At 70.5% G+C, this 55,904-nt stretch carries 49 protein-coding genes and 6 pseudogenes (2 of these 55 cut by a window edge); 17 read left to right on the top strand and 38 right to left on the bottom strand.

Translation table 11 applies throughout. The features are described from left to right. On the top strand, positions 1 to 184 hold the 3' portion of the coding sequence (locus tag ACGFNP_RS47600; RefSeq protein ID WP_358327883.1) for a Tn3 family transposase. Its footprint begins 17 nt before the window's first position; 184 of the gene's 201 nt are visible here — the last part of the coding sequence; its start codon lies beyond the left edge, outside the window; its stop codon occupies positions 182 to 184. A 151-nt stretch (positions 185 to 335) separates the two neighbouring features. Here ACGFNP_RS47600 and ACGFNP_RS47595 read toward each other — a convergent pair whose 3' ends face one another. Together ACGFNP_RS47595 and ACGFNP_RS47590 are read right to left on the bottom strand one after the other, a co-directional pair. Then, on the bottom strand, positions 336 to 1,607 hold the full coding sequence (locus tag ACGFNP_RS47595) for a serine hydrolase domain-containing protein (RefSeq protein ID WP_393329676.1): 1,272 nt from the start codon (positions 1,605 to 1,607) through the stop codon (positions 336 to 338). Positions 1,608 to 1,808: 201 nt separating this feature from the next. Next, entirely contained in the window at positions 1,809 to 2,093 is a 285-nt protein-coding gene (locus ACGFNP_RS47590) for an LLM class flavin-dependent oxidoreductase (protein WP_358327255.1), read from the bottom strand. A gap of 169 nt (positions 2,094 to 2,262) precedes the next feature. Between ACGFNP_RS47590 and ACGFNP_RS47585 the strand changes: the two genes are divergently transcribed. Further along, positions 2,263 to 2,580 carry a DUF4158 domain-containing protein gene (locus ACGFNP_RS47585; RefSeq protein WP_358327253.1) on the top strand — a complete coding sequence of 106 codons (318 nt, stop codon included), beginning with the start codon at positions 2,263 to 2,265 and terminating at the stop codon, positions 2,578 to 2,580. Positions 2,581 to 2,826: 246 nt separating this feature from the next. Here ACGFNP_RS47585 and ACGFNP_RS47580 read toward each other — a convergent pair whose 3' ends face one another. The 6 genes from ACGFNP_RS47580 to ACGFNP_RS47555 all read right to left on the bottom strand — a co-directional run bounded on the left by ACGFNP_RS47580 (position 2,827) and on the right by ACGFNP_RS47555 (position 12,716). After that, positions 2,827 to 2,952 (bottom strand): hypothetical protein, encoded by a 126-nt coding sequence (locus ACGFNP_RS47580; RefSeq protein WP_358327251.1) that lies wholly within the window; start codon positions 2,950 to 2,952, stop codon positions 2,827 to 2,829. A 94-nt stretch (positions 2,953 to 3,046) separates the two neighbouring features. Beyond that, positions 3,047 to 4,144 carry an FAD-dependent monooxygenase gene (locus ACGFNP_RS47575; protein WP_358327249.1) on the bottom strand — a complete coding sequence of 366 codons (1,098 nt, stop codon included), beginning with the start codon at positions 4,142 to 4,144 and terminating at the stop codon, positions 3,047 to 3,049. Then, positions 4,141 to 5,868, bottom strand: coding sequence for a LodA/GoxA family CTQ-dependent oxidase (locus ACGFNP_RS47570; protein ID WP_358327247.1), 1,728 nt, complete (start codon positions 5,866 to 5,868; stop codon positions 4,141 to 4,143). The genes ACGFNP_RS47575 and ACGFNP_RS47570 overlap by 4 nt, the downstream gene beginning before the upstream one ends. A 16-nt stretch (positions 5,869 to 5,884) precedes the next feature. After that, the gene (locus tag ACGFNP_RS47565) at positions 5,885 to 7,111 is read right to left on the bottom strand and encodes a ferritin-like protein (RefSeq protein WP_358327245.1); all 1,227 of its coding nucleotides are present in this window, start codon (positions 7,109 to 7,111) and stop codon (positions 5,885 to 5,887) included. Continuing rightward, positions 7,108 to 9,360, bottom strand: coding sequence for a hypothetical protein (locus ACGFNP_RS47560; RefSeq protein ID WP_358327243.1), 2,253 nt, complete (start codon positions 9,358 to 9,360; stop codon positions 7,108 to 7,110). The genes ACGFNP_RS47565 and ACGFNP_RS47560 overlap by 4 nt, the downstream gene beginning before the upstream one ends. Further along, positions 9,357 to 12,716 carry a hypothetical protein gene (locus tag ACGFNP_RS47555; protein WP_393329672.1) on the bottom strand — a complete coding sequence of 1,120 codons (3,360 nt, stop codon included), beginning with the start codon at positions 12,714 to 12,716 and terminating at the stop codon, positions 9,357 to 9,359. Before ACGFNP_RS47555 ends, ACGFNP_RS47560 begins: the two co-directional genes overlap by 4 nt. Positions 12,717 to 12,928: 212 nt before the next feature. Between ACGFNP_RS47555 and ACGFNP_RS47550 the strand changes: the two genes are divergently transcribed. Next, positions 12,929 to 15,787 carry an AAA family ATPase gene (locus ACGFNP_RS47550; protein WP_393329670.1) on the top strand — a complete coding sequence of 953 codons (2,859 nt, stop codon included), beginning with the start codon at positions 12,929 to 12,931 and terminating at the stop codon, positions 15,785 to 15,787. A 144-nt stretch (positions 15,788 to 15,931) separates the two neighbouring features. On the opposite strand, the gene ACGFNP_RS47545 is transcribed toward ACGFNP_RS47550, so the two are convergent. The 5 genes and pseudogenes from ACGFNP_RS47545 to ACGFNP_RS47525 form a co-directional block, all read right to left on the bottom strand. Beyond that, positions 15,932 to 16,945, bottom strand: a complete 1,014-nt coding sequence (locus ACGFNP_RS47545; RefSeq protein WP_393329668.1) for an alcohol dehydrogenase catalytic domain-containing protein — start codon at positions 16,943 to 16,945, stop codon at positions 15,932 to 15,934. A 26-nt stretch (positions 16,946 to 16,971) separates the two neighbouring features. Continuing rightward, on the bottom strand, positions 16,972 to 17,916 hold the full coding sequence (locus tag ACGFNP_RS47540) for an FAD-binding protein (RefSeq protein ID WP_393329666.1): 945 nt from the start codon (positions 17,914 to 17,916) through the stop codon (positions 16,972 to 16,974). A 203-nt stretch (positions 17,917 to 18,119) separates the two neighbouring features. Further along, positions 18,120 to 18,467: pseudogene (locus ACGFNP_RS47535) on the bottom strand (DUF4158 domain-containing protein); the annotation flags it as partial. A gap of 71 nt (positions 18,468 to 18,538) precedes the next feature. Next, complete coding sequence (locus ACGFNP_RS47530; RefSeq protein ID WP_358327236.1) at positions 18,539 to 18,832, bottom strand: hypothetical protein; 294 nt, start codon at positions 18,830 to 18,832, stop codon at positions 18,539 to 18,541. 257 nt (positions 18,833 to 19,089) lie between these two features. Then, entirely contained in the window at positions 19,090 to 19,446 is a 357-nt protein-coding gene (locus tag ACGFNP_RS47525) for a hypothetical protein (protein ID WP_358327234.1), read from the bottom strand. Between the two features lie 35 nt (positions 19,447 to 19,481). Here ACGFNP_RS47525 and ACGFNP_RS47520 point away from each other — a divergent pair, with 35 nt between their 5' ends. After that, a complete protein-coding gene (locus tag ACGFNP_RS47520; protein ID WP_358327232.1) occupies positions 19,482 to 19,703 on the top strand; it encodes a hypothetical protein in 222 nt (73 codons plus the stop codon). Positions 19,704 to 20,178: 475 nt separating this feature from the next. Here the strand turns inward: ACGFNP_RS47520 and ACGFNP_RS47515 are convergent, their stop codons facing one another. Next, positions 20,179 to 20,694 (bottom strand): hypothetical protein, encoded by a 516-nt coding sequence (locus tag ACGFNP_RS47515; protein WP_358327230.1) that lies wholly within the window; start codon positions 20,692 to 20,694, stop codon positions 20,179 to 20,181. A gap of 35 nt (positions 20,695 to 20,729) precedes the next feature. Beyond that, the gene (locus tag ACGFNP_RS47510) at positions 20,730 to 21,371 is read right to left on the bottom strand and encodes a TetR/AcrR family transcriptional regulator C-terminal domain-containing protein (protein WP_358327228.1); all 642 of its coding nucleotides are present in this window, start codon (positions 21,369 to 21,371) and stop codon (positions 20,730 to 20,732) included. Positions 21,372 to 21,442: 71 nt separating this feature from the next. Between ACGFNP_RS47510 and ACGFNP_RS47505 the strand changes: the two genes are divergently transcribed. The 3 genes from ACGFNP_RS47505 to ACGFNP_RS47495 all read left to right on the top strand — a co-directional run bounded on the left by ACGFNP_RS47505 (position 21,443) and on the right by ACGFNP_RS47495 (position 22,988). Then, positions 21,443 to 21,691, top strand: coding sequence for a hypothetical protein (locus tag ACGFNP_RS47505; protein ID WP_393329663.1), 249 nt, complete (start codon positions 21,443 to 21,445; stop codon positions 21,689 to 21,691). Then, entirely contained in the window at positions 21,688 to 22,647 is a 960-nt protein-coding gene (locus ACGFNP_RS47500) for a zinc-binding alcohol dehydrogenase family protein (protein WP_393329661.1), read from the top strand. Before ACGFNP_RS47505 ends, ACGFNP_RS47500 begins: the two co-directional genes overlap by 4 nt. Positions 22,648 to 22,805: 158 nt before the next feature. Further along, positions 22,806 to 22,988 (top strand): hypothetical protein, encoded by a 183-nt coding sequence (locus ACGFNP_RS47495; RefSeq protein ID WP_393329660.1) that lies wholly within the window; start codon positions 22,806 to 22,808, stop codon positions 22,986 to 22,988. Between the two features lie 166 nt (positions 22,989 to 23,154). Here ACGFNP_RS47495 and ACGFNP_RS47490 read toward each other — a convergent pair whose 3' ends face one another. The 7 genes and pseudogenes from ACGFNP_RS47490 to ACGFNP_RS47460 form a co-directional block, all read right to left on the bottom strand. Further along, positions 23,155 to 23,334, bottom strand: coding sequence for a family 43 glycosylhydrolase (locus ACGFNP_RS47490; protein ID WP_393330132.1), 180 nt, complete (start codon positions 23,332 to 23,334; stop codon positions 23,155 to 23,157). A gap of 12 nt (positions 23,335 to 23,346) precedes the next feature. Beyond that, positions 23,347 to 23,628 (bottom strand): annotated as a pseudogene (locus ACGFNP_RS47485) (family 43 glycosylhydrolase); the annotation flags it as partial. A 67-nt stretch (positions 23,629 to 23,695) separates the two neighbouring features. Continuing rightward, positions 23,696 to 24,550: a carbohydrate ABC transporter permease gene (locus ACGFNP_RS47480; protein WP_358327220.1), complete on the bottom strand. Its 855-nt coding sequence runs from the start codon at positions 24,548 to 24,550 to the stop codon at positions 23,696 to 23,698. Beyond that, the gene (locus ACGFNP_RS47475) at positions 24,547 to 25,482 is read right to left on the bottom strand and encodes a carbohydrate ABC transporter permease (RefSeq protein WP_393329658.1); all 936 of its coding nucleotides are present in this window, start codon (positions 25,480 to 25,482) and stop codon (positions 24,547 to 24,549) included. Before ACGFNP_RS47475 ends, ACGFNP_RS47480 begins: the two co-directional genes overlap by 4 nt. Further along, a complete protein-coding gene (locus ACGFNP_RS47470) occupies positions 25,479 to 26,777 on the bottom strand; it encodes an ABC transporter substrate-binding protein (RefSeq protein ID WP_393329656.1) in 1,299 nt (432 codons plus the stop codon). The genes ACGFNP_RS47475 and ACGFNP_RS47470 overlap by 4 nt, the downstream gene beginning before the upstream one ends. An 84-nt stretch (positions 26,778 to 26,861) precedes the next feature. Beyond that, complete coding sequence (locus tag ACGFNP_RS47465) at positions 26,862 to 29,048, bottom strand: hypothetical protein (RefSeq protein ID WP_393329654.1); 2,187 nt, start codon at positions 29,046 to 29,048, stop codon at positions 26,862 to 26,864. Positions 29,049 to 29,091: 43 nt separating this feature from the next. Next, a complete protein-coding gene (locus ACGFNP_RS47460) occupies positions 29,092 to 30,309 on the bottom strand; it encodes a family 1 glycosylhydrolase (protein WP_358327210.1) in 1,218 nt (405 codons plus the stop codon). 265 nt (positions 30,310 to 30,574) lie between these two features. Here ACGFNP_RS47460 and ACGFNP_RS47455 point away from each other — a divergent pair, with 265 nt between their 5' ends. The 4 genes and pseudogenes from ACGFNP_RS47455 to ACGFNP_RS47440 all read left to right on the top strand — a co-directional run bounded on the left by ACGFNP_RS47455 (position 30,575) and on the right by ACGFNP_RS47440 (position 34,252). Further along, positions 30,575 to 31,561 carry a LacI family DNA-binding transcriptional regulator gene (locus tag ACGFNP_RS47455; protein WP_358327208.1) on the top strand — a complete coding sequence of 329 codons (987 nt, stop codon included), beginning with the start codon at positions 30,575 to 30,577 and terminating at the stop codon, positions 31,559 to 31,561. A gap of 221 nt (positions 31,562 to 31,782) precedes the next feature. Next, positions 31,783 to 33,033 (top strand): annotated as a pseudogene (locus tag ACGFNP_RS47450) (glycoside hydrolase family 2 protein); the annotation flags it as partial. Between the two features lie 359 nt (positions 33,034 to 33,392). Further along, positions 33,393 to 33,986 carry a DUF4982 domain-containing protein gene (locus tag ACGFNP_RS47445; protein WP_393330129.1) on the top strand — a complete coding sequence of 198 codons (594 nt, stop codon included), beginning with the start codon at positions 33,393 to 33,395 and terminating at the stop codon, positions 33,984 to 33,986. Then, the gene (locus ACGFNP_RS47440) at positions 33,917 to 34,252 is read left to right on the top strand and encodes a hypothetical protein (RefSeq protein ID WP_393329652.1); all 336 of its coding nucleotides are present in this window, start codon (positions 33,917 to 33,919) and stop codon (positions 34,250 to 34,252) included. The genes ACGFNP_RS47445 and ACGFNP_RS47440 overlap by 70 nt, the downstream gene beginning before the upstream one ends. A 794-nt stretch (positions 34,253 to 35,046) precedes the next feature. On the opposite strand, the gene ACGFNP_RS47435 is transcribed toward ACGFNP_RS47440, so the two are convergent. The 5 genes from ACGFNP_RS47435 to ACGFNP_RS47415 form a co-directional block, all read right to left on the bottom strand. After that, positions 35,047 to 35,943 (bottom strand): IclR family transcriptional regulator, encoded by an 897-nt coding sequence (locus ACGFNP_RS47435; RefSeq protein WP_393329650.1) that lies wholly within the window; start codon positions 35,941 to 35,943, stop codon positions 35,047 to 35,049. Between the two features lie 42 nt (positions 35,944 to 35,985). After that, positions 35,986 to 36,909 (bottom strand): dioxygenase, encoded by a 924-nt coding sequence (locus tag ACGFNP_RS47430; RefSeq protein WP_393329648.1) that lies wholly within the window; start codon positions 36,907 to 36,909, stop codon positions 35,986 to 35,988. Next, complete coding sequence (locus ACGFNP_RS47425) at positions 36,906 to 37,985, bottom strand: maleylacetate reductase (RefSeq protein WP_393329647.1); 1,080 nt, start codon at positions 37,983 to 37,985, stop codon at positions 36,906 to 36,908. The genes ACGFNP_RS47430 and ACGFNP_RS47425 overlap by 4 nt, the downstream gene beginning before the upstream one ends. Beyond that, complete coding sequence (locus ACGFNP_RS47420; RefSeq protein ID WP_393329646.1) at positions 37,982 to 39,184, bottom strand: MFS transporter; 1,203 nt, start codon at positions 39,182 to 39,184, stop codon at positions 37,982 to 37,984. Before ACGFNP_RS47420 ends, ACGFNP_RS47425 begins: the two co-directional genes overlap by 4 nt. Positions 39,185 to 39,270: 86 nt before the next feature. Further along, complete coding sequence (locus tag ACGFNP_RS47415) at positions 39,271 to 40,842, bottom strand: bifunctional 3-(3-hydroxy-phenyl)propionate/3-hydroxycinnamic acid hydroxylase (RefSeq protein WP_393329645.1); 1,572 nt, start codon at positions 40,840 to 40,842, stop codon at positions 39,271 to 39,273. Positions 40,843 to 40,987: 145 nt separating this feature from the next. On the opposite strand from ACGFNP_RS47415, the gene ACGFNP_RS47410 reads away from it, so the two are divergent. Continuing rightward, a complete protein-coding gene (locus tag ACGFNP_RS47410) occupies positions 40,988 to 41,947 on the top strand; it encodes an amidohydrolase family protein (protein WP_393329643.1) in 960 nt (319 codons plus the stop codon). A gap of 15 nt (positions 41,948 to 41,962) precedes the next feature. Here the strand turns inward: ACGFNP_RS47410 and ACGFNP_RS47405 are convergent, their stop codons facing one another. Continuing rightward, positions 41,963 to 42,688 (bottom strand): alpha/beta fold hydrolase, encoded by a 726-nt coding sequence (locus tag ACGFNP_RS47405; protein ID WP_393329642.1) that lies wholly within the window; start codon positions 42,686 to 42,688, stop codon positions 41,963 to 41,965. A 110-nt stretch (positions 42,689 to 42,798) separates the two neighbouring features. Between ACGFNP_RS47405 and ACGFNP_RS47400 the strand changes: the two genes are divergently transcribed. Next, the gene (locus tag ACGFNP_RS47400) at positions 42,799 to 43,611 is read left to right on the top strand and encodes a PaaX family transcriptional regulator C-terminal domain-containing protein (protein WP_393329640.1); all 813 of its coding nucleotides are present in this window, start codon (positions 42,799 to 42,801) and stop codon (positions 43,609 to 43,611) included. A 118-nt stretch (positions 43,612 to 43,729) separates the two neighbouring features. Here ACGFNP_RS47400 and ACGFNP_RS47395 read toward each other — a convergent pair whose 3' ends face one another. The 5 genes from ACGFNP_RS47395 to ACGFNP_RS47375 form a co-directional block, all read right to left on the bottom strand. Beyond that, positions 43,730 to 45,361 carry a (2,3-dihydroxybenzoyl)adenylate synthase gene (locus ACGFNP_RS47395; RefSeq protein ID WP_393329638.1) on the bottom strand — a complete coding sequence of 544 codons (1,632 nt, stop codon included), beginning with the start codon at positions 45,359 to 45,361 and terminating at the stop codon, positions 43,730 to 43,732. Continuing rightward, positions 45,354 to 47,426 (bottom strand): acetate--CoA ligase family protein, encoded by a 2,073-nt coding sequence (locus ACGFNP_RS47390; protein ID WP_393329637.1) that lies wholly within the window; start codon positions 47,424 to 47,426, stop codon positions 45,354 to 45,356. Before ACGFNP_RS47390 ends, ACGFNP_RS47395 begins: the two co-directional genes overlap by 8 nt. Next, entirely contained in the window at positions 47,423 to 48,976 is a 1,554-nt protein-coding gene (locus tag ACGFNP_RS47385; RefSeq protein ID WP_393329635.1) for an FAD-dependent monooxygenase, read from the bottom strand. The genes ACGFNP_RS47390 and ACGFNP_RS47385 overlap by 4 nt, the downstream gene beginning before the upstream one ends. A gap of 63 nt (positions 48,977 to 49,039) precedes the next feature. After that, positions 49,040 to 49,873: a fumarylacetoacetate hydrolase family protein gene (locus ACGFNP_RS47380; protein ID WP_393329634.1), complete on the bottom strand. Its 834-nt coding sequence runs from the start codon at positions 49,871 to 49,873 to the stop codon at positions 49,040 to 49,042. Next, entirely contained in the window at positions 49,870 to 50,946 is a 1,077-nt protein-coding gene (locus tag ACGFNP_RS47375) for a cupin domain-containing protein (protein ID WP_393329632.1), read from the bottom strand. Before ACGFNP_RS47375 ends, ACGFNP_RS47380 begins: the two co-directional genes overlap by 4 nt. A 100-nt stretch (positions 50,947 to 51,046) precedes the next feature. Between ACGFNP_RS47375 and ACGFNP_RS47370 the strand changes: the two genes are divergently transcribed. Further along, positions 51,047 to 51,796 (top strand): IclR family transcriptional regulator, encoded by a 750-nt coding sequence (locus tag ACGFNP_RS47370; RefSeq protein ID WP_393329630.1) that lies wholly within the window; start codon positions 51,047 to 51,049, stop codon positions 51,794 to 51,796. Between the two features lie 154 nt (positions 51,797 to 51,950). Here ACGFNP_RS47370 and ACGFNP_RS47365 read toward each other — a convergent pair whose 3' ends face one another. Next, complete coding sequence (locus tag ACGFNP_RS47365) at positions 51,951 to 52,196, bottom strand: alpha/beta hydrolase fold domain-containing protein (RefSeq protein ID WP_393329629.1); 246 nt, start codon at positions 52,194 to 52,196, stop codon at positions 51,951 to 51,953. A 240-nt stretch (positions 52,197 to 52,436) separates the two neighbouring features. On the opposite strand from ACGFNP_RS47365, the pseudogene ACGFNP_RS47360 reads away from it, so the two are divergent. The 3 genes and pseudogenes from ACGFNP_RS47360 to ACGFNP_RS47350 form a co-directional block, all read left to right on the top strand. Continuing rightward, positions 52,437 to 52,493 (top strand): annotated as a pseudogene (locus ACGFNP_RS47360) (hypothetical protein); the annotation flags it as partial. 61 nt (positions 52,494 to 52,554) lie between these two features. Beyond that, positions 52,555 to 52,698: pseudogene (locus tag ACGFNP_RS47355) on the top strand (Tn3 family transposase); the annotation flags it as partial. A 410-nt stretch (positions 52,699 to 53,108) separates the two neighbouring features. After that, complete coding sequence (locus ACGFNP_RS47350) at positions 53,109 to 53,456, top strand: recombinase family protein (protein WP_393329628.1); 348 nt, start codon at positions 53,109 to 53,111, stop codon at positions 53,454 to 53,456. 83 nt (positions 53,457 to 53,539) lie between these two features. Here the strand turns inward: ACGFNP_RS47350 and ACGFNP_RS47345 are convergent, their stop codons facing one another. The 4 genes and pseudogenes from ACGFNP_RS47345 to ACGFNP_RS47330 all read right to left on the bottom strand — a co-directional run. Beyond that, a complete protein-coding gene (locus ACGFNP_RS47345; protein WP_393329626.1) occupies positions 53,540 to 54,142 on the bottom strand; it encodes a hypothetical protein in 603 nt (200 codons plus the stop codon). Beyond that, positions 54,132 to 54,881 carry a MerR family DNA-binding transcriptional regulator gene (locus ACGFNP_RS47340; RefSeq protein WP_393329624.1) on the bottom strand — a complete coding sequence of 250 codons (750 nt, stop codon included), beginning with the start codon at positions 54,879 to 54,881 and terminating at the stop codon, positions 54,132 to 54,134. The genes ACGFNP_RS47345 and ACGFNP_RS47340 overlap by 11 nt, the downstream gene beginning before the upstream one ends. Beyond that, positions 54,868 to 55,113 carry a hypothetical protein gene (locus ACGFNP_RS47335; RefSeq protein WP_393329622.1) on the bottom strand — a complete coding sequence of 82 codons (246 nt, stop codon included), beginning with the start codon at positions 55,111 to 55,113 and terminating at the stop codon, positions 54,868 to 54,870. Before ACGFNP_RS47335 ends, ACGFNP_RS47340 begins: the two co-directional genes overlap by 14 nt. 671 nt (positions 55,114 to 55,784) lie before the next feature. After that, positions 55,785 to 55,904 (bottom strand): annotated as a pseudogene (locus tag ACGFNP_RS47330) (IS701 family transposase); its annotated part runs 12 nt beyond the window's last position; the annotation flags it as partial.

The following is a 55,904-nucleotide window of genomic DNA, read 5'->3' as shown; positions in this document are numbered from 1 at the left end:
GCGCCGCGAAATCCATGAGGGGCTCAACGTGGTGGAGAACTGGAACTCGGCCAACAAGGACATCTTCTACGGCAAGGCCGGTGATCTGACCGGCGACGACCGCGATCACGTCAAGGTCTCCGCGCTGGCCCTGCACCTGGTCCAAGCCGCGATCGACCGCCACGACCCCGACGGTATCGCCTGAGCAGGGTGCGGTCGTGGCGGTAGGTGGCGGCGAGGATCGCGAAGCTGATGGCGTCGATCGCGATGACGGCCGCGGCGTTGGTCGCGCTGATGAGGATGCTCGCCAGCAGCCTCACATGAAGGGCGAGGCTCAGCTCGTTCGTGGCAGCGCGTCAGCCCCCGCCTGGTGGGTCGCTTGGCCGGCCGGTGATGGCCTGATCCTGCCGCTGGAGGATCTCCTCGAACTCCTGGAGGTCGTCGTAGTTGCTGAGGACGATGCCGACCCAACCGGAGTCCAGGTAGATGGTCCAGCTGGCGCTGACACCGCCGCTGCCACCGCCGCGGTTGAACACCCACTGGCCGTTGTTGATGTGGAGCGGACCCACGTACGCCTTGAACGCCGGGGCGCCGAGTCGGTCACCGGGGCCGGGGAGCTTGGCCCCGGTGTACAGGTCGGCGTAGGGCCGGTCCAGCACCGTGCCGTCGCTCAGCGCGCGCGCGAACCGGGCCAGGTCCGGCGCGGTGGCGAAGACGTTGCCGATGAAGCTGCGGCCCGGATTCTCGTATGGTCCCTGCTGGCTCAGGCTGTCCTTGTCCAGGTTGCGGACGGCGTCCACCCGGCTGCCGTCGGACTGCCGCATGTACGGGTGCGCGATGTGCTCGTCGGTGAGCCATTGCGTCCTGGTGTAGTACGCCGAGCCGCGCATGCCCGCGCGTCCGAAGACATGCCCGTGCATGTAGTCCCAGTACGTCGTGCCGGTCACGGCCTCCACGATCTGCGCGGCGATGGCGCCGGCGACGGCGCCGCCGGCGGTGTGGCCGCTGGAGCCCGCGCCGGGGACCCCCACCAGCCTCGCCTGCCGGGCCCACTGCTGGTTGTACTCGTGCACCTCTTCCCGGCTGTTGAAGACGCGATGCACGTCCAGCACCGGCGCGTCCATCCAGGACATGCCGATGATCAGGTGGTGGATGGTCACCTTCTCGGCGATGTCCGTGGCGATGCCGTCCAGGTAGGTGCCCACCGTGTCCGACAGCTTCACCTCGCCGCGCTGCACCAACTGCAGGACGGCCATGGGCAGGAACGGCCCGCCCGCCGAAGAGAGGTTGAATGCGACGTTCTCGTGGTTGCGGATCCCTCTTTCCCTGTCGGCCATGCCGTAGCTGCGCGACAGCACCGTCCGGCCTCGGTACGACAGCAGCACCACGCCGGAGAACTTGTCCTGTGCGGCCAGCTGCGCCACGAACCGGTCGTAGGCCCCGCCGGGCAGGGTGTCCGGCGGGATCCGATCCTGCCCGGACGGCTCGGACGCGGCGGCGGGGGCGGTGTCGGCGTGGCCGAGCCCAGCGCCTGACAGCGGCGTGCCGACCGCCATCACACCGGCTGCCAGCCCGCCCCATCCGAGCAGCCGCCGTCGCTCGACACCACGTACGGAATCCGAGTCCATGTCATCGCCCTCCCCGCGCGAGGGAGGAGGCGAGTGCTCGTTGAGGGACGCGATGGTTCCGCGCGCTGTTGGTCATGGCTGCGATACTTCGTCGCCAATGTCATCGGCCCGCGCGCATGATGTCACCGTCTCTCGACAAGCCCCTGATCTCGACCGGGACTCCGTGACAGTGGGTGTCGGCCGCAGCGCGGTACCGGAGTTTTAGGTCGGCGGCTTGCGGGCGACGATGCCCACTGTGTCGGCCACCCTGGCGGCGAGCGACAGGACCCGCTTGCCGAACGCCCCCACCCGGATCGGTGGGTGTGGCTGCTGCACGGGTTTGGGGAGGCCGTTGAGGGTGTGTACGGTGTAGTGCTCGCCCTTGAACTGGAAGGGCTCCGGTCCCCACAGGCCCTTGATCACCTGGACGGATTCCTCCAGGCGGCTGGCACGGACGTCGAGCGGATCCCGGCCCAGTCCGAAGAACAGCTCGTGCTCGACCTGCACGCGCCGGCGCCGATGCCGAGTTCCATACGCCCGTCGGAGAGCACGTCGATGGTGGCTGCGTCCTTGGGGGCCGGCCGGAATACGCCAGAAACGGGCCGCGTGGTGGTGAGAGGGGTTGATCGCTAAGGTAGGAGCGCTGCCAGCTCGGTGATCTTTCCGGGGGCTAGGGATGACGTCGATCGATCGGACGGCGTATCCCCGGTTTGCGCGGGTGATGTCGGCCCGCGAGTTGGCCGAGACCTTCACCCCCACTGATGATGAGGTGGACTGGGCCCGGGGCCGTACTCAGGACGAGCAGCATCTGCTGGCTCTGCTGGTGTGGTTGAAGTCCTACCAGCGGCTAGGTTACTTTCCGAAGCTGGATCAGGTGCCGTCGGCGGCGGCCGCGCACGTACGCGGCATGCTGGAGCTGCCGGAGTCGGTCGAACTGGAGCAGGCCGCAGAGCGGTCGGCCAAGCGGCACCGGCAGTTCGTGCGGCGGACCTGATCAATGTGGCGCTGGAGGAGTTGGGGTGCCGTTAACCAACGTGTCATAGGCCGCCAAACCTCGAAGATCCCTTGCCTGACCTTCTGTAATGCCGAAGGGCCCGGCGCGGATCTATGGGCATGGAACGTCCGCCGCTTGGCATGGATGAACTCATCGAGCACTGGACTGTGTTGAGCGATGAGGCTGGCCTGGTCAGTGCGAAGCAGGAAGGCACTCGTCTGGCCTTCGCGCTTTTGCTGGGGTACTTCACGCAGCACGGGCGCTTCCCGGGCTTCCGGCCGAGGTGGATCCCGCCTGCCTGCTGGTCATGCTGAGGGCCGCCGCCATGGCGACCACCACGCTGCCGAACGTCGTCGAAGGCGTCTGCGGCACGGATCCCAGTCTCCCGAGTTCCCCGAGCATTTCGCCGATCAGGTCGCGATCCTCGCCCGGCTCATCGGGCTCGACCCCGCCTGACCCCGCGGCGCTACCTGCCCGGCGCGCCCGCAACCGGCCGGGAGGCGGCCGAGCGTCTGTGCCAGAACGGGGCGTCCGGCCAGCGGGTCTCGACGCCGTAGTAGCCGCGGCGTTGCAGCAGGTAGGAGGTGTAGCGGGCGCGGGTCCGCCGTTCGTGGGCGGCAAGGGGGAGAGGGTCGCCGCCGAGGGCCGCGCGGACTCCGGCCGCCACCGCGAACCCCGAGCGCAGGGCAGTCACGACGCCGGCCGAGGAGAGGGGGTCCAGCGCGGTCGCGGCGTCCCCCGCCGCTGCCCAGCCAGCGCCGTACAGGCGTGTCAGGCAGTACGAGGCGGCCGGGACCGTACGCACGGCCGGCGGCGGGCCGGGACGGCCGAGCAGGCCGAAGACCTGCCGGGTGCGGCGCAGGAGGGCATGCCAGCCTGCCGGGGCGGCGGCCGACGAGCGCCGGATGACGTCGGGGTCGCTGAAGAACGCCGCGACGGTCCGCGCCGGGCCGAGCGCGGCGGCGTACCACCAGCCGTCCTCCGCCGATTCGAGCACGGTGTGCTGCGGCGTCCCCGGCATGCGGGGGACGTGCGCGTACGCGCACATCTGCCGGTCCGCCCGGAGCGGCGCGGCGAGCCGCCGGGCCAGCACGCCGGCCCGGCCCGAGGCGTCCACCGCGAAGCCCGCGCGCACTTCGCCGCCCGGCACCACCAGCCGCCAGCCGTCGCTGTCCCGCCGCGCCCCGGCCACCCGCGTCCCCTCCAGCACGACCGCCCCCGCCGACCGGGCCGCCGCGACGAGGCCCGCGTCGAGGACGTCGCGGTCGACCAGCCAGCCGCCGCCGAGCGGGTCGGTGAAGGCGTCCCGGCGGGCCAGGCCGGGCGCCCCCCACGCCGAGGCGACGCCCGGCGATGGCGGGTGCCCGTCCCGCTCGAACCGCTCCCACGCCCCCATCCGCCGCAGCAGCGGGCCGGCCTCCGCCGGGATCGACTCGACCATCCGGGGCCGCTCCCGGCGCTCCTCGCCGAGGAGGACCACGCCGACGCCGGCCGCCCGCAGCGCGACCGCCGCCGCGCATCCGGCCGGCCCGGCGCCGACCACCGCCACCTCGGCCCGGATCATCGGGCGCCCGGGGGTTCGTCGCGGGGCAGGGTCCGCTCGACCTCGACGAACAGGGGGTCGTCCGCGGTGCCCTTGTTGACCACGAAGCCGAGCCGGGACCAGAGGGTGACCATGTCCAGGTCGTCGGCGAACCCGACGTAGTCGTCGGCGTTCTGGTCCCCGTCCGTACCCACCCAGGGCACCTGCCGCAGTCCGTCCTTGTCCTCGACGTACACGAAATCGGGCCGCTGCACCGGCCACCACCAGACGAACCGATCGCCGACCTGCTGCTGGGAGCACTCGTTGAAGTCGGCCTGCCAGGGCAGCGCCATGTACTTGGACAGGTCGCCGGGCTCCAGCCCGAGGCTCGGGTCGCCGCCGAGCGAGAGCGGCGGCCGCACGCCGGTCTTGCGGCGGATCCGGAACGGCTCGGCGTAAATGTCGGGGTTCCGGCAGATCCAGGTCATCTCGATGCCCGGGGAGAACGCCCCGCCGACGCATGCCGACAGCGCGACCCGGTCCCGCAGCTCGCCGGGGGACGGCTCGGGCGCGCCCTTGACCGTGAAGTTCCCCGCCGCCCACTGCTGCAGGAAGAAGAACTGCGTCCTGGTCAGGGTGAGGTAGCGGGACGCGAGCGGGCCCGGCTCGAAGCAGTTGTCCCCGCACAGGAACGGCATCAGCGGCAACCCGCCGTCGGGCGAGGCGAACAGGTCGGATCTGTCGGGCGGCCGGATGAGGTCGAGGTAGAAGCGGCGCAGCCCGTTGAAGACGGGGGAAGGGTCGCCGAGCTTGTCGAAGTCGGGATCGTGTGGGTGGGACGGGATCGCGACGACCCACCGGTAGTGGTGCGCCCGCGAAAGGATCGGCTTGATGTCAGCCTCCCAGTCGGGCAGGTGGTCGCGCTGCCAGAGTCCGTCGTGGAAGATCTCCGGCCGCAGGCCCAGCTTCCGCACCGCCACGTCGAAGATCGTGTCGTGGAGCGTGACGAGGTTGGTCAGCTCGGGGGCGAACCGGGGCGGGGCCGCGATCACCCACACGGACGCGTCCACGTCCACCGTCCGGCCGTCCCGCATGACGATTCGGGCCGTGACCGGGCCGTCGGCGGTGTCGTCCCACCACGAGTCGTTGTTGGCGTAGTCGTCCACGACCGGATCGGCGGCGGTGCTGCCCGAGGCGCCGTAGCCGCCGAGCACGATGAGCCGCCCTTCCTCATCGGTGCGCAACTCGCCGAGGCTGTCGACGGACCTCGGCCGGAGGTTCTCCGGCGGGAAGGTCATCGGGTAGCCGTCGGGGTTATCGGTCCGTGAGAAGGCGACCCTTTGACCGGGCTTCGTCAGCGTACGCGGCCCCGGATCGATGATCATCTTTTCCCGTTCGGCGGGATCGGTCACTCCGGCGTTGCGCAGCGGGTGGTCCGGTGCGTAACCCGACTCGCCGGCGTTGACGATGAACTCGTACCAGATCGCCTTCTTGTTGGCGAGATGGACGGTCCACTCGATCCGCTCGACGCCGTCCCGCCCGGGACGTACCGGGCGGCCGGGGTCGGTCTCGTCGCGATAGGAGTAGACCTCGAACCGCTCGCCCTGCCGGCGCAGCCGCCCCTCACCGTCCCGGAAGTCGGCGGGGGTGAATGTGCCGCCGCCGGGCAGGATCGGCAGGCTGCCGGGCCGCTCCGGGGCGAGGTAGAACTCGGGGCTGTCGCCGACCCGGACGACGCCGATGGCCGGATGGATGCGATAGGACATTGCTGCGGTCTCCCTGTCATCCGTGCAGCGGGCTGAACGCGGCATCTGCGGCGACGGCGGCGGCCAGCGTCCGGTGGGCGATGCCGATGTTGTGGCGCCAGAGCAGGCGGTAGTCGCCGCCCAGGGATGCGGGCGGCCGGGCGAGCAGGTCGGTGGCCTCGGCCACGATCTCCGCCGCCTCGCGGAAGCGGTACACGAACGCGGGCCCGGCGTTCGGCCCCAGCGCGGGGTCGGCGGCCGGGTTCAGCGGAGTCCGCAACAGCAGGGTCGCCAGGGCGGGCAGGGCCGCCTGCATGACGGGAAAGGCCGTCTGGAAGAACGGGCGGGGCGCGGTCGTCTTGCCGAACGCCTCGCCGAGCGCGGTCAGCACCAGTGTGTAGCAGTTGTCGAACAGGTGGGACAGACGGCGGAAGTCGCCGTCGAGGGCGGCGTCGGACGGGTTCGGCTGCATCGGATGGATAGGCGGCAGGCCGACCTCGCCATCGGCGATCCGCTGGAAGCGGCGGTAATGGGAGAGCTCCCAGGGGACGCCGATGATCGGCCCATAGGTGCCGTCAAGCCGGTCGCCGTAGTGGTCGTAGCCGCCGTACGGCTCCTCGTACGGCGCCGGCGGCTGCTGGATCAGCGCCCCCTCGCCCTGCTGCATGATCTCCATGATCGCCGCCTTCGCCGTGGCGAGATCGTGGACGATGTGCAGCTGCCCGCCGCCCGTGCCGACGTAGGTGTCGTCCCGCTGGAACCCGGTGTCGTGCCCGAACACCTCCTTCTCGCCGTACTTCGCCACGCAGGCGACGAAGCCCTCCTCGATCGCCTTGTAGAACTGCCCGATAGTGTCGTACAGCTCGCCCTCGGCCGGCGCGTCCGGGCTCGGCTCCGGCTCCTCGATCCGCATGAACACGGTGCGCGCCAGTGCCGGCGAGAGCGGCTGAAGCTGGATGAACGGCCCGCCCGCGGCGTGGCCGAGCAGGTACGACGGGTAACTCGGCACATAGTCGGGCCGCAGCGAGGGGATGCGGCCGATCGCGTTCATCAGGTTGGCGACCTGCATCATGTGCAGCATTTCTTCGATCACCACGCCGCGGATGAGGCGGCACGCCTCCGAGGCGGGGTCGCTGACCGAGTAGAGGGCGCACAAGTACGGCGGGATCGTGGACAGCTCGATCCCCAGCGCGCTCTGGAGATGGTCGCCCAGCGCGGCGATGGTGTCGATCGGCCTGTGGATCAGGGGCAGGGGTGGGCTCATGACGCATCGTCCGTTCGTCGGGCCGGGAGGTCGTTCGCGGCGGGCCGCAGGACGGTGCCGGCGTCTTCCTCGGGGGCGTCGGGGGTGAGGAGCACGACGGCGGTGCCGCCGATGGCGGGGGTGCGCGGGTCGGCGGCCAGCACCAGGACGGCCTGCGGAGCGTCCACCCGCTCGGGCGCGGTGTAGACGCCGTTCCGGTCGATCGTGCCGACCTGCGGCAGGACGCTCCACGCGGCCGGGAACGGGTCGCCGGAAAGCGTCGCGGCGAAGGACAGCGTGCCGCCCGGCCCGAGCGGCGCCGGGGCGTACGGGGTGACTTGCACGGCGGCGGGCGTCGCCGGGAAGACGACGATCCGCGCCTCGCCGGTCCGGTCGCCGATCCGCGCGCTGATCGTCACCGGGGTCGGCTTGTCCAGCTTCCTGGGCGGCGTGTAGCTGCCGTTCGCGTCCAGCTTGCCGACGGCCGTGGAGAGGGACCAGGTGGCCTTGTCCGCGGACCCGGGCAGCGCGGCGGTGAAGGCCTCCGGCTGGGCGCCGGCCTGGAGGACCGAGATGATCGGCGAGATCCGGACGTCGGCGGGGGTCACCACGACCGCCGCGTACGCCTGCTGCCTGTCCGCGGCGGCGGTGACCACGACGACCTTGGACCCGGTCACGGCGGCCGGCGGCCTGTACCGGCCGGTCGCGTCGATCGTGCCGCCACCGCGCGGGACGGACCAGGTCACCGGCCGGTCGGCGGTGAACTGGAGCGTCTCGCCGGTCGCCACGGAGGCTACCGGGGGCGTCACGTCGAGGTCGGATGCCCGCAGGGTGCCGAACACGACCAGGTCTCCGGGCACGTGCGCGCTCTCCAGGCGGGACGTCTGCCGCCCGGGGAACAGCAGGTTGGTCACCGCGAACGCTCCGACGTGCGGGATCTCGAAGCCGACCAGCAGTTCGGCGAACAGGTCCCTGATCTGGCGGGCGATCCAGTCGCAGACGGTCTGCTCGATCTGCTTCCAGGGCAGGCCGAAGAGGTCGGCCAGCCAGTTCGAGTCCGAGGCCGAGAAGCTCACCGCGATCCCGCCCGCGGCGGCGAAGGAGATCATCCCGGTGACCGGGTCGACCGACGGCCGGTGCGCGACGGCCAGCTTCACCATCATCGTGGCCTGGCCGTCCTGGCAGATGAGAGTGGTCATGCTCCACGGCTGCGGCCAGTCGTGCTTCCACTCACCGGCGAGGCCGTCGGCGGCGGGGGCGAAGGAGATCCCCTTCAGGGTGACCATCACCGGCTCCGGTTTTCCGCACCACCCGGACTGCATGTTCCCGAGCTGCAGATCGAAACTGCAGGGCACGTGGACGCGCCCGTCCGTGACCGTCGCCGACCACAGGTCGGCGGCGTCGCCCGCCGCGGAGACGACGACCCCGGTGGCGTGTGGCGACAGGGCGTTCTCCAGGGCTTGCCGCAGGATCTGGCCGACCAGCACTCTGCCGGACACCAGCAGCGCCGTATCCATTCCGGCGGGCACCGGGTTGGCGAGGGGCAGCACCGTCTGGTTTCCGCCCTTCGGGTGGTAGGTGGTGGGCACGAACAGCAGCACCCGTCCGGCGTCGGCCGTGTCGCTCTGGTCCCGCTGCGTGGCCAGCTCGAAGTCACCCGCGGGGGTGAGGTCCGTCTTGTTGGGCGTGTAGTCGAGGGTGCCGAGCGCGTACCGGTACCCCGTGGCGTGATCGCGGAGGAAGCCGAGGAAGTAGGTGCCGAGGATGGTGCCCGCGGCGTCGGTCATGCCGAGGTCGGCGAAGAACTCCTTGCCGTCCTCGATCCGCAGGACGACGTGGGTCTGGCTCTCGACGTCGCCCCGCACCTTGCCGAGGGGGACGGTGCCGGTGACGGTGTACCCGTGCCCCTCGGTGATCCACTGGGTGGAGACAACGCTGGTGCTCGCGCCGTCGGCCACGACGACGCGGACGATCCCGGCGAGGACCGGGATCGTGAGCAGCGCCGCCTGCGGGTCCTTCTCGGGGTCGAACGCGATCAGCGGGCGGCCCAGCACGACGTCCTGGAACTCGACCGCGTAGTCGCCGATGACGGGCACGCTGCCGGTCAGGGGCGGGAGGTGGTCGCCGTTGGCGAGGTCCATGGCGAACTGGCGCTGGAACAGGTCGTTCACCTTGTGCGCGGCCAGGGCGTACACGACGTCCCAGCCCTGCGTCACGCCCCTGTCCCGCAGCCGCGCGAGGATGTCCGCGGCGGTCGGCCCCGTGGTCATGACTTCTCCAATACGTCGTAGTCGAAGTCCCCGAGGACGTCGAGGACGAGCTGCACCGCGAGCGAGCCGCCCTCGCTCGAGTCGACGACCTCCGGGATCAGCAGAGGCTGGCCGACCCAGGGGAGGGGGGCCATCACGGCCTCGAAGATGTCCACCGGGGTGGTGTCGGAGTCGTGGTCCTCAAGCTGGTAGGAGGCCCCGGCGACGCCGGAGCCGATCAGGGCGAGGCCCATCAGGCAGTCCATCACGGTGTTGGCGCGGAAGAGCTGGGACGAGTCCCTGTCGGAGATTTTTTTGAACAGCCCGCCGAAGTCGACAAGCGTGAAGGCCGCGTCGGTCAGGATGGGCACCCAGAAGCAGCCGTACGTCTCGTTGCTGAGCTGGGCGCCCCTGGTCGTCGACCGCCATTCGTCCGCGGTGGGCGCGAAGAGGCGCTGGACGACGGCGTTGGCGACGAAGTCGAACGCGTTCCAGCACACCGCCGCCTTGTCGCTGACCGCTACCTGCATGTTCGCGTAGTTGACCAGGTCAGTCACCGCGTCGACGCCCATCAGGACGCACGACATGGCGACCTGCGCGTCGGCGAGTCCCCGGTCCGTGGCAGACGCCCCCTGCGCGCTTGCCGTCACCCTCGGGTCGTACGGCCCGCGACCGGTGCGGAGCAGGCACGCGAGCGTGACCGGGGCGGCGTACGCGAGGCAGATCAGCCTGCCCAGCGTCATCTTGTCCGTACGGCCGTCCGGCCGCACCACGTTCTCCCAGAACCAGGTGAGCAGCGGATCGTCGGTCATCGGCGCGCCAAGGGCCGCGGAGAGCCCGCGCACGACCTCGGCGGCGAGGTCCAGCAGCGCGACCGCAGCCACGTCCACGCAGTCCAGGGCCAGGTCGATCAGATCGCGGAGCACTGTCAGCAGGTCGGCTGCCCGGGTGCGCCCGAGGGCGGCAGGGTCGCGGAACCAGGGCTCGCACAGCGCGGTCAGGTCGCGTACGGCCCTATCGCCGTCCCGCAGGAACCCGGAGTCCTCCACCGCCTTGATCAGCCGTTCCCCGAGGCTGTCGGACAGCCCCGGGACCTTCGGCAGCGGGTGGCCGGCGAGGCTGGTCATGACCTTCGAGAGCACGTACTCGTTCTGCGCCGTGCTGCCGGGCACGGCGGACATCGCGCCGACCGGCGGCTTGATCGCGGTCAGGCCGCGGCCGGCGGCGATCTCGGCGATGGTGCGGTCGCCCAGGGCGGCCACGGCCCGGTCGAGCCCCGCGTCCACCTCCGACTTCAGGTCCGCGAAGAAACGGCCGGCAGCCACCGCGGCCGAGTCCTCGAGCCAGGTGGAGACCTGCGACAGGCCGCCGGTCACGTACCCGTGGAAGGCGTCCATGGTGCGCCAGACCGAGTCCCAGTGCAGTTCGTCCTGCACCCAGTCCTTGAACCGGTGCCAGGCGGCGCCGATCGCGTCGAGCACGCCCCGCAGGAACGAGCCGAACTCGGCCGCGCCTTCGACGACCAGGCCCTTGGCGAGGGACCACACTCCCTCGGCGTACTCCAGCAGGGCCGAGGCGGTCTGCGTGTTCGGGTCCACGATGAAGTTGACGAGCTTGGCCGCGCCGGTCGAGATCGCGTGCCAGAGGTCGGCGAACCAGCTCCCCAGGCTCTCGGCGAACAGCTCGCCCGCCAGGTCCGAGTCACCCACGGCGAGCTCCACGGCGGCGGCCTCGCGGTGGAAGTCCGCCATCCTGGCTGCGACCGCCTCGCTGGTGTCGTACCGGACGAACCGGGGGGAGGCCTGGTCGCGCAGGTCCAGCTCGAACCCGCCCTCGGCGGGCTTCGCGTCCGTGCAGGCCCTCGCGATCTCCATGATCGCGCCCGCCGCTGCGTCCGCCAGTTCGGGGGTCGAGTCCGGGAGCAGGGGCTTGCCGCCCGCCCGCGCGCCGAGCAGTGTCTGCGCGCTCATCGGCGGGATCGTCGCGCGGCCCGTGAACACCGGCGCGCGACCGGCGAGCGCGTCGAGCAGGTAGCCGTGCGGGGTGATCGCGAGCGCCGCCGGGGCGCCGTCGGCGCGCGCGGTGAACGTGACGGGGTCCAGGCCCGTGGCGGGCTGGGTGAACTCGACCGCGCCGGTCTCGTCCGTGGTGAGGACGGCGGGCAGCGCCGGCCGCGCGACCGCGCCGCGCCCCGCGATCTCCAGCCCCACCAGCCGCGAGGGAGTCAGCTCCACCCGGACGCCCTGGCACGGCAGGCCGTTCGCGTCGGTGACGGTAAGGCGGGTCCGGTAGCGGGAGACGCGGGTCGGTGCGGCGGCGGACGCCGCGTGCACCGGGACCCGGGTCCACCGGCCGGCTGGCCCGTCCCGGCTGAGCAGGTCGAGACCGCCGTCCACCCGGGTGACGGCGACCACGCCGGAGCCTGCGGCGGGGGTGCGCACCTGGACCGCGTCGGTGTCCAGCGGGAAGATCGGCGCCCACTTCGGCGAGCCGTCCCCCGCCCAGGAGGTCTGCCGCAGCAGCCAGAGCCTGCCGTTCGGGTCGCATCCGTAGCAGCGCAGCAGCCCGTCGTCGCCGACCTCGGCCGAGCCTTGGACGACCACGCCCAGCGGGATCTGGGTCGGCGTGTCGCTGAAGCCGGCCGAGGTGTACAGGTTGTGCGCGGTGTCGGTGAACACCGCCATCGCGGAGTCGGCGTGCGCGTACGTGGCCAGCAGACGCGCGACGGGCGCCTTCACCTTGACCACCGCGGGATCGGCGGCCACCCGCCCCTCGACGCCGGGCCAGATCCGCAGCTCGCCCCCGGCCGCGCCGAACAGCACCCACGCGTCCGGGGAGGTGTACGCCAGCCGGGCCTCCCCGCCGAGGAGCCTGCCGCCAAGGTTCACCTCGACGGCGCCCCACTTCCCGCCGTCGGCCGTGCAGAGGACCAGGTCGCCCTTCGCGGTCACCCCGGTGACCGCGAATGCCCCGGTCAGCGGGATCTCCGAGACGCTCAGTCCGGCGCACGGCGGCAGATCCTGAGAGGCGGACCACTTGCCGCCGCGCCGGACGGCGTGCAGCAGGGCGGTGTCGGTGGCGTAGAACGCGTGCACGAGTCCGTCCCCGTCCACCAGCGACACGATCTCCGAGGCGTCCGCTCCGCGCGGCAACGGGCGCAGCGTGCGGCCCGGCGAGGAGTCCGCCGGGTCCCGTAGCTCCACGGCCCCGGCGCCCGGGGTGATGGCGAGCAGCAGCGTGTTCCCGTCGGCGTCGATCGCGACGGACATGTGGTTGGGCGCCTCCGGGGCGACGCTGACCTGTTCGATCAGCAGCACGTCGGCGGACAGCCGCGAGTCCGCGGCGACGCGCAGGGGAGGGGTGTGGTCGATCGGCATGGGCTGCTCCAGAAAGAGGTCTCGGATGCGGCGGCGGGGTGTGGTGGGCGGCGCTCGGCGGGGGGTGTCAGCGCAGTCTCATGCCGCGGCGGCGCGGCCCGCGTCAGGGTGCCGACCCTGACATTTGCCGCCTGCCCTCCGCGGGCTGATCTGGATGCCGCGGGGTGATCTGAATCTGTTCACCGCGGCAGGGGCCGACATACGGTGGGTGCGTGGCGGAGCGGGTCGGCGAGGGGTCCCTGCTGGAACGTGGCAAAGAGGTCGCCGCGCTGCGGGCGGCGATGGAGGACGCCCGCGCCGGCCGCGGCTCTCTGGTGGTGGTACAGGGGCCGCCGGGTGTGGGGAAGACCAGGCTGTGCGCGGCGGCCGCCGAGTGCGGCCGGGCGGCCGGGCTGCGGGTGCTGGAAGGGCGGGGCCGGGAGCTGGAGCGCGAGATCGCGCTGGGCGTCGCGCTCGAACTGCTCACACCGCCGGTCACCGCCGCGACGCCAGCAGAGCGCGCCCGGCTGGTGCACGGCATGGCCGCGCCGGCCGCCCCGCTGTTCCCCGGCCTCCTGCCCGGGGCGGAGTCCGCCGCGCGCCTTGAGGCGGACGTCATGCTGTTCGGGTTGTGCTGGCTGGCCGCGAACCTCACCAGGTGGGATATGTCCGGCATGGAGGTCCAGCCCATGCTGGTCGCCGTGGACGACGCCCAGTGGGCGGACGAGTCGTCCGTGCGTTTCCTGGCCATGCTGGCCGACCGGGCCAGCAGGCTGCCTCTCTCCATGGTGGTCGCGGTGCGCGACGGCGAGGGCGAGACCGACGTGTCCGCGCTGCGCGCGCTGTCTGCCCGGCCGCCGCACCGCCTGCTGGCTCCCGAGCCGTTGTCCGCCGCGGCGGTCGACCGGCTGGTGGCCGAGGCGGCGCCGGGCGCGGCTGCCGGCCTTGCCGCCGCGGTGGCCCACGCCAGCGGTGGAAACCCGTTCCTCGTCGGCGAGCTGCTGCGATACCTCCAGGGTGGCGGTACGGTGCCGGCGGCGGACGCGGTCGCGGGCATGGTGCCCGACACGGTGATCCGCTCGGTGCTGGCGCGGCTTGCCCGGCTGCCCAAAGGCGCGGGCCGGCTCGCCGCCTCGACGGCCGTGCTCGGCGACGGCACCCCGCTGCGCCGGGCCGCCGCGCACGCCGGCCTGGAGCTGCCGGCTGCCGAGCTCGCCGCCGACGCCCTCGCCGGGGCGCACCTGCTCCGCCCCGGCGACCCGCTGGCGTTCGCGCACCCCCTCGTCGCCGCGGCCGTGCACGCCGACCTGCCTGCCTTCGCCCGCGCCCGCGCCCACCGCAGCGCTGCCGACCTGCTCGCCGCGGACGGCGAAGGGGTCGAGAAGGTCGCCGGGCATCTCCTGGCCGCCCGGCCCGAAGGCGACCCCGCCGTGGCCGGCGTGCTGCGCGAGGCGGCGCGCCGCGCGCTGCGCCGGGGGGACCCGGCCGCCGCCATCCGCCTGCTGCGCCGCGCCTTACCCGACGAAGCGCCCGGCGAGCGGCGCAGCGAGCTTCTGCTCGAGCTGGCACGCGCGCAGGTGATCGCCGGCGATGTCGCGGGGCACGCCTCGGTCACCGAAGCCCTCGCCCTGCTCGACGGCGCGCCGCCGGACGTCAGGAGCAAGGCGCTGAACCTGCTCGCGCAGATCAGGCACGCCCGCGGCGACTTCTCCGGCGCTGCGAAAGAGCACGACGCGGCGCTCGGCCTGCTGGAGCCGGGCAGCGCGAAATGGCAGGACGCGCTGGCCGGCTATTTGATGGTCGCCACGTTCCACCCGCCGCTGCGCGGCGACGGCGAGCGGCGGATCGCCCCGGTGCTCAGGGAGGCCCGTCTCGGCCGGCCGCCCGACCGGCCTGGCCTGCTGGCCCACGTGGCCCTCAGGCTCGCGCTCGCCGGAGACCCGGTGCCCGAAGTGCGGCGGACGGCCGCGCTCGCGCTCGCCCGGGACCCGCTGGTGGGCACGGGCGGCCACGGCGCGCTGCTCGGGGTGGTCGTGCACAGCCTCGTCATCGTCGGCGAGCTCGCCGACGCCGAGGCCGCGGCCGACGCCGCCCTGTCCGCCGCCGCCGGCCGTGGAGACGTGCTCGCCTACGCCAGCGCGAGCTTCCACCGCGCGCTCGCCCGTTACCATCAGGGAGGTCTCACGGCGGCGCTGGCCGACGTCGAGGCAGCCCGGGTGCCGTACGCCGAGGGCTGGATCTCGGCCGGGGGCTGGATCGGTTTCCTGCTCGCCCGGCTGCATCTCGAACAGGGCGACGCCGCCGCCGCGGAGGAGGCGCTCCACCTGGCTGACCGGCGCCCGCCCGATGGCATGGACATGGCCTTGGTCCTCGACTCCCGTGCCCGGCTGGCCCTGCTGCGCGGCGAGCCCGCGGTGGCGCTCGACACCGCCCGCGCCGCCGGCCGGCAGCTCCAGCAGATCTACGAGATCGACCATCCCGGCCTGCTGCCGTGGCGTACCACCGCCGCCCTCGCCGCGCACCACCTCGGCGACCACCGCACCGCCCAAGGCCTCGCCGGCCAGGAGGTCGACCGCGCCCGCGCCGTCGGCGTGCCGCAGGCCGTCGGCGCCGCGCTCCGCGTCGCCGGCCTGGTCGCCCGGCCCCGCCCCGACATCGACCTGCTCGCTGAGGCGGCCCGCACGCTGCAGCAGACCCCGGCGGCGCTCGAACAGGCCCGCGCCCTCGTCGACCTCGGCGCGGCGCTGCGCCGCGCCGGCCGGCGGAACGACTGCCTGCAGCCGCTCCGCCAGGGGCTGGAGCTCGCCGACCGCATGCGTGCCCGCCCACTCGCCGAGCGCGCCCGCGCCGAGTTACACGCCGCCGGCGTGCGGCCGCGCAGGGCCGCGGTGGCCGGCATCGAGGCGCTGACCCCGGCGGAGCGCCGAGTCGCCCTCCTCGCCCTGCACGGGCACAGCAACGGGCAGATCGCGCAGGCCCTGTTCGTCACCATCAAGACCGTGGAGACCCATCTGGCGCGCGCCTACCGCAAGCTCGCGATCAGCAACCGCCGCCAGCTTCAGCAAGCCTTCGGCGCCGCCGCCGCCCGGTGACACCGGGGGTGCTGAGCTGTGGCCAAGGCCCGCCTTCAGTCGCGTCACCGGCTCCCCGGCGCCGAAGCTCACGACAGTCCCATACCCGGTGCTGTGGACCGCCGGAGTGTTCGTACCGCTCATGCGTGAACTGCGTATCACTCACTACCAATGGGACCGGCCGTTCGTCGCGGACTCCACGGCCATCACCCAGACCTTCGGCCTCAAGCCCCAGCCCATCGACGACGCGCTGCGCGAAGCGGCACAGCTCGTGGGGGGCTGACGGCTTGCCCACGCTGCGCCTGTGTGACGCATCCCGCGCCGATCCGCGGTCTTCTCCGTCGTGCGGCGGTGGAGGGCCTCACGCTGTCCCGGGGCGGCAAGCCCGTCCGAGCTCGAGCATGGCTCGATATAGGGCGGTGGGTGCCGGGGCGGGGGCAGGGAAGAGTGCGCCGCTGAAGGGGGATCCGCGCCGTCGAGTGCCGCCGTCGCGCCGAAGTCCAGCGCGGCGCGCCGAGCGCCTTGCCGTAGATCGGTCGCCACCGTGCCGGCTGCCCCGGCGTGGCGGGCCAGCGCGATGACGCACAGTCCGACGCCGCCCGCGCCGATGACAAGCACGCGTTCGCCGCTTGTCAGGCGCGCGGCGCGGTGTACGGCTCCGTATGCGGTCAGGCCCGCGCAGCCGAGTACCGCGGCGTCGGCGAGCGGCCATGCCGATGGCCAGTCGTGGGGCAGGGGGAAGACGGCGGTCGAGGGCAGCACGACGTGTCTGGCCAGGCCGCCGACTCCGGAGGCGCGCAATGATGCGCCGTCGGGGAACCGGTACCGGTGAGTGCCGTCGAAGCGCAGACCGTCGCGCTGCATCGCCGATCGGAAGGCTGCGCAGTCGTCGTCCGCGCCGGCGGCGCACGCGGCGCATTTGCCGCAGGGGACCAGGAAGGAGCAGACGACTCGATCGCCCGGCCGTACTCGGCCGACCGATGGGCCGGTCTCGGCGATGGTGCCGGACAGCTCGTGCCCGAACACACAGGGCGGGGCGACCGTGCCGTGTCCCCGCAGCTTGTGCACGTCGCTGTGGCATGCTCCGCAGGCCGCCACCTCCAGCAGGACTTCGCCTTCCTGTGGTGCGGCCACCTCCACGGGACGGATCTTCAGCCCGGGGTCGACCCCTTCGAACACTGCCGCGACTGTGGGCCTCCACCCGCTCACCTGACACCCCATCTGTGTGCGAGCCCGCCACGCCCGCAGTATCTATGGAGGAGCGTGCGCGCGGCGGCGCCCGCGATCCTGCCGAAGACGGCTCCCGACGTCAGCCCGCTGCCGCCCGGGTAGTTGCCCGAGAACAGGCCACCCACCAGTTCCCCCGCCGCGTACAGCCCTTTGATCGGCCGTGATTCCTCGTCCAGCACCCGGGCGCTGGTGTCAACGTGCAGCCCGCCGAAGGTGAACGTGATGCCGCAGCTCACCGCATACCCATAGAACGGCGGTGCCTCCAGCGCCAGCGCCCAGTTCGACTTGGGCGGTTCGGCCCGCGCCCGCCGCCCGTCCTTGATCGAGGGGTCGAACGGTTCGTCCACGATCGAGGCGTTGAAATCGTCCACCGTCGGGCGCAGTCCCTCGGGGGAGATGCCGAGCCGGCTCGCGAGCTCCTCTACAGTGTTCCCATCGGCCCAGGTGATCGGCCGGCTGTCGTATTCCTCGGTACGCAGCATCGGCCGGGTGGTGGCGTCGAACAGCTGCCACGCGATGCTGCCGGGCCGCCGGAGGATCTCACGACCGTACTTGGCGTAGGTGTAATTGCGGTAGTCGGCGCCCTCGTCCACGAAGCGGCGGCCGTCGCGGTCCACCACGATGCCCAAGGGGTAGCTCTGGCGGGTGTACTGGTTGGTCAGGCGTCTGTCGCCGCCGCCGGGTGGGGCTCCGGCGTCCCACGCGACGCTGTGGCAGGTGCCGTAGGGGGCGGCGCCGAGGGCGAGGGCGAGTTCGAGGATCGCGCCGTCGTTCGTGGGGGTGCCGCGGACGATCGCTCGGGCCCATTCCGGACCCAGGTGGCGGGCCGTCAGGCACGAGCTGGCCTCGAACCCGCCCGCGGCCAAAACGACCGCGTGGGCTCGCACGGTGTGCTCACCGCTCGCGTCGGCGTACGTCACCGCGCGGTCACCGCGTCGGCGTGGCTCCGATGGAGCGCCGTCACGTTGGCGCCGTATCGGATCTCGACTCCAGAGGCCACCGCCGCCGCGGTGTGCTGAGCGATCAGGCCCTTGCCGCCGCCGACCGTGCCGAGCGCGAGACCGCCGAAGAACTTCCAGGTGCCGCCGCTCTCGTACGCCTGCCGCTCGAACATCAGCCGCCAGCCGTGCAGGAAGGTCCGGAACCGGCGCGTCAGTTGCCGCTCGCTCCAGCTGTTGGTGTCATCGAAGGTGTGGTAACCGTAGGCGTCCCGGATCATCCACGCGTGCTCGTACGTCGTCTTGGGCCGCTCGGCGTACTTCTTGACCTGCGACGCGTCACCGATTCCCAGCTGCTCGGCCAGGTAGTCCACCACCGGCCAGGGCACCGCGAGCGGATCCTCCAGGAACAGCCCCTTGTACCGGACGGTCCCGATCTGGACGGCGACGCCCAGCCGGTGAGAATCGGCTCTCGACTGCGCGATCACATTCCGGTCGAAGCTATCGAGGAAGAAGAACTTCTCCAGGTCTGACCTTGTACAGCCACAGGTCTGCCGTCTCGCCCCCGATCCGCCGAACCCGCTCCCAGAACCTCAAAGCCAGGTCATAGCGCTCCAGGTAGTGGGCGGTGCACCGGGGGCCGGAGACCCTTGCCCTTACCGCCGTTGTCGTGGGCGTCGTTGGTCTGGATGGTGGGCCGGTCGGTGCCTTGAGGACTGCCGGGCGACGGCTGGAAGAGGCCGATCCACACCCGCAGCGTCGGCAGATCGGGGCGGGAGCTGGTCCAGTGCACGCTGCGGTAGCCGGCGTTACCCCGCCGAGCGAAGCCGTGCTCGGTGAGCAGCTCGGCGACGACGGTGAAATCGTCTCCGGAGGCCGGCCTCGTAGGCCCTCCCACCAGTATCAGCGGCCAGGAGGTCATTTCTGCGAATCACGCACCGTCACCATCGTCATGCAGAGCTCCTTTGCCCCTGGTGACGCCGACCCGAGTGGGGGCCCCGAACGGCCTACCTTGCCCAGTTCTGAAGGCCCGAAAGGCGCATCCGCCCGGCCGCCGCGCACGCGGCAGCCCGGCGCCGGAGCCGAGGCGACGGACCCGGACGCCGTCGACCTGAGTCCTGCATCGCCGTGCTGCTCCTACGCGACGCGTTCGGCTCAGCCCTGCGTTGACAACCGCAGCACCGCCTTCTTCTTGGACAGCGAGAGGGCGCTGATGGTGATGCCGTTGAGCGTGCTCGCCGAGCCCTCGCTGAAGTACGAAGAGCCTGACACGCCAGGCCCGCTGGACTTCACGCTGACGCCGCTGGCATTGAAGGAGATGGTCAGCTTGGTGAAGACGAAGCTGGGGTCGATCCGGAACGAGACCTTCTTGGTGACGGTGATCTTGCAGTTGCCGTCGTAGCAGGCACGCAGGTTGGGCTTGGCGGCGGCGGACGCCGTGGGGGCGATGGCGGGGACGAGGGCGATGGACGCGGCCACCGCCAGGGCGGCGGTCCTGATCGTGGCGGACATGATCCTCCTTGCTCTTCACATGAGGTTGGGACGGGGTGATCCTTGAGCCCTCCCAGTGTGTGGCGGCTGCTCCGGGACCGGTCCCGGAGCAGCCGAGCCCCATCGAACACACCCACCTGGACGGGCATTCGGTCATCACGATGGTGGAAGCGGCGCTGGCCCGCCTGGTCGGCCACGAGATCGACCACCTGCTATCCGGCGCTGCCGTGATGAAGAGTCCTGTCTCTGCTGGTCAGACGTCGGCGGCCTGCCGTTGACGTGAATGGTCGATTGCCCGGCCTGGTCGGGCCGCAGAGGAGAGTTGTGCTGATACCGAGCGGCTGACCTTGGATTCCTTGCCGCTCTGCCGCACACCGGTCTCTGCGAAGATCCGGTTGCGCTGCCGGTCGAAGTCAGCCTTTCATCTTGAGCAGTTCGGCCTCTCGCTCGGACATCTTCAGCCGAACTTCATCCGGGGTGTCGGCGGCGGTCGCTGACCTGTCGCACCGAACCGGCCCCCTGTCTTCAGATAGATCAACGCTCAGCTCTACGGCGATCACGGAAAGCGACTGGGCAACTCACACGCCTCTGTGGACAACCGCAACGCGGGCCCTGCCGCCAGGCAACACAACCTCGCACAACACAACGATCTTCCGGGGAACGGCTTCCTTGTCTATCGGCGTGTGCTTTCTCATGCTCATGGCCTTACCCGGGCCGAAGCAGCCGGAGGAACAGCGCACTCCAATTAGGTGATCAGAGGCGCCACTGCCCCTTTCTCCCGTACTCGGCAACCGCCTCCCTTCCACGAACGCGGCGGTGATGGCTTCGACCGCAGTGGCAAACGATCACCAGCGTTCCGGGAATCTCGAAGAATCCGCTGGTCACGGGTGGGTTCGTTGGATTTTCGGCCAAGACTACGGTGACCCCATTGAGGGAGTCGAGCTGGGTCTGTAGCGACTGGCGCACCGTCGAGGCGCGGGCGTAGCCGATCTTGGCGTGCCCGGGCGTCTGGGTGCCGGCGGCGGGGCGGGGTAGTTCCACCCAGACGGTCCCGGGTTTGCGAAGCGCCGGGGTCGGCACGTTGAGCACCTTGGCCAGGGACGGCACGAGCCGGAACCGGGCGGTGTGGTATTGGGCGGCCACCTTGCCCCGGCCGGTGCGGCGCAGGAGGACATCGGGCAGCCGGACGCCGGGCCGCTGTTTCGTAGGTGAGGGCCTTTGAAACAGCGACGATGTCGGCTTTCTGTGTTGGGGACTCGGGGTGCTCATGCCATGGCTCACTCGCCTGCGGAGCGGCTGACCGGTCAGGACGTGGGGTCGGACTGCGCCCCAGGACCATGGATGATCTGTTCCAGACAATCGCGGAACAGATCGTCGACGGTGCGGCCGGGTTGGAAGTACTCGGCCACACCGGCCATCACGGTGGGGTGTGCCGCGGCGTAGGCGGCCATGTCGAAGCCCTCCAGGGCGTCCGCGTCCGGGCGGCCGAGCTGTTCCTCCAGGACGTAGCCGACGGTGAAGCGCAACACCGTCAACACGATCAGGCGAGCCTGCCGCAAGGGAATGCCCCGCCCGACCAGTGTGCTCATCGCCAGTTCGGAGATGGCGGCCATCTTGAGGGACAGTTGGGAGGCCGCGATGATCCGGGCTCCGTCCGGGTGGGCCAGCAACGCGTGCCGCAGCCGCCCGGCCAGGCCGATCAGCCAGTCCTGCCAGCGTTCCTCCGGCGCGGGCGACGCCAGCTCGGGGAACTGCTGCTCAAGAATCGCCTCGGCGATCGCGGTGACCAGCGCCGCCTTGTTCGGGATGTGCCAGTAAAGGGTCGGCGACTGTACGCCGAGCCGGGCGGCCAGTTTGCGCGTGGTCACGCCGTCGAGACCCTCGGCGTCCAGTAGCGCGACGGCCTCGGTGACGATCCGCTGTTTGTCCAGAGCCAATTCCTGCACCTCCCTTCCTGACCCTATCAGTGATAGAGTCCTCTATCAGTGATAGAGACTCACGCACCAGGGAGGCAACGATGAGACACCGGCACTCGCTCCGCGACCTGCTGCACAGGGCGACCCATCGCATTCCGGGGGTTCCCGCGCACACCGAGTGGCCGGCCGGCCACCAGAGCCAGGCCCGCCACGGCCATGGGTGGCGGCACCCGCTCACGCACCACCGTTCGCACCACCACGGGTTCAACCACTCTCCAGCCCGTCCGCCTCGCGTCCTGGCGGCGTGGCAGACGCGGATCGCCCGCTTGTTCGGTCAGGAACTGGGATGAAGGCGGCGGTGCTCCACGAGGCCGGCGGCATCCCGCGCTATGAGGACTTCCCCGATCCGGTGCCCGGAGACGGTGAGGTGATCATCGACGTCAAGGCGGTCGCCGTCGAGAACGTCGACAAGGCGATCGCGGCCGGTACGCACTACGCCAGCGAGAAGTACATCGGCCGGTTTCCGGCGATCCCTGCCTTCGACGGCATCGGCGCCCTCCCGGACGGCACGCTCGTCGGGTTCGGCAACATCCGCCTGCCCTACGGCGCGCTCGCCGAGAAGGCCGTGGTGCCCCAGGGCTCCTACGTGCCGATCCCTGACGGCATCGACCCGGCCGTGGCGACCGTGATGGCCTCGGCCATCACCGCGATGTCGATGAAAGCGGCCGCGGGGTTCGTTCCCGGGGAGACGGTGCTGGTGCAGGGCGCCACCGGGGTGGCCGGGCGGCTCGCGGTCAAGGTGGCCCGGCTGCTGGGCGCCGGCCGGATCGTCGCCACCGGCCGCGACGACGACCAGTTACGCGAGGTACAGGCCATCGGGGCCGACACAGTGATCAACACCGCGGTCTCCGACGAGGCTCTGGCGCAGGCGTACCTCGACGCCAGGGGGGACGGCTACGACGTCGTCGTAGACTACCTGTGGGGCAGGCCCAGCCAGATCCTGCTGCGTGCGCTGGTGCCGCGGTCGTTCGCGTTCGGCAAGCCGACCCGGGTGGTCCAGATCGGTGAGTCGGCCGGCACCGAGCTCGCCCTCGCCGGGTCGAGCCTGCGCACCTCCGGCGTGGAGATCTACGGCGCGGCCAAGGGGCTCGACCCGCAGACCATGGACGAGGCGTACCAGCAGATCGTGACGTGGACACGGTCCGGCGAGCTCACCTTCGATGTGGAGAAGGCCCCGCTGAGCGACATCGAGACCGCCTGGCAGCGAACCGACCTCAAAGGCAGGCGACTCGTCGTGATGCCATGACCGGCCCGTGTCCACGGCACACCAGCGATGATCACCGGTCAGCGTTCCGTCGCCGTCCCCACCCACGACGTCGACGGAACCGTCTCGAGCGGCGGTGCCTGGCCCCAGCGGCCGCAGCCCCCGCTCCGGGGCCCACGTCACATAGCGGCCCCAGGCGGATGCTGCCCCGCCTGGAGCGGTCCTCCAAGCTGGCGGCCAAGGCCGGCCGCGTGCTGGTCGACCAGCTAGACCGGGTCGACCAGGCGGGCACGGATGTGGAGGTGGCGGCGATGTGGGCAGCGCTGGTGGAGAAGTACCACCCCCGATCAGAGAGCGAGTCGAAGCCTTCCGCGCACGCGTAGCTCGTGGGCCGCTTGCGGCCCAGTCTGGGTGAGCAGGACGAGGAGCTGGAGCCGCTGAAAACCGTGCGAGGTCACCAGCCGGGCTGAGCGTCCTTTGGTCAGCTCGTCAGTTCGTGCCTTGGCGTCAGCGCAGCGTCTGCCGATCACCCTGGACATGCTGCTCTGATCATCGACAGGCGCCGTCGGCCGCCTGGACGAGATCGCCGTGGCCGGTGCTCTGGATCGGCCGGTTGGTGCTGCGGTGGGTCAGGATGGGGTTGCCGGGCGCGCTCTCGTACGGGCCGCGCGGTGAGCGGGCACGGGCCACGGATACGCAGTGGCCGCGCTCGGGGTCGATGCGCGCCACGTTGACGCCGGAGACGGCACACCAGCACTCTCCGTCCTCGTCCCAAGCCAGATCGGGGTCGATGCCGGGCAGATCGCTCCATACCGGATCCGACCACGGGCCCTCGGGACGGTCACTGGAGACGAGGAAGGTGCCACCGGCGCCGACCAACGTAGTGATCACGTAGAACCGGCCGCCATAGTGACGGATGGTGGGCGCGTAGACGCCACGCGAGGCCGGGATGCTCGGCGGCAGCCGTAGCTGTGAGGGACGGTCCAGGACGTTGCCGAGTTGCTCCCAGTGCACCAGGTCACGACTACGAAAGAGTACGCATCGAAACTCACAGGGTGGTGGTTGCGCCGCCGGATCTGGTCGGGCCTGCCTACTTGATCGCGCCCGCGCCGATGCCCTTCACGATGTGACGTTGCGCCATCAGATAGAAGATCACGACCGGCACGATCGAGATGGTAGTGGCGGCCAGGAGGATCTGCTGCTGTGGCGTCTCGGCGGAGGTGAAAGCGGTCAGACCGCGCTGGACGGGCATGAGGGAGTTGTCGTCGAACAGGACGAGCGCCATGAGGTACTCGTTCCACGCTCCCAGCCCTTGAATGACCGCCACGGCGGCGAGGCCGGGCCGCGCCAGTGGGAGGATCACGTTCCAGAAGATGCGCAGCGGACCGGCGCCGTCCAGCGCGGCCGCCTCCTCCACAGCGCGGGGCTGGCTGACGAAGAAGCTGCGCATGATGAGCGTCGACATCGGGATGCCCGAGGTGATCAGGATCAGTACGTAGCCGACGGGATTGTTCGTCAGGTTGAGTGAGATGAGCAGCTTGTACTGCGCGAGGAACATGGCGGGAGCGGGGATGATCATCACGGCGAGGATGACGAACGTGAACACGCTCTTGCCCGCGAAGTCGAGCCGCGCGAGCGCGTACCCGGCGAGGCTGGACACCAGCAGGATGCCGATGACGGCCGATCCCGTGTAGAGCACACTGTTGCGCAGGTAGATGCCGAGTTCTCCCTGGACCCATGCGGTCACGTAGTTGTGCCACTGCGGGTCCGCGGGCAGGAAGCTGTCGTTCGAGAGCAGCTCCGTGAGGCTCTGCAGAGATCCGGACAGCATCCACAGCAGGGGGAACAGCGCGATCAGCGCGGCGACGCCCAGCAGTCCGTACAAGCCGATCTTGTCGAGGCGTACCCTCCGTCGGGTCCCGCCTTCGGCCCTTGCCGTCATCATACGCGGGACCTCCGCCTGGTGATCGTGAGCTGGATCACGGACAGCAGCACGAGGGCGCCGCCGAAGATGACCGACATGGCCGCGGCACTGCCGTAACGCCAGTTGACGAACGCCTCGTTGTAGATGGCGAGGGTCGGCACCATCGTGTGCTGGCCCGGTCCGCCGTTGGTCAGCACCTGCACGGTCCCGAAAATCTGGAGCGCGGCGAGCAGCGTCAGCAGGCTCACGATCGAGGTGACCGGAGCCAGCTGCGGCCAGGTGACGTACCGGAATTTCGACCAGCGGTTCGCGCCGTCGAGTTCGGCGGCCTCGTACAGTTCTTTGGGCACGTCCTGCAGCCCCGCGAGGAAGAGCAGGAAGCCGAACCCCCAGTGGAACCAGACGAACACCGCCGCCACGACGGGCAGCGCGACGGCTGGCTCGCCAAGCCAGTTCTGCTGTAGCGTGCCCAACCCCACCATGCTGAGCAGCCGGTTGAGGATGCCGGATCCAGGGGCCAGGATGAACGAGAACAGCAGACCGACGACGACCACCGACAACACGCCCGGCAGGTAGAAGACGGTGCGGAAGAACGTCCTGCCGCGGGTGATGTTGTTGACGGCCAGCGCCATGCCCAAGGCGACTCCGTTGCCGACGACGAACCCGACGACACCGAAGAACAGGACGTTGCGCATGGACGCCCAGAAGATCGGGTCGGAGGCGACGAAGTCGTAGTTGGCCAGCCCCACCCATGGGGTGTCGGGGCTGACGCCGTCCCAGGACTGGAAACTCAGCAGGATCGCCTGCGCGAACGGCGTGATCGTGAAGATCCCGATGAGCGCGATGGCCGGCGCCAGGAACAACCAGCCGATCAGGTTGCGCCGGAGAGTGCGCCTCCCGCGCGGCGCCCGAGGTGGACGCCGCACGGGAATCGCGAGATGCTGCGCCGTCATGACGTACGGTCCTGCGCCGCCTGGATGTTGGTGAGGACCTCGTCCACCGTCGCCTCGCCCAGCACCAAGCGCTGAGACTCCGCTCTGATCGCGGTGATCACGTCAGGTGTGAAGGTCGTTGACATGACTTGCATGTTCTTCACGCCGGCGGCGAAGCCCGCGAGCTGGTCGGGGATGTCCGCGCCGGCGAGGAGTTCCGGGTTGCTGGGGAGGATGCGAGCGGTCTTGGCGAACACCGCCTGCTGCTCGGGCTCGGTCAGCCACTTCACGAACGCGAGCGCCTTGTCGGACTGCTTGCCCCTCGGGTTGATCACCGCGCCCTTCCCGGGGATACCCGGCGAGCGCGGGTCGTGGACGCTGCCGGGAGCCTTGGGGACCCCGGTGGAGAAGTAGTCGTCGAATTCCGGGTTCGTCCTGTGGCCGACCGCGATGCCGGGGGCGGCGTCGAAGATGGCACCCATTTTCTTGGTGAAGAAGGACGACTCCACGTTCGGGTGGTCGTCCTGGCCACCGGGGATGGAGTCGTCGGCGAGGACACCGGCCTTCTTCACCTCGGCCAGGAACTGGAAGGCGTTGCGCCAGCCGTCCTGTTTCCAGCTCGCTTTCCCGTTGAGGGTCGCTTCGATCTCGGCGTCCGTCAGCCAGTTCGAGGCGAGGGCCTGGATGATGTTCGGCGTCTGCGAGGCCGCGATGGAGAATTTCGCCTTCTTCGCGGTGAGCGCGTCGATGAACTCGGCCGTCGTCGCGGGCGGCTTTTCCGCAGATATTCCGGTCAGCGCCGGGTTGATGAGGAAGCCGTACGTCTGCGTCTCCCAGTGCACCGAGTAGACGCCGGGCTTGACCCCGAGGTTGTTACCTTCCTGGAACGTCGACATCTTGAGCACGGCGGGGCTGAAGTTCTTGCTCCAACCGGCGTTCAACTGGGAGGAAAGGTCCATCGCCCAGCCGGCCTTGTAGAACGGCGCCATCTGGGACGCGTCGAACGACGAATAGATGTCGGGCATGGATCTGGACTGCGCCTTCGCCTGCAGCTTGGGCAGGTAGTCGACCGGACCGGGCGTGTCGATAGTGATCTTGACGCCGGTCTTCTTGGTGTACTGCTGCGCGAGTTGTTTGAGCGCGGCCTCTTGCCCGCGCGACTGGTTCATGAAGGTCAGTCCGGCGTCCCCGGTGTTGGTGGATTCGCCGGATGACGAGCAGCCGGCCAGAGCAAGCGCTCCGACGATCGCCAATGATCCTGCGGTCGCGGTAATGGTGCGGCGGCGAGCGCCGCGTGTGGTGGATTTCGTACCCATGGTTCTCGCCTCTGGAAGCCTTGGATGGAGGAGGCATTCTTCGGTGAACGCCGTTCAATGCCGATGAAAGTGGTTCTGGCCCTGTCAGTCGGCTGCCGGCCGACCGTTCTCCTTCCGTGTCCATGAAGAGCCGCTCAGGACGCTGGGGCGGGGGAGCGCGCCCAGTCCTTCTGACGTGAGGATCCAGCCGCGGGGAAGTTCTGCCCCCTGGTCCACCGCTGTGGCGATATGCGCCATCGCGGCCAGCAGTCCTCCATTCGCCGGGAGATAAATCGTGAGGAATCCCGGCATTTGCGGATTGTGTCCGTTGGGGAGGAACACGTTCTTCGGTGAAGGAAGCAGAAGGGCGTCGATCGCACGGCCGACATCGCCGAGACCGGCCGCGGACATCGCCATGACGGGGTAGTCCCAGCCCCAGCTGGACTGCAGGTCCCAGCGCTCCCATACGGAATCGAGCGTCGCCGACATCGTGGCCGGGTCCACGAGCTGCGTGTCCGGAAGCCACCCCAACGCCATGAGCATGGACGGGTGATCCTTCCGGATGAGCCACGGGGAAGTCGCGATGGCCGCGTACGTACCGTCGGGAAGCAATGCGGGCCGGCTCATGTTCCGCGCCACCCGGTCCCACTCCTGGCTCGGTTCGAGACCGAGCCGCGCTCTCCACTCGTTCGCCACGCCGAGTGCCCATGACCAGTACGCCAGCTCGAAGGTCGGATCGGTGTTCGTCGCCCGGTCGGTGAGGTAGCTCTCCTGCGCGGGGATGAGCGGAGGCGGCAGCCTGAAGGATCCGTCGCGTTCCTCGGCGAAGTCGGCCATGAAGTCGGCGGTCGCCTCGACGAGCGGGTAGTGCTCACGCAGGAACGACTCCTCGCGCCCCTCGCCGCGCAGCGACTCCAGCAGGTAGATCACGTGCGGCTGCTGCCACAGGAGGAAGACGCCGATGTTGCTCGGCGACTCGCGCGCGGACGGATCGGTCTGCTTCGGCCAGCGGGCTCCGCGATACCCCTGCCGGCGGGCGGTCGCCTTCGCCGCCTCCAGGGCTTCGTGATACCAGCGCATGCTGCGTTCGAGCAGGTGCCCTCGCCCCCACATCGGGAAATGCGCCGCATGCCACCAGTGCATCTCGAGGTGGAACTTGCCCGACCAGGTGTTGTACGTCAGACCGGACTCCGCGGGAGGCGTGACCCCGGCACTGTTGACGGCCATGAGGTACTGCGAGAGAACGACGCGGCGTTCCAGCTCCGCGGCGCGCGCGTCCGTGCTGCCGGCGAGGCTGACCGCGGCACCGGTGCTCCAGTGCTCCGCCCACCAGGTCCGCGCGGACGCGCCGACGGCGGAGAAGTCGTCCTTGTCCGGCTGCCGATCCTGATCCGGCGTCAGCGTCACCACGACCTCGAGAACGGTGGCGTCTGTGTGCGCGATGACCGAGCCGGTCCCCGCACGCAGGCTGCCGGTGGTGCGGACGCCTACGCCGTAGGTCAGCGCCTCCACCGTGCGCCGTGCCTGCCAGTGGCGCTCCGTCCGCTGGTCCCAGACCGTCTCCTGCGCGAGCGGGAGTTCGAAGGCGGCCAGGCCGTCCGGCTGTTCGTCGAACACCCAGGCGACGCCCCATCCGCGAAGCAGCAGGCCGGATTCGACCCGCACGGCGAAGCGATGGTCCCGCGGGTCGGCGACGGTGGTGACGCGGACGCGCTCGCCGTCGAGGACGTACGCGGCCTGGATCGTTCCCGTCCACAGGTCGAGCTCGGTACGGACGTCGGTGAGCGCGGCCGGATCGTCGAGCCCCGTCCCGTCGGGGCGGACCAGAGCGAGGCGGCCGAGGTGAGCGCGGCGGGGGTTGAAGTGGTACCACGCGCCCGCGACGAACTCGTCGGCGATCAGGTCGCCGGCACGGTGCAGACCCATGCGGTCGAGATAGGGCACCGGGCCGCGGGACGTCTCGTACAGGGTGGTCGCGTCGTCGAGCCGGAGCGCCCGGTCGGCGCGCGTCTCGTACCAGCCCCAGGTCGACTGGGTACGCAGGGGGATCTGGAAGTCGTCGGCGTCGAAGACGCGCGGGCGCTGCTCGGGCAGGCCGGACAGCCCGTCGTGAACGACGCGGTGCGGGTCGGGGACCAGTTCGTGGAAGGATGGGAACGTCTGCAGCCCGGAGATGTCGACCGTGAGCGCGATGTCACCGTTGCCGACCGTGAGGACGTCAGCGGGGTGCGCGGACGTCAGCACGGGGTTGTGCCGTCGCACGAGTCGGCGCCGGTCGATTGCCTCGGACATCCTCGCCTTTCCTTGAATCTTGAGTTTCAGCCGCTGAGGTCTCTCAGAGCGCGTTGGCCTTGGCGACGCCGCCCAGCCACGCGAGGCTCGGCTTGGGCCGGCGCTCGAACGTCTCCCGGTCGACGGCGACGAGGCCGAACGTCGGGTCCCAGTGCCCCCACTCGTAGTTGTCGAGCAGGCTCCAATGGAGGTAGCCCCGCACGTCCACGCCCGCTGCCATCGCCTCGGACAGCGCGTCGAGCGCGCCGGCGGTGTAGGCGATGCGCCGGGAGTCGTCGCCGGTCGCGATGCCGTTCTCGGTGACGACGATCGGAACGTCGGGCAGGACGTCGGCGGTGTGCCGGACGGCGATGCCGAGGGCGTCGGGGCGGTACGCCGTCCGCACGAGGGTGTTGTCCGGGTGGACGGGGTGCGGTTCGATACCGTCGAGCCCCACCCACTGCGCCGAATAGGCCTGCACCCCGATGAAGTCGTCGCCCCGCGCCGCCTCCAGGTAGAGGTCCTCCCAGACGTACTCGAGCCGCCGGCGCACCTCCTCCGCCCCAGGACGGGTCTCGAACGCGCGGCTCGCGACCGACCATCCCACCCGGGCGTCCGTGCGCTCGCGCAGCACGTCCCGCGCCGCCTGGTGCGCCTCGATGAGACGGCGCCCGATCTCCGTCGGCGGAGCCGGCTTCGCCGGCCGGGGCGTGTCCGCCTCCAGCGTGGGGCTGAGCCACTCCAGACCCGAGTCGGGGTCGAGCGTAGCCTCCGCCTCGCGCACCATGATCGCGAGCATGTTGGGCTCATTGATGGTGCAGACCCACTCGACGCCGTCGAGGATCGAGGTGGCCGCCTCGACATAGGCGCGGAAGCGGTCCACGGCCCGTTCGCCGCGCCAGCCGCCCTCCTCGGCGAACCATCTTGGCGAGGTGAAGTGGTGAATCGTCACGAACGGGACGACGCCCGCGGTGAGACATGCGTCGATCATGCGCCGGTAGTGCGCGAGCGCCGCGCGGGACACCCGTCCCGGGGCCGGCTCGATGCGCGCCCACTCGATGCCGAAGCGGTAGGTGTTCAGGCCCGACTCCGCGACGAGCCGGATGTCCTCGGGGTATCGGTGGTAGCTGTCGAGGGCGTCGCCGCTGCGATCCGCCCCTGGCATGCGCTCCTCCTGCGCCCAGAAGTCGCTGTTGACGTTGTTGCCCTCGACCTGGTGCGGCGCGCTCGCCGCACCCCAGAGGAAGCCGTCGGGGAAGGTGTGCATTCGTCTCTCGATCACATGTCGGTCCGGCGCGAATCAGCCGTAGCGGGCTCCGAATGCGAGTCAACGTAGCCGCTACGTCGCAAGAAGGTCAAGGAAAAACGTGTACCGGTCTACGACATCTCCACTAGTCAGTGTGGGCATGTTCTGGATCATTCGCTAGTCTTCATAGACCGGTCTATACGCACGATGATCCCGGCGTCGTAGGATCGGCAGGACTTGGCTGGAGAAGGGGATGCCCATGGTCGCGCCTGAGCGACGACGACGAGTGACCATTTCCGACGTGGCGAAACACGCCGGGGTCTCCAAGGCGGCGGTCTCCAAGGTCATCCGCAATGACTACGGGGTCAGCGACGCCATGCGAGACCGCGTCAAGCGGGCCATCGACGAGCTCGGCTACCGCCCCCAGGCCGCCGCGCGGGCGCTGCGGGGGCGGGCCTTCACCATCGGCGTGCTCATGCAGCACATCGGGATCCCGTTCTACGCCGAGATCATGACCGGCCTGGTGGAGCAGCTCGCCGAGTCCGACTATCAGGCGATCATGATCCAGGGAGGCACCCTCGACAAGACCGAGAAACGTGCCCTGGAGGCTCTGATAGACCGGCAGGTGGACGGCATCCTCATGATCGCCCCACTGGTCGGCCGCACCCAGCTTGAGCAGGTGGCGCGCGACATCCCCACCGTGGTGCTGGGCCGCCACGACAGGTCGCCGGCGTACGACTCGATCGTCGACGACGACAGGGTCGGCTCCGAGCTCGTCATGGAACACCTGATCGCGCTCGGCCACCGTCGCATCGGGCACATCACCTTCCAGCAGGAGCCTGGACGGGCGGCCGACCAGATGCCGCGGATCAGGGCCGAGACCTACGAGCGGGTGATGCGGGACCACGGGCTCGCCGACGAGATCGCCGTCGCGGCGACCTCGTACTCAGAGGAGGGCGGCTACGACGGTGCCCGCGAGCTGCTGAGCCGCTCTCCGCTCCCCACTGCGATCTTCGCCGGTTCCGACGAGGCGGCCCTCGGCGTGCTGGCCGCGCTGCACGAGGCGGGCCTGTCCGCCCCGGACGACGTCTCCGTGGCCGGCTACGACAACACCAGGCTGGCCGCCCATCCCAACATCGCGCTGACCACCGTCAACCAGGACGGAGTCGTCATGGGCCGGATGGCCGGGCGGCTGCTGCTCGAGCGCATCGAAGGCCGCACGTCGCCGGTGCACTTCTCGGTCATTCCAAGCCTGGTCGTCCGGCGCTCCACCGCCTCTCCCCGCTGACGTCCCGCCTTTACCGGAACGCGAACACCGCCGGAGTGAGGAGATCGACTTCCTGCGCCGACGTGGTGTTCGGCTCCGGCATCACCGTGTGGCAGGTGCCCAGGGACGTCGCGTGCGGCCTGCTCCCCGCTTCGGCGTGGACGGCTCCTACCTGCCCGGCTCGAACCAGCCGATCCGGGCCTTCGGCCGCGAGCACGCCCAGTCCCCGTGACGAGATCGACATGACCGGCAGGTCGTACACCTCTGATCTTCAGGAAAGTCATGTCCCGAGGAGTTATGTGATCCGCACATCGTTCAACGACAACTGGCAGTTCCGTCCGAAGGTCAATCCTTTCGCCGAACTCGCGGGGACCGCGGTCCCGTTCGAGCCGGTGATCGTGCCGCACGACGCGATGATCACCCGCGACCGCGAGGCCACCACGGACGGCGCCGCGACCGCTTATTTCCCTGGTGGGGCGTACGAGTACCGCAAGACGTTCCTGATGCCCGAGGAGCACCGCGGTAAGCGGATCATGCTGGAGTTCGAGGGCGTCTATCGGGACGCCACCGTGTTCGTCAACGGCAACTATGCCGGGCAGCGCCCGTACGGGTACTCGCGGTTCTACATCGACGCCGACCGGTTCCTGCGGTTCGGCGAGAACAACGAGGTCCGGGTGGAGTGCCGGACCCACCAGGACTCGCGCTGGTACTCCGGCGCGGGCATCTACCGCGACACCTGGTTGCTCGTCGGCGAGGTCGTCCGCATCAGCCCGGACGGCGTCCGTGTCACCACCCCGGACATCGATGCCGAACGCGCGGTCGTAGAGGTCGCGACCACGATCGAGAACGACTCCAACGACCTGCGCACCGTCGAGCTGGTCATCGAGATCCGCGATGCCGCGGGAACCGTCGTCGCCTCCGACACCGCGCTGATCACGGTACAACCCCACGAACCGGCCATTGGTCGCCAGCGCATCTACGTCCGCGACCCCGCGCTGTGGAGCCCGGACTCGCCCGCGCTGTACACGTGCGCGGTGTCCATCACGGACATCGACGCCATGGAGGTCGCCTTCGGCATCCGCTCCTTGCGCTTCGACCCCGAGCATGAGTTGCGGATCAACGGCGAGACGGTGAAGCTGCGCGGCGCGTGCGTGCACCACGACAACGGACCGCTGGGGGCCGCGACGTTCGCCCAAGCCGAGGAGCGCCGCGTGCGGCTGCTCAAGAACGTCGGATTCAATGCCATCCGCATGTCGCACCACCCCATGAGCGCCGCGATGCTCGACGCCTGTGACCGTCTCGGCATGCTGGTGGTCGATGAGGCATTCGACATGTGGACCTGGAGCAAGAGCCCGATCGACTACAGCCTCAACTTCCCGGAATGGTGGGAACGCGACATCGAGGCGATGGTGGCCAAGGACTACAACCATCCCAGCGTCGTCCTCTACTCCCTCGGCAACGAAATTCCCGAAACCGGCACAGCCACCGGGGCCGCATGGGGCCGCAGACTCGCCGAGAAGGTTCGTGCGCTGGACGACACCCGCTTCCTCACCAACGGGATCAACAACCTCCTGGCCCTGCTGCCTGATCTGCGCGTCCAGGAAGGCGACGACACCGGTATCAACACCCTGATGGCCGACAGCGGATTCGACGTGAACGCCCGTCGCCGGCTCCGACCTGGTGACCACCCGCACCGCCGAGTCCTACAGCGTGCTCGACGTGGCCGGAATGAACTACTCGGAGATCCGCTACCCGACCGACCGCACACTGTTCCCGAACCGGATCATCCTGGGCACCGAGACCTTCCCACCCCGCATCGACAACAACTGGCGACTGGTCAAACAGCACAGCCATGTCATCGGCGATTTCACCTGGACCGGCTGGGACTACCTGGGCGAGGTCGGTGTCGACCGGCCGCAGTACGCCACCGGATACCCCGCGCCCCACGTTCATGGCGCCGTATCCGTACCTGCTGGCCGATTGCGGGGACATCGACATCACCGGTCACCGGCTTCCCGTCTCCTACTACCGGGAGATCGTTTTCGGCCTGCGCGCCCAGCCCTACCTCGCTGTCCAGCGGCCGCAACACCACGGCAAGACTGTCATCAGCAGCCAGTGGGCCTGGAGTGACACCATCGCCAGCTGGACCTGGCCCGGCCATGAGAGCGCCCCGATCATCGTCGAGGTGTACAGAGACGCGGACGACGTCGAACTTCTCGTCAACGGCCGCTCCTTGGGACGCAAACCGGTCCGCGAACAACACCGCTTCCGCACCGAGTTCGAGATCACCTACGAACCAGGCGAACTGGTCGCGATCGCCTACCGCGACGGCGTCGAATCCGGCGCGATATCCTCCGCACCGCGACCGGCCCCATCGTGCTGCACGCCGCACCCGATCGACCGGTCATCACGGTCGACGTCGGTGACCTTGCCTATATCACTTTGACCTTGGTCGATTCTGCCGAAACAGTGCACACCGCTGCGGATCGGCCCGTGCGGGTGGACGTCTCCGGCGACGGAACGCTGATCGGCTTCGGCAGCGCCGACCCGGCGAACAAGAAAGGATTCGACTCGATCGAGCACCACACCTACCAGGGCCGCGCCCTCGCCGTGGTGAAACCGACCGCACCCGGCACCATCCGCCTGACCGCCACCGCCCCAGACTGCAACCAGGCCGAAGTACTGGTCACGGTCGAAAAGCCGGCCCGGTGACGGCCGGACGTTCGCGACTCACCGGCTTCCATGCTGCTAGGGCTCCTGCCGACCCCTGGTCAGACGGTGGCAACGCCGTCCGCGAGCAGCGTGCTGCCGGTCATGAAGGCCGACAGCTCCGAAGCGCGCGATGTCGTCGGGACGCCGGCGCGGCCGATGGGGCTGTTCACCTGAGGGGTCCCAGTAGCTATCGAGCAGAATCCAACGAACCTGCTCCTGACCTGCGCTGACGTGGTGCTCCGTGCTGAGGTGGAAGGACATCTGCCCTGGCTATAGGTGTTGAGGGCTGGCGGAAGTTCGTCGGCTCAGGTGGGTGTTGTCGAGGGAGGCGTGGACGGGAAGTTGGGGTGCCGCGTCGGGGACGGGTTGTTTCCGCAGGCCGGTCAGCGCTTGGCTTTGGCGAAGCGGCTGGTGGCGTCGCGGGGTAGGGAGAACGCTAGGAACGCGAGCTTGATCTCGCGGTCGGAGTCGCCGTTGGCGTGCATCACGACGTTGATGCGGCCGTCGGTGTCGTGAGTGCCACGCCGTTTGTAGTTGGGGTGGGCTTCGATGGGGGAGCGGCACCGACGTCGATGGCTGTCACGGCCGGGTAGTCGACATGCTCGGTTGTAATTAATCTACAATGTAAAGGCGGTGAGCGAATACGATTCACACATCCGTCAACCCACACACAAACCATCAACCGCATCCCGCAGTGAGATCGGCCCCCATCGTGGCGGTCAGCCTTTACTGGTTCTTCGATCGCGTCCCGCTGCCGCTCTGACGCGCGCCGGCCCCAGCCCGATTTCCCGCACTCAGGGGCGGTTCCTCGCGCGCCTGCCCGTCTCGGCCGGTGTCTTGCCGGCGGAGGTGAGCGAGCGGGCCTCCGGCGCGGGGGCGCGCTGGTGTCCCAGCTCAGCGGACATCGCGTCAGTGGTCTTGAGCAGATCCGACGACACGGTACGCAGGACGGCCGGCGTCGCGATCCGCGCCGGCAGGACGATCGCGACCGCCAGCGGCAGCGACTCTCCGGTGGTGAACACCGGGGCGGCCACGGAGGTGACCCCTGGGATCACGCCGCCGGAGGTGATGGCGACGCCGTCGCGGCGTACGTTGGCCTTGATGCGCTCGATCTCCTCGTCGGTGAAACGCTCATCGGTGGTCGCGTCCTGAGCTCTGACGATCGGGTCGGTCAGGGTCTTGGGCAGGTGGGTCAGGTAGACGCGGCCGATCGAGGAGGCCAGCATCGGCAGCGTCGCGCCCACCCGCACGGTGATCGGCAGCGCGTAGGAGCCGTAGTCCCAGCGGACGATCATCGGACCGTGGTCGCCCCACACCGCCAGGTTGATCGCGTGCTTGGTCCGGTCGCGCAGGCCGGGCAGGTGTTCCGAGGCCAGGCCGACCTCGTCCATCCTGCGCAGGGCCTCCGCGCCGAGCCGCCGCATCGCCGGGCCCAGGTCGTACAGGCCGGAGCTCGGCGACTGGGAGACCAGCCCGATGCGGCTCAGGCTCACCAGGTATCGGTGCACTTTGCTCGGCTGCATGCCGCTGAGCGCCGCGATCTGCGTCAGGCTCGCCGGCCCGGCGCTCTGCTCCATGGCCAGCAGCACCGTCATCGCGATCTCGACCGACTGGATGCCCTGACGGGACGGAGACGGGGAGCTGCTCTGGCTCTCGTCGCCGTCGTCGTCGGCCTGTTGTACGTCACTCACGTTGCCTCGCCCCGCGCGAATCCGATCTCCGTACGCCGAAAACTATACGGAGTCGGACGGGCCCGGCCGATCCGGCGTGGACGCGACGTCCAGGACGAGGTCGAATTCCATGGTGAAGAACGCCCGGTCGAGGACCCGGCCGTCGGGGGCGGCGCCCGCGTCGTACCGGACGAAGGCCCGCACCAGCGAATCCTTCTCCCCGAAGACGGCGTCGGAGCCGAGATGCGGATCCCCGGCCACGAAGACATGGGTGGTGAGCGTGGTGAACCCGGGGGCGCTCACCCTGAAGTGCATGTGCGCCGGCCGCATGAAGTCGCGCTTGGCGGCGTCCAGCAGTTCCCCGACCGGCCCGTCGTCCGGGATGGGGTACGGCACCGGCAGCACCGAGGAGAACCGGTAGCGGCCGTCGGCGTCGGAATGCAGGAAGCCCCGGCCCTGGGCCTCGTCGAGCTCCGCGTACTGCACGTCGTAATTGCCCTCGTCGTCGGTGTGCCAGACGTCGATCCGCGCGCCGGGGATCGGCGCGCCCGCCGTCGAGAGCACCCGGCCGGAGTAGAAGCACGGCTCCCCGCCGGCGCCGCCGGAGATGTCGTCGCCGTTGACGAACTCGGGCGCGTTCTCGACGAAGAACGGGCCCACCACGGTGGAGGCGGTCGCGGTCTCGGCCGCCGGGTGGTTGATCCCGATGACCAGCATCGACAGCCCCAGCACATCGGAGAGAAGGATCAGCTCCTGCCGCCGGTCGTCGCTGATCTGGCCCGCCCGGGTGAGGAACGAGACCGCGGCGGTCCACTCCTCCTCGGTGAGCCGCACGTCGGAGGCGAAGGCGTGCAGATGGGCGACCAGGCTGCGCATGACCTCGCGGAGCCTGGCGGAGGGGGCCCCGTCGAAGCTCGTCAGCACCCGGTCGGTAAGCGTCCGGTCCGCGGTGGGCAGGCTGGCCGGGTCATTCCGTTGAACGGTCATACCGATTCCCTTCTCGTCGAGGCCGGGAGGTGTCCGTGCACGGCGCCGGTCAGGATCCCGCGCACCTCGGCCTCGCCCACGGGCCGGGGATTGCCGCCGAGGTCCTTCTCCAGCACGAGCCCTACGGCCGTGTCCAGATCGTCCTCCGTCAGCCCGATCTGGGCCAGCGACACCGGTGCGCCGATCCGGGCCGCGAGCCGGGTCAGCCCGCCGGCGACGTCGGTGGCGCCGAGGGCCGGGGCCAGCCGCGCCCGCAGGGCGGGCACGGCGGGCTCGTTGAACGCCGCCACGTGCGGCAGCAGCACCGTGTGGGTCTCGGCGTGCGGCAGGCCGAACGCGCCGCCCAGCACGTGGCAGATCTGGTGATGCAGCCCGGACCCCGCGGCGGCGAACGCCGACCCGGCCAGGTAGGCGCCGTACAGCAGCCCGGTGCGCCCGGCCTCGCCGGCGGGGTCGGCCATGACGGCGGGCAGCGCGCCCGCGATCACTCGGACCCCCTCGGCGGCGACGAGATCGGTGACCGGGTTGGCGCCGGGCGCGTAGAACGCCTCGACGCAGTGCGCCATCGCGTTCATCGCGCTGGCGGCCGTCATCGCCGCCGGCAGGGTCGTGGTCAGGGCCGGGTCGTACAGCACGGTCCTGGGCACGACGAGCGGGGATCGGCCCGTGGTCTTGCGCGCGCCCTCGGTCGTGCCCCAGACGGAGGTCACCTCGGAGCCGGCGTACGTGGTGGGCACGGCCACGATGGGAAGCGACGTGCGCAGCGCGATCGCCTTGGCCGTGCCGGTCGTGGAGCCGCCCCCGACGCTCAGCAGCGCGTCCGCGCCCGCCCGCGTCGCCAGCGCGACCGCCCGGTCCACCGTGTCGACAGGCACGTGCGGTCGCACGCCGTCGAAGACGGCCGCCACGGACAGCGGCGCGGCGAGCTCCGCGACGAGCGGGGCGGTCCGCGGCGTGGTCACGATCAGCGCTCGGCGCGCGCCGAGCCGGCCGAGCTCCTCGGCCAGCGCGCGCTCGGCGCATCCCGTGCCGAAGACGACGCGGGCCGCATGCGTCTCGTAGGTGAACGCCCTCATCCCGCCCCCTCCGGCACGGCCTGCGCGGAGCCGCGGGCGACGCGGATCAGAGGTACGAGCGCGGCCGCCGTCGCGCCCACCAGGCCGGGGATCGCGAACAGGTAGAAGTTCCACTCCACCCCGAGCTGCGACGAGAGGATCCAGCCGCCCATCGACGGCCCCAGGATGGCGCCGAGCCGCCCGACCGACAGCGCCCAGCCGATCCCGGCGCCCCGGACGTCCTCCGGATAGCGGGTGACGATGAAGGCGTTGGTCATCACCTGCGAGCCGATGAACCCCAGCCCGCTGACGAACATCAGCAGGAACAGCAGCACGATCGCGGGCCGCATGCTCATCGCGATCAGGCTGATCGATCCGACGAGGAAGGCGATCGACACGACCGGCTTGATCCCGATCCCGTCGGCGATCCGCCCTCCGGCAATCATGCCGAGCCCCGCGCCGACCCACATCGCGGCGGTCTGCAGCAGCGCGGAGCCGAGCGAGTAGCCGCTGGTCCGCATGATGGTGGGCAGCCAGGTGCTGATGCCGAAGACCAGCAGCAGCCCGCAGAACGACGCCACCCAGAACAGCAGGGTCACCATGCGTGTCCCGGGGGCGAGCAGGGGCCGCAGGCCGAACAGGTCGCTCCGCCCTCCCGCGCGCCCGGCGGTGCGGCCGGCGTGGACGGGGCTCTCCGGGAGGATCCGCGCGGCGATCGGGAGCAGCAGCAGTGCCGGCGCCGCGCCGATGACGTAGATCCAGTGCCACGACGCGTCCGGCAGCAACCCCGCGCCCAGCAGCGGGGCGAGCAGGGCGCCGAGGGCGTACCCCGACATCATGAGCCCGACGTTGCGGCTGCGCCGCCCCGGGTCGGACAGGTCCGCCACGTACGCGGTCAGGGTCGGCAGCACCACCCCGAGCCCGACTCCGACGAGCAGCCGTGCCGCCCCGAAGACGGCGAAGCTGGGCGCCACGGCGCACGCGAGCATGCCTGCGGAGAACGTCCCGGCCCCGGCCAGCAGCAGCCGGCGCGGACCGAGGCGGCTGATCGCCGCGCCGGCGAGGGCGGCGCCGATCATCATGCCGACGGCCACCAGGGATCCGACCGTCCCCGCCGTCGCCGGGTCGCCGCCCAGGGACCGGTCGGCGAGGAGCGAGGGCACGGTGACGCCGTAACAGGCGAGATCGTAGCCCTCCAGCGCGGCGAAGACCGCGACCATGATGAGCATTGTCTTTTCGGAGAACGTTCCTGAGTGGGTCCGCATGGCTGCTCCAGCCGTTGTCGCAGGGGGTTGTTGTCGGGACATCACAGGCTTGGGGACGCACCGGCCGGCACGGCGGCGGCGGCGCCGAGTGCGCCGAGGAGTTCGAGGGCCAGGATCCCGGCCGACGGCGCGTCCGCGGCGGTGCCGAAGACGTAGAAGTCGGGGCGGACGGCGACGGCACAGCAGCCGTGCTCGGCGAACCACGCCTGGTACGTGCCGTCCACGTCGGACACGACGTCGCCGCCCGCGGTGGGCTGCGGGGTCAGGGCGACGACGCGGACACCGGCCGCCTCCAGCGCGGCGACCAGGCCGTCGCGCTCCAGGTCCCGGCGCACCGGTTCGGTCACCAGCAGGCGGAACCCGCGGCCGACGATCTCGTCGAAGCGGTCGCGGCGGAGCCCGTCGCCGACCACGCCCTGGATCGACAGCGCTCCCCGCCCCGCCGCCGACGTCTCCGCCAGGAAGCCCGATGCCAGGCCGGGAAAGCGGATCTTCTCCTGCTCCTGCCGCCGGGCCCGCCGGGCGAGCAGTTCCCGGTTGCGCGCGGCGGCGGCCTCCGGGTCGCGGATCGTCTGCAGCTGGCCGAGCTCGATCCCCTTCTCGACGACTGCGCGTACGTGCGGCTCCCGCTCGGTCTGGTAGCTGTCGAGCAGCTCCTCGCCCGCCCGCCCGGTCAGGATCAGGTCCAGCTTGAAGGCGAGATTCTGGGCGTCTCGGATGCCCGAGCACATGCCCTGCCCGAGGAACGGGGGCATCTGATGCGCGGCGTCCCCGGCGAGCAGGACGCGTCCGATCCGCCAGCGGTGCGCGATCAGTGAGCGGAAGGTGTAGGCGGCGGCCCTGATGAGCTCCGCGTCCTGCGGCCCGAGGTGCGCCGCGACCCGGGCCCAGACCAGCTCGGGACTGCGCTGGACCTCGAAGTCCGCCGCCGAGTCCAGCATGAAGCTGAACCGGTGGTGCGACGGCCCGAGCGAGATGATCGACGTCGGCTGCCGGGGATCGCCGACCTGCCGCGCCGCCGGCACATCGACCGGCCGGCGCAGCCGGAAGTCGCAGACCAGCCACGGCTCGGAGAATCCGTAGTCGTCCTGGTCGACGCCGAGCGAGCGGCGGACGAAGCTGTTGCCGCCGTCGCACGCCACGACGTGCCGCGCGGTCACGGTGCCGGGGCCGTCGGGGCCCTCGATGGTGAGCACGACGCCGTCCGCGCTCTGTTCGAGCCCGGTCACCGGCGTCCCGTGCCTGATCTCCACGTGCGGGAAGCTCCGGCAGACGCGGTCGAGGGCGTCCTCGAGGTCGGGCTGATACATCATGTACCACTCCGCCCAGCCGCTGCGGCCCACCTCGGCGAAGTCGTGCTCGATGAGCAGCTCGCCGTCGGCGTCGCACCACTCGTAATTGCGCTGGACGCGCACCTTGGGCAGGAGCTCCTCGGCCACGCCGAGCTTGTCCAGCGTACGCATCGTCTCGTCGTCGAAGATCGCGGCGCGCGGCAGGTTGTACAGGCCGGCGTACCGCTCCAGGACGATGACACGGTGTCCGGCCTGGGCCAGCAGGGCGGCCATCGCCATCCCGACCGGCCCGTAGCCCACTACCGCAACCTGGCAGTCCATCGAGGTCCCGCCCCTTCCCGCTCTCCCATCACCACATGGAGACAGTGTTGTGAGCTTGACATGCGGCCACCGTACTTTCCACTATTAATGAAGTCAATGCACAATGGTGAATCACTCAAGCTCGGCGACCGGAAGGAAAACACGCATGCGCAAGATCGGCCTTGAGGAGCACTTCGTCACGGAGGAGCTGGTCGGCTATGGGGCAGGGACGTCCACGGTCGCCCGCCCCGACGCGTGGCGGGACGCCTCGCGTCGGCTCCTGGACCTCACGCATGAGCGCCTGCCGGCGATGGACGCGGCCGGCGTCGACGTCCAGGTGCTGTCGCTCAACTCGCCCGGGATCCAGGCCGAGACCGACCCGGCGGTCGCCGTGTCGCGGGCGGCGGCGGTGAACGACTTCCTCGCCGGCGTGATCGCCGAGCACCCGACGCGCTTCGCCGGCTTCGCGGCCCTGCCGCTGCAGGATCCGCAGGCGGCCGCCAAGGAGCTGGAGCGCGCCGTCACCCAGCTCGGCCTGCGCGGCGCGCTGGTCAACGCGCACACCCAGGGCCGCTACCTGGACGATCCCGCCCTGCGCGTGGTGTGGGAGTACGCGGAGGGGCTCGACGTGCCGCTGTACCTGCACCCGGCGAACGGGTTCGATGTCCCGCACGTGCTGGCGGACCATCCTGAGCTCATCGGCCCCATGTGGAGCTGGGGCTCCGACACCGCCGCGCATGCGCTACGCCTGATCTTCGGCGGTGTCTTCGACGACTTCCCTAACGCGAAACTCCTGCTGGGGCACATGGGGGAAGGTCTGCCGTACATGCTGTGGCGCCTCGACTCGCGCTGGGGCTTCCACAACCACCACGGCATCGAGCTGGCCCTGGGCAGCCCTTCGGCGTACCTGCGCCGCAACCTCTACATCACGACCAGCGGCGTCTGCTCGGCCCCGCCCCTGCTGTGCGCCCTGATGTCCCTCGGCGCCGACCACGTGCTGTTCGGCACCGACTACCCCTTCGAGGACATCGCCGTGGCCGCCGCCTTCCTCGAGGCGGCCCCGATCAGCGAGTCCGACCGGGCGAAGATCAGCCATCAGAACGCCGAGGGCCTGCTCAAGCTGTGAACCGACCGTTCCCCGTCAGGCTTTGAGCAGCGCGGCGGCGAGCTCGGCCGAGCGGGTGAACTGGGCTTCGTGGCTGCCCGGGTGCTCGATGACGGGGGTGGCCTGGCCGAGGCGCCGCGGGAAGCGGGGCGTCCAGCCGAACTCGCCCGGCGGCAAGGCCAGGTCCTCCGGCCCGGTCACGTAGGTGGCGGGCACGCCGAGCGCCGCCGGGTCCACCGGTTCGACGGTCTCGGTGAAGTAGCGCATCGGCTGGGGGACCAGCAGGCTGTGGACCAGGCGCTGCGTGGGCTCGTCGGCGTCCTGCATGAACGAGGAGCAGAACACCTCGAAGGGGAAGACGACGCTGTTGTTTCCCGATGCCGCCGCGAGCTGGGTGAACATCTCGGCGTAGTGCGGGGGGACCTCCCCCATCAGGGGCGTGTCCTCCGCCGGGACGAACGCGCTCCAGTAGACGAGCTTGCGCAGCCGGGGCGCGAGCCGGTGGGCGGCGCCCGTCATCGGGTAGCCGCCCCAGCTGTGCGCGATCATGGTGACGTCCCTGAGATCGTCGCGCTCGACGAGGTCGACGATGAAGTCGCCGACCTCCGCCAAGCTGTACTGCTCGGGGTCGTCGCCGTCGGCCAGGCCCGGCAGGGTCGGGGCCAGGACGCGGTGGCCGGCGGCGCGCAGGTGTTGCGCCACGGGCCGCCAGGTCCAGCCGCTGTGACAGGCACCGGTGATGAGGACGAAGGTTTCTGCCATGGCGTCTCCTTGCGACGTGGCTGATGCCAGCGGCCGGCGTGGTGGTCGGTGCTTGAAATATGCGCCAAATATGAGACGATCGTCAAGAGATTGAAACAAATAATGGGGGTGTGGTGAAGCCACGGTCGCTGGTCTTCGATCTGTTCGGCGACTACCTGCGCTATCGCGGGGGAGCGATCCGGCTGCGCGGCCTGGTGGCGCTCATGGGGTGTTTCGACGTACCCGAGGCGACGGTGCGCGTGGTGGTCGCGCGGATGCGCAAGGAGGGCTGGCTGGACGGCCGCCGCGAGGGCAGGGAGACCCTCTACGCCCTCACCGACGCCGCCTGGCGGCTGCTCGACGAGGGCAGGACGCGGATCTTCGCCCGCGAGCCGGGGCCGTGGGACGGCCGCTGGCACATGGTCATCTACTCCGTGCCCGAGACCGACCGGACACTGCGTGAGCAGCTGCGCAAGCGCCTGGCCTGGTTGGGGTTCGGCCTGTTGTCGGCGTCGGTGTGGATCAGTCCCCATGACCGCGTCGCGCAGGTCCGGGCCGACTTCTCCGACCGTCCGTCGATCCGGCTCGACGTGCTGCGGGCCCGTTCCGAGGGCGCCGCGGCCGACCGGGAGATGGCGGCCCGATCCTGGGACCTGACCGGGCTGGACAAGGACTACCGGCAGCTGCTCGATCACTACGGGCCCCGGCTGGCCCGCTATCGCGCCGGCGAGCCGCGCGGCCGCGCGGCGCTCGTCGAGCGCATGCGGCTGGTCCACGACTACCGCATGTTCCCTTTCCGGGACCCGGACCTGCCGCCCGAGTTACTGCCCGAAGGCTGGTCTGGCCGCGCCGCCCACGATGTCTTCCTGGAGGCCCACGGCCTATTGCGGAGCGAGGCCGAGGCGTACGTCGACCGCCTCGTCGCCGATCCCGCAGACGCCTGACTCGTGCCGATTCTGCGACGGCGGTTGTTCACAAGTAACGGATCGGCAGCCTTTGATCGGGCTGTCCGATGGCGCGGGTCCGCTGAGCCCGCGCCCGGGAGCCGTCGGTGCGGCCGCCCTACTGGACGACTTCGCGCAGCGCCTTCTTGTCGATCTTTCCGATCTTGGTCAGGGGCAGCTCCTCGACGAGCACGAGGTGTTCGGGGAGCTTGTAGCGGGCGACCTCCATCACCGTGAGGGCCTGCCGGATCCCCTCCAGCGTGAGCTCGTGCCCTGCCTCGGCGACGACGAAGGCGCACACGCGCTCGCCGAGGTCGGGGTCGGGCTTGGCGACGGCGGCGACGCGGGAGACGCCGGGAACGCGGTAGATGAGGTTCTCGACCTCCTCCGCGGAGATCTTCTCCCCGCCGCGGTTGATGAGATCCTTGTCGCGGCCCTCGACGACGAGGTTGCCCGAGGGGTGCAGCCGCACGACGTCGCCGGTGCGATACCAGCCGTCCGGGGTGAAGGAGCGGGCGTTGTGGTCGTCGGCCCGGTAGTAGCCGCGCGGCGTGTACGGGCCGCGGGTCAGCAGGGCGCCCATCTCGCCCGGGAGCGCCGGGTCGCCAGCCGCGTCGACGATGAGGATCTCGTCGTCGGGGCACATGGGACGCCCCTGCGTGTAGATCTTGACGTCCTCCGGGTCGTCCAGGCTCGTGTAGTTGAGCAGTCCCTCGGCCATGCCGAACACCTGCTGGAGCGTGCAGCCGAGCACGGGTTCGGCGCGCCGGGCGGCCTCGGGAGCGAGCCGGGCGCCGCCGACCTGGAGCAGCCGCAGCGCGGGCGGGGCGGGATGCCGGCCAGAGGCCACGGCGTCGATCCAGCGCTGCGCGACGGCCGGCACCGCTGCGGTGGCCGTCACGCCCTCGGCGGCCATCAGCGGCAGCACCCTGCCGGGGTCCGGGGTGCGCGCCAGGACGACTCGGCCGCCGTTCATGAAGACGCCCAGGATGCCGGGGCAGGCCAGCGGGAAGTTGTGCGCGGCCGGCAGCGCCACCAGGTAGACGGTGTCCGGCCCGAAGCCGCAGACCTCGGCGCTGCGGCGGGCGTTGTATTCGTAGTCGTCGTGGGTGCGGGTGATGAGCTTGGGCAGTCCGGTCGTACCGCCGGACAAGAGGAAGACGGCGACGTCGCCGCTGTCGGGGGCGAGCCGGTCGAGCCGGGAGCGGGCGGCGGCCGGGTCATCCGCGGGCCGGGCGAGGGAGCGCAGGTCGGTGGCCTCCTCCTGCACCTCGGCGCCGGCGACCAGGAGCATCCGCACACTCGGCGTGGCCCGGGCGATCTCCTGGGCGAGCGCCTGGTGGTCGAACTCGCCGATGCGGTCGGGGACGGCGACGGCCGTCACGCCGGCGTGCGCGGCGAGATAGCGCAGCTCGTGGCCGCGATGGGCGGGCAACGCCATGACCGGGGCGATGCCCGCGCGCAGGCAGGCCAGGGTGAGCGTGACGAACTCCCAGCCGTTGGGCAGCTGGACGAGCATCGCGTCACCCGGCGCGAGTCCCGCCTCCAGCAGCCGGACCGCCAGCCCGTCGGCGCGCTCGGCCAGCTCACGATAGGTCAGGCGGATGTCGCCGTCGACGACGGCCACCGCGTCCCCGTACGCCTCGGCCCACTCGTGCACGTACGCTCCGAGCGGCCGGCCACGCCAGTACCCGGCCTTGCGATAGCGGTCGGCCGCCTCCTTGGGCCAGAGCACGAATCCCTCACGCATCGTCAGACCCTCCATGTTCCATCACGTCACGCAGCAGCAGCACGGCGTCGAGCGCGACGACATCGCCGTCGGGCAGGACCCGCAAGGGGTTGATCTCGCACTCCGCCACGGCCGGATCGCAGCCAAGCGAGGAGAGGGCGAGCAAAGCGTGGGTGAGCCGGGCCCCGTCCACCGGAGTCGCGCCCCGGGCGCCGAGGAACAGGTCCCGGGTGGCGAGGTCGTCCAGCATGCCGTCGGCCTCGTTCGCCGACAGGGGCGCCAGGCGCAGGGAGACGTCGCCGAGGATCTCGGCCGCGGTTCCGCCCGCGCCCAGAGCCACGACCGGGCCGAAGACCGGGTCGCGGCGTACTCCGGCGATCAGTTCGGGGCCTGCGGGAGCCATCTTCTCGACCAGCAGCGCGGGACTGGCGGGCATGCGGTCGAGCGCGGCGTCGAGCTCCTCGTGCGTTCGGATGCCGACCTGGACGCCGCCCACCTCGGTCTTGTGCAGCACGCCGGCGTCGAGAATCTTCGCCACGACGGGCCCGCCGAGCTCGTCGAGCGCGGCATGCGCGGCCTCCCGGCCGGCGCAGACGCGGCGCACGGGTGTGCGGACGCCGAAGCCGGCCAGGACGTTCTTGGCGATGTGCTCGTCAGCCGGGCCGGACAGCGCCGGCTCGGACAGCGCCGGCCGGGCCGGGGCCGGAGCGGTGACGTCCCCCTCCAGACGGCTGCGATTGACCGCGTCCTCCACCAGGGCCCGCACCATCGTCGCGCCGGCGGCGGGCGTGACGGCGCAGGGGATTCCCGCCTCGCCGAGTTCCCGGCGGGTGTGACGTACCTGCTCCGGCGGGCCGCCCACCACGGCGACCAGCGGCGTGGCGGGGCGCACGGCCTTCAGGGCGGCGGCGAGGTCGACGGTGGTGGGCTCCAGGAGCGCGTACACGGCGGTGACGTGCACGTCAGGGTCCTCGGACACCCGCTCGATCACGTGGGAGAGCGTGGGGGAAGGACGGCCCGTGTCGACGGGGTTGTGCTGGTAGGTCAGGCCGGGCAGCAGCTCGCCAACCTCCTTGACCGTGCGCTCCGCCAGCGGCGGCACCCGGACGCCGGCGATGCGCAGGGCGTCGGTGAGCAGCAGGCCGGGGCCGGCCTGGGCGGTGACCAGGCCGGCCCCGGGCCCGGGGTGGGCGGGCAGGCGCACGCGGCCGAGCGCGGAGACGGCGTCGACGAGCTCCCGCTCGTCGTCGACGAGAACCGCGCCCGCCTGCCGGAGTGCCGCACGGGTGACGCGCCAGGAGGTGGCCAGGGCGCCGGTGTGGGAGCGGGCGAAGTCGCCGACGTCGCTGCGGCCGACGACCAGCGCGACGACCGGGACCCGGTCCACCAGCCTCCGCACCGCGTCGGTCAGCAGGCGGCCCTCGGCGGCCGTTTCGACGTGCAGGGCGACCGCGCTGAGCCCGTCGTCCTGCGACAGATAGGCCAGGACATCCGCCTGGGTGACGTCCAGGCTGTTGCCGAGGCCGACACCGAGGCGGAGGCCGGCTCCCGCCTCGGCGAGAGCGAACGCGAGAGCGTGGTTGACCCCGCCGCTGGCGGCGATCACGGCGACGCCGCCCGCTGTGAGATCTCCGGCGCCCGGAAGGAAGCTCGCGGTCAGCGAGGCGTGCGGGGCGATGAAGCCCGAGGTGTTGGGGCCCAGGAGACGGATGCCGGTGTCCCGCACCACCGCGCCCAGGGCCTGCTGGTACATCTCGCCCTCGACGCCGGACTCGGCGAAGCCGCCGGCGCACACCAGCGCCGCACGTGCCCCGGCGGTCGCGGCCTCCCGGAGCGCACCGGCGGTCGCGGCGGCCGGGATGCAGGAGATCACCAGGTCGGGGGCGGTGCCGTGGGCGGTGACCGCATCGGCCACCGTCGGGAAGAATCCGCGTGCGGGATCCGGACGGCCCATGTTGATCTTCATCACCGCGCCGGGGAAGCGGACCAGGGAGGCGATCATGGCCGTGCCCAGCTTGCCGGGGACGTCCGAGGCCCCCAGGACGGCGACGGACCGGGGCGCGAACAGGGGATCGAGGGCGTTCATCCGGCGGCTCCCACGAGATCGGCCCGGCCGGACAGCAGCAGAGTGGCCGCGGCGTCGTCGTCGTAGCGGCCGACGATCGCGGCGGGCAGGCCATGGGCCAGCCGGGCCTCCTCGGCGACCAGGACCCGGGTCAGGGGGGTTCCGCCGCGTACGCCGACGAGCGGGGCGCCCGCCTTCGCGCTGTCACGCACCTGGCCGAGGACCGGCGGCAGGTCCGCCTCGGTCGCGGGGGCGTCGATCCACACGCCGGACGAGGAAGGCCCGCCGATGAAGGACTCCATCGGGATCTCGGTGCCGTCGTCTCCGATAAGAGCGGGGCCGGTCGCGGTCACCCGGCGGCTGGGCAGGCGGAACGGGCCGGCGCGGAAGGGGGTGTCCAGCGGGGCCGCGCCGTGCCGCTCGCGCCACCATGCGTCGACTCGATCGGCGTACTGCTGGTCGCGCAGCGCGAGCTTGGCGCGGGGGATGGAGCGGGTGAGGAAGTGGAAGGCGAACTGCAGCGGGTCGTCGAAGGAGCGGACGTACCGGCCGAAGTGCTCCCACCACGACAGGCTGGGCCGCGCGGAGTTCTGAATCTTCTCGACCTGGGGGCGGCGGCGCCGCTCGTAGAGCTCCAGGGCGCCGGGAATGTCGTGCGGGACCTCGGCGAGGGCCCCGGCGAGCGCGACGGCGTCCTCCATCGCCATCTTGGTCCCCGATCCCACCGAGAAGTGCGCCGTGTGGGCGGCATCGCCGAGCAGCACCCAGGTGCCGCGCCGCCACGAACGCGCTCTGCGCGTGGCGAAATTGGCCCACCGGGAATTGTTGCCGACCAGGGCATGACCGTCGATCTGGTCGTGGAAGAGCTTCTCCAGGTACGCCCTGGTCCGCTCGTCGCTCGCCCCGGGCGGCGTCGCGGGGTCGAACGCGTCCAGCCCGGCCGCGGCCCACGATGAGGCGTCGGTCTCCACGATGAAGGTGCTGAGCGAGTCGCTGATGGGATAGGCGTGGGCGGCGAACACCCCGTGAGGGCCGTCTTCGTGGACGAACGTCAGCCCGTCGAACTGGTACGTCGTGCCGAACCAGATGAACTTCGCGGTCGCGACGTCCGCCGTGGGCCCGAAGTCGCCGGCGAACATCCGCCGGAACCGGCTGTTGGCGCCGTCGCAGGCGACCACGAGGTCGAATCCGTCCAGCTCGTCCGGGTCGCTGATCTCGTGCTGGAAGCGCATGGCCACGCCTTCGGCGCGGGCCCGCTCCCGCAGCAGGTTGAGCAGGGTCTTGCGGACCACCGCGGCCATGCCCATGCCGCCGACGCGCTCCTGGGCGCCGTGCACCCGCACCTCGATCTCGTCCCAGTGCCGGCCGTGCTCCTCCAGCGCCTCGCTGAGCACCGGGTCGGCGGCGTCGATCGCGCCCAGGGTGGCATCGGAGAAGACCACCCCGAATCCGAACGTGTCGTCGGGGCGGTTGCGTTCGAAGACCACGACCTCCGACTCGGGCCGGTCCCGCTTGATCAGCGTGGCGAAGAACAGACCGCCCGGTCCGCCGCCGATGCATGCGACTCTCATCATGTTTCCTTCACAACCACGCCGGCAGCTTCGGTACGTCCGTGGAGCATGGGGCGCGCGTGCTCACCGCGCCTCCCGGCGGCAGGTGTTGCGGCATTCGCCGAGGCCCTCGATCCGGGTGACGAGGACCGCGCCGTCCTCCAGGTAACGGGGCGGCTTGCGGGCGTGCCCCACGCCGCCCGGGGTGCCGGTGGCGATGACATCGCCGGGCGCCAGCGTGACCATCTCCGACAGGTACGCGACCAGCGCGGCCGGGTCGAAGACCAGGTCCCGAGTGTCGGCCTTCTGGACGACGTCCCCGTCCACCTCGCACACCAGGTCCAGGCCCTCGCCGGCGAGGGCGGGGTCGCCGGCGGTCACCAGCCACGGCCCGATGGGCGTGGTGGCCTCGAAGGTCTTGCCCTGGTGCCATTGGGTGGTGCGGTACTGCCAGTCGCGGGCCGTCACGTCGTTGAGGACCGTGTATCCCGCGATCGCGGCACGCGCCTGCTCCGGGCTCGCGTGGCGGATCTCGGCGCCGATGACGACGGCCAGCTCGGCCTCCCAGTCCATCCGCTCCGACGACGTCGGCAGAATCACCTCGTCATGGGCGCCGACCAGGGCCCGCGCGTACTTGGAGAACAGCGTCGGGTATTCAGGCAGCTCCCGGCCCATCTCCAGGATGTGGTTGCGGTAGTTCAGGCCGACGCACACGACCTTCTCCGGGGCGACGACCACCGGGGCGTAGTCCAAGCCGTCCACGGCGTATCGCTCGCCGTCGGCGGCTTCGGCGCGGGCGAGCCAGTCGGCGTGCCGCAGGAAGCACACGAGGTCGTTCTCGCCCAGGTCCACCGCCTGGTCCTGGTCCACGCGGACGGCCCGGGTGGCGCCGTGGACCCGGATGGTGGCGAGCTTCATTGGGGTTCTCCTCGGGAGGTACGGGCGAGGCCGAGCGCCTCGTAGACGGGCTCGTCGCTGAACCGGAACAGGTCGACCTGGCTGCCGGCGGCGATGGTGACCGGGCACCAGGACGGGACGGCGAACAGGTCGCCCTTGGAGATCTCGAAGGCCTTGTCGCCGACGGTGGCGACGGCCTCGCCCTCGAACACCTGCCAGACCGCCGAGCCGACGGAGCGTACCGGAGTGGTCCGCGCCCCGGCCCGCAGCCGGCGCATCTCCGTGCGGATGGTGACCAGCGCGTCCCTGCCGGTCGTGGGGTTGGAGAAGCGGATTCCGGCGTGCCCGGGCTCGATCACCCCGGCGAAGCCCTCGGACTCCAGCTCCAGCTGGGCGGTGAGCGCCGCGTCGGTGTGCACCCAGCGGTAGGCGGCCAGGGGGGAGTTGGGCTGGTCCGGCCGGCTGATCGGGCGCAGGCCCGGATGGCCCCACAGCCGCTCGCCACGTGAGCGGCCGGGCGTCTCGCGGGTGGACAGCTCGTCCGGGCCGAATTCGAAGAAGCCGGCGTCGAGCCCCGACACCAGCGGGATGTCGAGGCCGTCGATCCAGGTCATCGGCCGGTCGGTGACGTTCTGGTGCTCGTGGAAGGCCCAGCTGGGGGTGAGCAGCAGGTCCCCGCGGCGCATGGCCACCGCGTCCCCGTCGACGTTCGTCCACACCCCCTCGCCGTCGACGACGAACCGGAAGGCGCCCTGGCTGTGCCGGTGGGAGGGGGCCACCTCGCGCGGCCCGAGGTACTGGATCGCCGCCCACAGCGTCGGCGTGGCGTACGGCAGTCCCGGCAGGCCGGGGTTCGACAGGGCCATGGCCCTGCGCTCGCCACCGCGTCCCACGGGCACCAGCTGTCCCGAACGCTCCGCGATCGGCAGCAGCCGCGCCCACCGCCACACATGCGGAACCGCCGCCGGCCGCGGAGTCATCGGCATGAGGTCGTCCCGCTGGGTCCACAGCGGGATCAGGCCGGCCTCCGCGAAATCCGCGTACAGCTCGTCGAGACGCTTCTGTTCGCTCTGATCAGGAAGGATGTCGGTCACGGCGACCTCCGGGGTCGATTGCGGGTGCACAGTCAGGTCCCGGGAGCGACGTTACGCAGTTGTTTCATTTTGTGGAATCCGATACGGGTAGAATTCTCATATGCAGAATCCTTCGTACCCGGTGAGCGGGGCCGGCAACGCGCTGCGAACCGTCCAGCTTCTGCACGAGCACGACGAGCTGCGGGTGATGGACGTCGCCGATCACCTGGGGGTCGCGCGCTCGACCGCCCACCGGGTCCTGGCGATGCTCGTCTTCCACGGATTCGCGGAGCAGGATTCCCACAAGGTCTACCGGCCCGGGCCGGTCCTGCGCGCGATCCGCGGCGGCCAGGCGCCGCCCCCTGACCTGATCATGGTCGCGCACCCACGCCTGCAAGGCCTGGCCAAGGCCGTCCGCGAGACCACGCACCTGATGGCGCTGGAGGGGAACGGGGTCCGCTTCCTGGACGGAGTGGAAGGCCCTCAGGCGCTGCGCGTCAGCTATCGCACCGGCAGCCTGCTCCCGGCCCACGTGACGTCGGGCGGGAAGGCGCTGCTGGCCGAGCTTTCGAAGGAGCAGCTGCACGCGCTCTACCCGAAGGGACTTCCGGAAGGCGAGGCGGGGACGCCCGGCGACATCGGCCGGCTGGCCAGAGAGCTGGCGGCCGTCAGGCGGCTGGGCTACGCGTGCAACCTGCAGGAGAGCGAGCGCGGAGTGAACGCGATAGGCACGTGCGTTCGCGACGGGGCGGGGCGCGCCGTCGCGGCGATCGCCGTGGCCGCTCCGTCGTCGCGGTGCGCGCGTCCCCGGCTGGTGGAGCTGGCCGGCTCCTTGCTCGCCACCGCCGAGGAGATCAGCCGGTCGCTGTGACCATCCGGCGTCACTGCCTCTGAGCGGTGGTGCGACCTGCCGGGCCGCCGCCCGGCAGGTCGGCACACCTCGTCATCGCTCCAGCGCGAAGAGCATCCAGGACTGAGTGCTGATCGACGGGCTGGACAGGGTGAGATCGGTGATCGGGAGACCGCTACCGCGCGGCGCCGGGAAGGGGATGGGCGGCCTGTTTGAGCAGCACCAGCGCCGACAGCAGCAGCGTGGCGCCAGAGGATTCCCCCGCCAGGATGATCCGCGAGGCGGCTATCCCCTGGTTGAGCAGGCTGCGATAGGCGGTAACCACGTCGTCGACCGCCGCGGGGTAGGGGTGGGCGGGGGCGAGCCGGTAGTCGACCGCGAGGACGGGGCGGCAGGTGGCCTGGGAGAACCGGTAGGCCATGAGGTGCTCCAGCCGGGGATTGCTGCGTGAGGATTGCTGCGTGAGAAGCCGCCTCCGTGCGCGCAGAGCATCACGCCGGTCTCGGCCGCCGGCCGGTTGGCGAGGTCGGGGGAGGCGGTGATCCAGTTGCCGGGGACGCCGCCTGTGTGCGGCAGTACAGGGGTGAGGTCGGCGGCGGGGTCGAGGAGGTACGGGCGGGTTGGGCGCGCCTTCCGCGAACTGGGCCGCGTGATCCGCATCATGGTGCTGTTGCGCTACATCTCCGACGCCACGCTGCGGGAGAACATCACCCGGGCCACCAACATGGTCGAGTCCTACAACAACTTCTTCAAGTGGATCGGGGTTCGGCAACAACGGGTTGATCGCCGAGAACGAACCGGAGGAGCAGGAGAAGGCGATCAAGTTCAACACCCTGGTCTCCGACCTGGTCATGTACCAGACCACGCTGGACCTGTCGCTGGTGCTCAACCAGTTGCGCGGCGAGGGCGAGGCGGTGCATCGCGCCGACGTGGCCATCATGTCTCCCTATCAGGAAGACCACGTGCGCCGCTTCGGCGACTACATCTACGACCTGGACGCTCCGCTCTCGAGGAGGAGGCGGCGGCGTGAAACGGCCCTTGACCTCGCCGTAGCCGCGCATCTCGGCGGCGTCCAGCGCCCGCGCCTTGGCCGCCAGTTCGCCCTCGGAGATGGTCCGCTTGAAGCGCGGGGAGGCAGTCTTGTCGATCGACGCCATCGGGGCACAGTCTTTCCCAGCAACCCCGATCACCACAGAATGGGTCACACTGTAGCCAACCGAACACAATGCGCGAGGCGGAACGCGCAATCTAGAGCCGGCACTCCTCCGCGCCCCGAGAGGCGACTCCCGAGATTACGCGCCAACCGTCGCGGGAAGTCGGCGCCAGGTATGGAGTGCGCAACCAGGACCCGCGGCAGGCATGCCCTGATGTTCTCAAGATCGACTCATGGCCGGTTTTACCCCTATCTCGGCTGGACCCGACCTTCGCCGAATTCGAAGTCGACCTCCTGCGCATGCGCACCCGCGAGGGCATGGCCGTGGCCCGGGCCAAGGGCAAGCTCAAAGGCAAAAAACCCAAACTGACTCCCCGTCAGCAAGACGAACTCGGCCGGATGCACGCCAGCGGGGAGTACACCATCGCCGACCTCGCCGAACTCTTCTCCGTCTCACGCCCCACCGTCTACCGGGTGCTCGAACGCCACCAGAGCGCACCGGCGCCTTCGCCCTCTGTGGGGCAGTAACGTACTGCCCTTCGTTGGCCAGACGGAAGAAGCTCAGTGAGCGGGGCGGGGCAGTACAGCAAGGGCTGTCCGGGCTATATCGGTCAGTGTCTCCTCGCTCGCTCCGGCCTTGCCCAGCGCTTCAATGCCGCGCAGTACGGCGAGCACCAGCGCAGCCAGCTTTCCCGGATACGGGCGGCCGCGTGGCGACGAGGTCGCAGTCCGCCGAGCACCGCTACGAGCGCCTCGGCATGCAACCGCAGCAACGCCGTACCCCGCTCGGGCCGCCGGCTCGGCCACGCCTGCGGCAGCGAACGGTCCAAATGGCCGGCAAACTGTTCCGCCGCCGACGCGACGACCTCCTCCGGCGACCGCTCATCCGCCGCCGCGGGCAGCTCGATCACACAGCCGGCCGGTTCAAGACACCCAGCGGGCAGGTTCAACCACCACGGACCCACCACCCGTGCCAGCAACAACACCCGCACCCGGCGCCCGGCCGGCCGGTCCGCCGCGGACAGCAGCGCCGCCAACCCCTTCGAGGTACGCACCTCAGCCTGATCCACCACCAGCAGCAACCGGTCCGGCTCCCCGTCCAGCCCGAGCCGGTGCGCAACGACCGTTTCGGCACCGACCGTTTCGGCACCGACCGCAACCTGGTGTACCGCCCACCCGGACCGCTCCAAGCGCGCGCCGAATTCACCGGCCAACCGGGGACTTGCCGAACCCGGCCGGCGCCACCACCAACCGGACCACCGCGGTGTCCGCGTCGTCGCACCACCGCTCCAGCTCCCGCAGCTCCCGGCTCCGGCCGAAGAACTGGACCACCGCCGTCTCCGGCCGCAGCAGCCCCGCCACCGCCAATCGAGGCGCGTCCCGGTCGCCGCCGAACCGGGCTCTCCAAGCCCGCCACCACCGCACGAACACTCCGGCAATGTACAGACGATCACAACCTCCGGTCTGTACCAGGCGACGTGCCGCCTCCGAACGGTGCGGTTCGGTCAGGAGACCGCGGCGTTCGTAGTACCGCAACGTCTGGATGTTGACGCCGGCCTGTTCGGCGACCTCGCCGGTGCGCAACCCGGCCTGCTCCGGCGCGCTCATCGGGCCGCCTGCGGGGTGGTCCGGTTGCCGTCGAACGGTAAGGCCGGCTTGCGCCCAGTCGGTCTTGCCACCCTCGTAGACGCGGACGTCGGGGTAGCCGAGCCGGGGCGAACTCGGCGGCAGCCACCTTGGACCTGGCGCACGACGGCCCGGAGCAGTACGTGACGACGGTCCCGGCCGGGTCCGGAGCCAGTCGGGCCGCCAGATCAGCGGTGGGCTCACCGGGTTGTTCACCGTGCCGGGGAGGTGTTCGGCGGCGTAGCGCGGCTCGGGCAGTGCGTCGGCTAGGGTGACGGCGCCGATGTCCAGCAGCCGTCGCAGGTCGTCCTGGCTAATGCGGTACACCGCTGGCCCCCACGTCGGCGGGTGTGTCGGGCAGACCGACGACCGCGGCGAGCGTGCCGGCGGCGTCGGCGAGCATGCGGATCTCCAGCCGCAGGCCGGTGCGATCGACGATGAGGGTGTAGTTGCCGAAGGAGCAACACCGGTACTCCGCCGCGGCCAGCCGGCCCAGGCTGCCGGCGAGGTCGATGTCGAACGGGAACCGCGGCGCCACCCCGTCGGCCGTATCGGGCATCTGGTCGCTGGGCTTGGACGCGGCCGAGGACCTGCTGCCACACGCCGATGCGGTCGTGGATGTCGCAGGTTCAGCGGTTGTACCAGCGCATAACGCGAAGACAACCAATTCCCAACACCGCCGTGACACGCTCCAATCGATGGCAGATACCGTCAGACAGAAAGGATGTAGATCATGAAGCGCACAGCACCATCGATGAAACGAGCCGCGGCAGTGACTGCGCTTGCGACGGCTATTGTCGGGGGAATCGTCGGAATCTCGAGTCCCGCGCAGGCAGCAGTTCCCTCTTGCGTCGGTGCACGAAGCACTGGATACCCTTACTCGGTATACGTCGACAACGCCTGCTCGACCACTCAGAGGGTCAAGGTGGACTGGGGCTGGCTGGCTCCCGACAGTTCCTGTAGGACGCTCGATCCGCATACCACTAAAACCATCTCGGCCGACCCCATTTGGCGGGCGACGTCCCAGTTCGAGGGCCTCCTTTCCTGCTGACTTTCGCTCTGTCCAGCGAGCGGGCGGTAAGCGAATCAACGCGACGTCGGCGTTCGGATATTCGAAACGACTACGTCGCGCGAACCAATAGCCGCTCCCATCCTGATTTGCGAGTCGACCGCCATTCTTTGTCTGTGATGGCGGTCGACTTCGTTTACCAGCCGCAATCCTGAACAACACCCGACGAAATGGTCAATACCGAGACCGGTATTCAGTTCGCGGTAGTCGTGCTCGACCCGCCAGCAGATCTTCGCCAGCCGGACCACGGTCTTGAGCGAGGTGAGGGTGTCCAGGTTGGA

It is taken from the genome of Nonomuraea sp. NPDC049269, assembly GCF_043197155.1.
Taxonomy (GTDB): domain Bacteria; phylum Actinomycetota; class Actinomycetes; order Streptosporangiales; family Streptosporangiaceae; genus Nonomuraea.
The sequence above is the reverse complement of the archived record's forward strand: the minus strand, read 5'-3'. Positions and strand labels throughout refer to the sequence as shown.

What these genes read in the sequence shown, in the direction of transcription:
- ACGFNP_RS47555 (WP_393329672.1), bottom strand. Translation starts at nt 12,716, where the DNA reads ATGCCGATCGACCACACCCCTCCCCTGCGCGTCGCCGCGGACTCGCGG.
- ACGFNP_RS47560 (WP_358327243.1), bottom strand. Translation starts at nt 9,360, where the DNA reads ATGACCACGGGGCCGACCGCCGCGGACATCCTCGCGCGGCTGCGGGAC.
- ACGFNP_RS47420 (WP_393329646.1), bottom strand. Translation starts at nt 39,184, where the DNA reads ATGGTCGCGGTCTTCGCCGCGCTGGAGGGCTACGATCTCGCCTGTTAC.
- ACGFNP_RS47525 (WP_358327234.1), bottom strand. Translation starts at nt 19,446, where the DNA reads ATGTCCGCCACGATCAGGACCGCCGCCCTGGCGGTGGCCGCGTCCATC.
- ACGFNP_RS47565 (WP_358327245.1), bottom strand. Translation starts at nt 7,111, where the DNA reads ATGAGCCCACCCCTGCCCCTGATCCACAGGCCGATCGACACCATCGCC.
- ACGFNP_RS47405 (WP_393329642.1), bottom strand. Translation starts at nt 42,688, where the DNA reads ATGGCAGAAACCTTCGTCCTCATCACCGGTGCCTGTCACAGCGGCTGG.
- ACGFNP_RS47585 (WP_358327253.1), top strand. Translation starts at nt 2,263, where the DNA reads ATGACGTCGATCGATCGGACGGCGTATCCCCGGTTTGCGCGGGTGATG.
- ACGFNP_RS47385 (WP_393329635.1), bottom strand. Translation starts at nt 48,976, where the DNA reads ATGAGAGTCGCATGCATCGGCGGCGGACCGGGCGGTCTGTTCTTCGCC.
- ACGFNP_RS47410 (WP_393329643.1), top strand. Translation starts at nt 40,988, where the DNA reads ATGCGCAAGATCGGCCTTGAGGAGCACTTCGTCACGGAGGAGCTGGTC.
- ACGFNP_RS47425 (WP_393329647.1), bottom strand. Translation starts at nt 37,985, where the DNA reads ATGAGGGCGTTCACCTACGAGACGCATGCGGCCCGCGTCGTCTTCGGC.
- ACGFNP_RS47595 (WP_393329676.1), bottom strand. Translation starts at nt 1,607, where the DNA reads ATGGACTCGGATTCCGTACGTGGTGTCGAGCGACGGCGGCTGCTCGGA.
- ACGFNP_RS47495 (WP_393329660.1), top strand. Translation starts at nt 22,806, where the DNA reads ATGCTGCCCCGCCTGGAGCGGTCCTCCAAGCTGGCGGCCAAGGCCGGC.
- ACGFNP_RS47380 (WP_393329634.1), bottom strand. Translation starts at nt 49,873, where the DNA reads ATGAAGCTCGCCACCATCCGGGTCCACGGCGCCACCCGGGCCGTCCGC.
- ACGFNP_RS47470 (WP_393329656.1), bottom strand. Translation starts at nt 26,777, where the DNA reads ATGGGTACGAAATCCACCACACGCGGCGCTCGCCGCCGCACCATTACC.
- ACGFNP_RS47505 (WP_393329663.1), top strand. Translation starts at nt 21,443, where the DNA reads ATGAGACACCGGCACTCGCTCCGCGACCTGCTGCACAGGGCGACCCAT.
- ACGFNP_RS47395 (WP_393329638.1), bottom strand. Translation starts at nt 45,361, where the DNA reads ATGCGTGAGGGATTCGTGCTCTGGCCCAAGGAGGCGGCCGACCGCTAT.
- ACGFNP_RS47445 (WP_393330129.1), top strand. Translation starts at nt 33,393, where the DNA reads ATGTCATCGGCGATTTCACCTGGACCGGCTGGGACTACCTGGGCGAGG.
- ACGFNP_RS47475 (WP_393329658.1), bottom strand. Translation starts at nt 25,482, where the DNA reads ATGACGGCGCAGCATCTCGCGATTCCCGTGCGGCGTCCACCTCGGGCG.
- ACGFNP_RS47430 (WP_393329648.1), bottom strand. Translation starts at nt 36,909, where the DNA reads ATGACCGTTCAACGGAATGACCCGGCCAGCCTGCCCACCGCGGACCGG.
- ACGFNP_RS47515 (WP_358327230.1), bottom strand. Translation starts at nt 20,694, where the DNA reads ATGAGCACCCCGAGTCCCCAACACAGAAAGCCGACATCGTCGCTGTTT.
- ACGFNP_RS47500 (WP_393329661.1), top strand. Translation starts at nt 21,688, where the DNA reads ATGAAGGCGGCGGTGCTCCACGAGGCCGGCGGCATCCCGCGCTATGAG.
- ACGFNP_RS47365 (WP_393329629.1), bottom strand. Translation starts at nt 52,196, where the DNA reads ATGGCCTACCGGTTCTCCCAGGCCACCTGCCGCCCCGTCCTCGCGGTC.
- ACGFNP_RS47415 (WP_393329645.1), bottom strand. Translation starts at nt 40,842, where the DNA reads ATGGACTGCCAGGTTGCGGTAGTGGGCTACGGGCCGGTCGGGATGGCG.
- ACGFNP_RS47575 (WP_358327249.1), bottom strand. Translation starts at nt 4,144, where the DNA reads ATGATCCGGGCCGAGGTGGCGGTGGTCGGCGCCGGGCCGGCCGGATGC.
- ACGFNP_RS47335 (WP_393329622.1), bottom strand. Translation starts at nt 55,113, where the DNA reads ATGCCCGATACGGCCGACGGGGTGGCGCCGCGGTTCCCGTTCGACATC.
- ACGFNP_RS47480 (WP_358327220.1), bottom strand. Translation starts at nt 24,550, where the DNA reads ATGATGACGGCAAGGGCCGAAGGCGGGACCCGACGGAGGGTACGCCTC.
- ACGFNP_RS47370 (WP_393329630.1), top strand. Translation starts at nt 51,047, where the DNA reads ATGCAGAATCCTTCGTACCCGGTGAGCGGGGCCGGCAACGCGCTGCGA.
- ACGFNP_RS47570 (WP_358327247.1), bottom strand. Translation starts at nt 5,868, where the DNA reads ATGTCCTATCGCATCCATCCGGCCATCGGCGTCGTCCGGGTCGGCGAC.
- ACGFNP_RS47465 (WP_393329654.1), bottom strand. Translation starts at nt 29,048, where the DNA reads ATGTCCGAGGCAATCGACCGGCGCCGACTCGTGCGACGGCACAACCCC.
- ACGFNP_RS47390 (WP_393329637.1), bottom strand. Translation starts at nt 47,426, where the DNA reads ATGAACGCCCTCGATCCCCTGTTCGCGCCCCGGTCCGTCGCCGTCCTG.